The following is a 57,671-nucleotide window of genomic DNA, read 5'->3' as shown; positions in this document are numbered from 1 at the left end:
GGGCCGAGGAACAGGAAGGAACCGGTGGGCCGATTGGGGTCGGCGACACCTGCTCGGGCGCGGCGAACCGCATCCGAGACGGCGACGACGGCGTCGGTCTGGCCGACGACGCGCTTGCCGAGTTCGGACTCCATGCGGAGCAGTTTCTCGGTCTCGCCTTCCATCATCCGGCCGGCCGGAATGCCGGTCCAGGCTGCGACCACGTCTGCGACGTCGTCCGGCCCGACCTCTTCCTTGAGCATCACGTCACCGTCGGAGGCGGCTCCGGAAGCGACTGCTGCCTCTTCCAGTTCCTTCTCCAGCGCCGGGATGCGGCCGTAGCGCAACTCGGCTGCCTTGCCCAGATCGCCGTCACGCTCAGCGCGTTCGGACTCTCCTCGCAGGGTTTCGAGCTGTTCCTTCAGCACGCGCACCGAGTCGATGGCCTGCTTTTCGTTCTGCCAGCGGGTGCTGAGCTGATTGAGCTTTTCGCGATCGTCTGCGAGTTCCTGACGCAGCTTCTCGAGCCGAGCCTTGGACGCGTCGTCTGTCTCCTTCTCGAGTGCCACTTCTTCGATTTCGAGTCGGCGAACAGTGCGTTCCACCTCGTCGATCTCGACGGGTCGCGAGTCGATCTCCATACGAAGTCGCGATGCGGCTTCGTCCACGAGGTCGATGGCCTTGTCCGGCAGGAACCGCGAGGTGATGTACCGGTCCGACAGCGCGGCAGCAGCCACCAACGCGGAGTCGGTGATGCGTACGCCGTGGTGAACCTCGTAGCGCTCCTTGAGACCGCGCAGGATGCCGATGGTGTCCTCGACCGAGGGCTCACCGACGAGCACCTGCTGGAAACGACGCTCGAGTGCTGCATCCTTCTCGATGTACTTGCGGTACTCCTCGAGCGTGGTGGCACCGACCAGCCGCAGTTCACCGCGGGCGAGCATCGGCTTGATCATGTTGCCTGCGTCCATCGCGGATTCACCGGTGGCTCCGGCGCCGACGATGGTGTGCAACTCGTCGATGAAGGTGATGACCTGTCCGGCACTGTTCTTGATGTCGTCGAGAACTGCCTTGAGGCGTTCCTCGAATTCACCGCGGAACTTGGCACCGGCGACCATGGACCCGAGGTCCAGGGACACGACGGTCTTGCCTCGAAGCGATTCCGGGACGTCACCCGCGACGATGCGTTGGGCAAGGCCCTCCACGATCGCGGTCTTGCCGACGCCGGGCTCACCGATGAGTACCGGGTTGTTCTTGGTACGACGCGAGAGCACCTGCACGACACGGCGAATCTCGGTGTCGCGACCGATCACCGGGTCGAGCTTGCCGCTACGTGCAGCTTCGGTGAGGTCGGTGGAGTACTTTTCCAGCGCTTGGTAGGTGCCTTCGGGCTCCGGACTGGTGACGCGAGCGCTGCCGCGGACGGTGGTGAAGGCTTCACGCAATGCGTCCTGGGTAGCGCCATGACGTACGAGCAACTGCGCGACGTCGGAGTCGCCGCCGGCCAGTCCGTAGAGGACGTGCTCGGTGGAGACGTACTCGTCGTCCATCTCGGTGGCGAGGTGCTGAGCAGCAGTGAGTGCCGCGAGTGCCTCACGCCCGAGTTGCGGGGTGGAGCTTGCGCCGGTTGTCTTGGGCAGGCGATCGACGATTGCCTGTGCTTCACGGTGTACGACCGTGGGGTCGACGCCTACAGCTTTGAGTAGTGGGGCAGCGATGCCGTCGGTCTGGTCGAGCAATGCGACCAGCAGATGGGCAGGCCGGATATCGGGATTACCCGCCGACGACGCCGACTGCAGTGCAGCCGTCATCGCAGCCTGGGTCTTGGTTGTTGGTGTGAACGAGTCCACTTGTCACCTTTCTGGCGAAGTCGAACGGGAAGAGCCGCGACCGGTTGGTATTGCGACTGTGTCAATATGCTCAACGCGGACAAACTTGAGTCTATTCCGCTCAAGTTTGTTTTCGCCAGGCCGAGTTGGTTTCGTAGGTCACATTTTGAGCCGTACTAGAATTGTGGCGAGAGTTGCAGCTGGTGCGAAAGGGGGATGGATTGGATCCGACAGTGATCGCCCGTCTGCAATCCAGCCTCGATTCTCTGACCGACGACGAAGAGAGCCGTGCGCACTTCTCGGCAGTGTTCTACACCGGCCTCTTCGCGGAACATCCTCTGTACCGCTCATTGTTCCCGGCCGGGATGGAATCGCAGGGGCACCGTTTCTTCAGAGCGATCGAGTTCGTCGTCAAGAACCTTCCCCAGCATCGTCGGATCCGGAAGTTCCTCACCCAACTCGGCCGCGATCATCGCCGCTACGGCGTCGAGCGTGAGCACTACGAGGCTGCCGGTGTTGCACTCGAGCGCGCAGTTCGGTCGATGTACGGAACCAGCGCGCACAGTCGCTACAAGTGGACGCCGGAACTGGAGGACGCCTGGTCTCAGTTCACCGACCTCGTCGTGAGCACGATGGCCGACGGCGCCGAGTCCGATACGACCCCGGCACTCTGGGGCGCAACCGTGGTCAGCCACGAACGAGTCCTCGACGATCTGGCGATAGTGCGCCTCGAAGCCGACCCACCCATTCCGTACGGGGCGGGACAGTACGTCGGCGTTCAGATTCCCCAGCGCCCGAAAATGTGGCGGTACTACTCACCGGCGATTCCGACCAACCCTTTCGGTCAGCTCGAGTTCCACATCCGCAAGGTGTCGGGAGGATGGGTCAGCCCCGCGATCGTCAGCGAGACCAACGTCGGTGACCGCTGGGTCATGTCCACTCCCCTCGGCGGTCTCGAGGTCGACTTCACCAGCGACCGTGACGTTCTCATGATCGGATCCGGCACCGGCATCGCCCCACTGCGGGCACAGGTGATGGAAATGTCCCAACGTGCGCACAATCCGCGCGTGCACCTGTTCGTCGGCGGCCGGTATCCGTGCGACCTCTACGACCTCGAAACGCTCTGGCACATCTCGCTCAGTAATCCGTGGTTGACCGTCGTACCGGTTTCCGAAGAACCCGAAAACCCTTGGTGGCACAACGGACCGGTGCTGGAGCCACCCTTCGGAATGCACAGCCGACTGATCGGACCGATCGGAAAAGTGGTCTCGCAGTTCGGCTCGTGGGCCGACCGTCAGGTGCAGATCTCGGGGTCACCGTCGATGATCAAGACCACCGTCTACGCCTTGCGTGCCGGCGGAACTCCGCTCGACCAGATCCGGCACGACCCGCTCTACTGACTACAGGAGAACTTTCATGGCCCAGCGAACCTGGTCGAGCACAGTCGTCGAACATCACCGTCTCCGTGAGGATCTGGCGGTTGTTCGTCTTGTCGGCGACGTCGTCCCGTTCCGACCCGGCCAGTACGTCGACGTCAGCGTCCCGCAGAATTCGCGGTTGCTCCGTCGACTCTCCCCCGCACTGCCTCCCTCACACGACGGGAAGTTGGAGTTTCACGTCAAGACGGTTCCCGGCGGTTGGGTCAGCGGTTCGATAGTCAAGAACACCCAGCCTGGTGACGTCTGGCAGATCCTCGACCCGCGCGGCAACCTGTCCGTCGACGAGAACGGCCCCACCGTCATCATGGTCGCGGGCGGAACCGGCTTGGCCCCACTCCGGTCGATCATTCTCGATCTGGCTCAGACCCCGAACCCGCCGCAGGTGTACCTCTTCTTCGGTGGCCGAACGCTTCGCGATCTTTACGCAGCGGACATGTTGTGGCTGCTCGCCGATCAGTTTCCGTGGTTGCAGCCCATTCCCGTCGTCGAAGATCTCTCCGACGGCGGCCCGCCCGACGGGTGGTTCGACCGTTTGAACGTCGACATCGGATTCGGCGACGATCATCTCATCGAAGGCACGCTCGCCGACGTCGTCGCGTCGTACGGTGCATTCACCGAACATCAGGTCTTGGTGTGCGGATCAGCGGCCATGGTTCGATCGACGCGTGATCGATTGATCGAGGCCGGAACGCCGGCCGAGGTCATTCAGTTCGATCCGTACTGACGGTCAGTACGTCGGATCATTGCGAACGGTGTCGACGTCGATGCCCACCGCGCGAAGCCTGAATTTGGTGCTGTTGACCATGGATTCACTGCCGACGACCTGGATGTCGTAGCCCGCCCAGTCCCCGAACGAGGTCACGACCTTACCGACCTTGCCGACGATGCGCCTTGCCATGCCGATCGGCGGCAGCGGTTCCGGTTCGGTGTGCCACCACGGATTCTCGTCTTCTTCCGAGACCGGGATGATCGTGAGCCACGGGTGCTTCTCGGCCAGCTTCCACAGATGAGGAAGGTCGTAGAGATCGCACGGATGCTGTCCGGAGTAGAACAGTTGGACCTTGCGAGTGTTGCCGCGTCGGATCAGTTCGAGGATCTGAGCGCGAAGAGGCGCGACACCTGTTCCCGACGCGATCATCAAAAGGTCCTTGGAGTTCTCCGGAATCCCCAGGGCGCCGATGGGCGAACCGACCACCCAGGTGTCACCGACAGCGGTTTGGTTCACCATGACCGGGCTGACCCACCCGCCGGTGACCTGACGAACGTGGAACTCGAGGACTCCAGTCCCGTCGTACGGCGTGGCCGGTGAGAGGTAGCGCCACATCCGCGGCCTCGCGGCGACCTGCACGCTGACGTACTGACCGGCGCGGTATTGCATAGTCTGGTCGAGTTGCAGCCTGACGACGGCGACGCCCTTGATGACCGGGCGGCATTCGATGACGGTGGCACTCCAGGCGGGCGGGCCGTCCTCCGCGTTGGCGGCGTCCATCATCGCTGCCGAGATGATCGCGAGCGCGTTGCGCCATGCGCTGTCGACCTCGTCGGTCCACATTTCGGCGCCACCGAAAGTCTCGAGCGCTTCGATCAGGGCATTGCCGACTGCCGTGTAATGCTCGTCGGTGACGCCGTACTTGCGGTGATCGCGGCCGAGCTGCGCGAGGTACTCGAGTATCGCGTCGGACTCGTCGAGGCGTTCGACGACGTGAGCGATAGCGCCGACAAGCCGGTCCCGCTGCACATCCATCGCCGCCGGAAAGAACTCCCGCGTTTCGGGCGATCGAGCGAACAGGATCGAATAGAAGGTACGGGCGAGCCGTTCCGGACCATCTTCTACCGCAGCGACGGATTTGAAGCTCGACCGGACCAGAGAGATTGCTTGCGAATCCACGCTCATCCTCGTCCCGACTAGACGCGGCAAGACCCGCCGCGGAATTTCGTCTGCAGCTTATGTCACAAATGTCTGACTCGTAAATCATTCTGGACAAGTGTCACAATGCGACCCCATTTCGCGGTGTGACCGTCCCTTTCTTATTCTTGCGTGCAAGATAAACAAGAGCTTCGACACTCTCAATCGCCGAGCTAACGTTCAGCGAAATCTCAACCAGCCAAACAGGAGTCGTGCCGTGGATTTTGTTCGACAGGACGAATTGCCCACCGATAGCGGGCTTACGTCCCAGATCGCCTCCACCACCCCGACGCTGACCGAGCTTCAACGTCGGGAACTCGAGTGCGTCGAATTTTTCGACTCTCCGGAACTGGGCCACCTTCCGACGTCTCGGCGGCGCGAGGCCTTGCGTGAGCTCCACCGGACCGGTACCTACACGCACACAGCGGAGGAATTGCTCGTCGGCGCCAAACTCGCCTGGCGAAACCACGCCAGGTGCGTCGGTCGCGCGCATTGGCGGACCCTCAAACTCATCGACGCGCGCGATGCCGTCACGGCTTCCGCTCTCGCAGAAGCGTGCTGGGAGCACCTGCGACTGTCGACCAACGGCGGCGCTCTGCAGTCCGTCGTGACGGTCGGGCCGCTTCCCCGCGAGGACGGCCAGGAGTACCGCATCCTCAGCCCGCAACTGATCCGCTACGCCGGCTACCGGCAACCGGACGGCACCATCCTGGGCGACCCGTGGCACGTCGATCTCACCGCTCAGGTCACCGCGATGGGATGGAAGGGCGCCGGTACGGCGTTCGACGTTCTCCCCGTGCTGATTTCGGTTCCCGACGAACCCCTGCAGTACTTCGACGTCCCGACCGACCTCGTTCTCGAGGTCGAGATCGAGCATCCCGAATACAGCTGGTTCGCTGATCTGGGGCTTAAATGGCATGCCGTTCCTGCGGTCTCGGACATGAACCTCGACATCGGCGGAATCGTTTATCCCTGCACACCGTTCAGCGGTTGGTACGTCAGCACCGAGGTCGGTGCACGCAACTTCAGCGACACCGATCGCTACAACATGTTGCCGACCATCGGGGCGATGATGGAGCTCGACATGAGCCACGACCGCACGCTCTGGAAGGACCGTGCACTGGTCGAACTGAACCGCGCAGTTATCCACAGCTACCGCAAGGCCGGCGTCATCATGGTCGACCATCACACTGTCGCAAAGCAATTCATCGATCACATCGCGCGTGAGGACAAGGCCGGGCGCAAGTGCCCGACCGACTGGTCATGGGTGAACCCGCCCATGTCCAGCTCGCTCACGCCGACGTTCCACCGCCTGTACGACGAGCCCGATCTCGACATCCGGCCCAACTTCGTGACTAAAAAGAAGAAGGGCACCGACCAAGGCCGGTGCCCCTTCCACAACTGATCGCACTCAGAAGGGGATCTGCCCCAATCCGACACCGACCACGAGCATCGTGATCGAGATCAGGCCTGCTCGCCACAGGACCTTCTTGTGGTGATCCGCCAGGGACACACCGGCGAGCGTGACCAGCAGCAGGATCGCCGGGACCAGCGGACTCTGCATGTGCACGGCCTGCCCGGTGATCGAAGCGCGCGCCATCTCCACCGGCTCGATGCCGTACTGGGCTGCCGTCTCGGACAGCACCGGCAGCACACCGAAGTAGAACGCGTCGTTGGTCATGAAAAACGTGAGCGGAATGCTCAGGACGCCCGTGATGACGGCCAGATGCGGGCCCATCGCGTCGGGAATGACCTGGAGCAGCCACTCTGCCATCGCCTCGACCATGCCGGTTCCCTGGAAAACGCCGGTCAGCACCGCTGCTGCCAGCACCATCGCGACAACGGAGACGATGCTCGACGAATGGCGTGCGATTGCTTCGCCCTGATCCTTGACCGCCGGGAAGTTGACCGCGAGAGCGATCGACGACGCAATCATGAACAGCACCGGGATGGGCAGGATGTCCATCACGAGCACGACGAGAAGGATCGTCGTCAGCGCGGCGTTGAACCAGAGCAGCTTCGGTCGCAAGGTGTCCCGCTTGGGGTCGAGGCCGTCGATGAATCGTCCGGTGTCGCCGCCGTCGTCTTCGGAGTCGTTCGAGCCGCCGGTGCCGGCGCTACCGGTGCTGGAACTTCCACCGTTTCCGACCTTTTCGAGGATGCGCTCAGAAGTCAGGACCAAAGTCCCGATCCTGCGACGCTCCATGATCCCGAGGTGAATCGCGAATCCGAGCACCATGATCAGGCCGACGATCAACGACGGCACCATCGGGACGAACACGTCGGAGGGCGAGAGTCCCAGCGCGCTAGCCGCCCGCACGGTCGGGCCACCCCACGGAATGATGTTCATCGTCGCGTTGGACAAGCCGGCGATCACCGTCAGTACGACGGGACTGACACCGAGTTTGAGGTAGAGCGGCAGTAGCGCGGAGGTCACGATGATGAAGGTCGTCGAACCGTCTCCGTCCAGCGAGACCACCATCGCGAGCACCGCGGTGCCGACCACGAGCCGCATCGGATCGTCTCGCACCATCCGCAAGATGAGTTTGACCAGCGGATCGAAGAGGCCGACGTCGATCATGATTCCGAAGAAGATGATCGCGAAGAACAACAGCGCCGCGGTGGGTGCGAGCGACTTGATGCCGTCGGTGATCATGTCGCCGATGCCGAGGCCCGCTCCGGCGAGTAGTCCGAAGGCCACCGGCACCAGGGTCAGTCCCACCACCGGGGTCGCGCGTTTGGTGAGGATCAGGAACATGAACACCGCAACCATGAGGAAGCCGAGTGTGACGAGCATGATGAACTCCTTTTGTGCTGAGTTGCCGAGAAAAACGGCACGGCAAATCGAGCCGGTGACCTTCGTGGAGGTGAAACGAAACTTCGGTTGTGCTCAGTTGGTGCCGGGCGGATCGAGTGTCGCGTCGACGAACCGGGATTGTTCGGCGAGGAAGGCAGAGAACTCGGGTTCGGTGAGAACTGCGCTGTTCCAACCATTTCGGTCGGACAGCTCGTTCCACCGTGGACTTGCCGCCAGACCCCGCACTAAATTCTGTAAATGCTGACGCTGGTCGTCACTCAATCCGGGGGGCGCCATGAGACCCCGCCAGTTGGTGAACGTGACGTCGACGCCCGACTCCGCCATGGTCGGTGCATCCACCGCCGGAGTGCGCTCCGGCGAACTGACCGCAAGGACCCGAACCGTGCCTGCCGCAATCTGATCCAGGTACTCACCGATACCGGTGGCGGCGACGTCGACCTGCCTGGTCAGCAGCGCCGGAAGTAGTTCTCCGCCGCCGTCGTAGATTCGGTAAGGGGACAGCGACGGATCGACGCCGACCGCCCGTGCGAACAGAAGGCGGAACAGCCCGTCCGGTCCGCCTTCACTCGAACCACCACCGATCGAGATCGACGACGGATCCACCACCCAGGACTGCGTCAGATCTGCCAGAGTTTTGTAAGGCGAATCTGCTGGGACCAGTACAGCTTCCGGCTCTTCGACCAGTCTCGCGATCGGTGTCACGTCGGAAAGGGTGTGCTCGGACGGCAGTATCTCGAGCGAACCGAGAACGCCGAGTCCCATGACCATGAGTAGATCGGGATTTCCGCGTTCGAGAGCCAACCGGTTGAGTCCGACGATTCCACCCGATCCGGGCAGAACAACGACGTCGGCGTCGACGGTCCCTTCGTCGGCCAGTGCCTGCACCATGGTCCGGGCGGTCAGGTCGTAACCACCACCGGCCACCGAGGGCACCAGTACACGCAGTTCTTCGGAAGTCTCACCCGCTCGACCACCGGCGAAGAAGGACTCGACCGGAGTGCATCCGGTCGAGAGCACGAGAGCCATCGCGCAAGCACCGAGCAGGGCGATATGCCTGCTCAGCCGCTTCGATGTCCTCATGGCCTTGTCCTTGTCTGCTGGCTGTCTGCTGGCTGTCTGCTGGTACCGCTGTGTGAACAGGTTTCATACTGACGCACTTTGTGACTGGGGTCACCATTGGGAAAGCAAATTGATTTGTGCTCATTGTGCTCACGAACAACTGCTTTCCCGGCATCGAACCGAAGGCTAGGGTCTGGCTGGTGTCCTCAGGAAACGAGCAGGCCGAGCGAGAGCGCAAGTCGCCTCTGCGTGAGCGCCTGTTTCGGCGCCGGCACACTCTGGCGACCCAACTTCTCGAACTGCAACTTCTGATCGTCGTCGCAGTTCTCGTGTGTGTCACCGCCCTCTCTCTCGCTCAGTCGTCTGCGAGTTTCCAACGCGAGGAGGGACGTCGCGCACTCTCGGCAGCGGAATCACTAGCAGCCAATCCAGCGGTACGTGAACTACTCCCCCAGGCACAGACTCGTCTCCGCTCCGGACTACAAGGTTCGGTCGACTCGGTGCGCGCCATCTCGGGCGTCACCTACGTCTCGCTTGCCGACGCCGACGGCAGTGTCGTCATTTCGACGCGTCCCGGCGATGTCGGCATCGACGCACGTCAGACACAGGATCGGTCATGGACGGGTTTGGTCGACACGTCCTCAGGCAAGGCAGTGGAAGCGCACGTTCCGATTCTCGGCAGTGAAGGAGGGATCACCGGAACCGCGATCGTCGGCATCGAGTACCCCTCGATCTGGACGCGACTGCTGCAATCTGCACCGAACCTCCTGGTATACCTCGCGGTGGCCTCGCTTCTCGGGGGCGTCGGTTCGATCCTGTTGGCCCGCAGGGTCAAACGGCAGACCCTCGGCATGGAGGCCCGCGAGATCCTGGACCTGGTTCGCCAACGTGAGGCGATGCTGCGTGGCCTCAAGGAAGGTGTCATCGCATTCGACGCGCAGGGAAAGGTGGTGCTGATGAGCGACAGTGCCCACCAACTCCTCGACATCCCACGCGGGAGTGCCGGTAGATCTGTGCGGGACCTCCGTCTCGACGACCGACTCCAGAGTGTACTGACCTCCGGCACAACCGAATCCGATCAGTTGGTTCTTGTCGGAGATCGACTACTCGTCCTCAACACCGTCTTGATCGAATCGAAAGGCCGCACCATCGGGTCGGTCACCACCTTCCGCGACCGCACCGAATTGCGCTCCGTGGAAGAAGAACTCGACGTGACCAAAACCAGCACGGATGCGCTACGCGCCCACATCCACGAGTTCGACAATCAGTTGCACACCATTTCCGGCCTCATCCAGCTCGGCGAGTACGACGAGGTGGTCGGCTACGTCGAGGGCCTGACCATGGAGCGCGCACAGGTCAGTGCAGCCGTGACCGACAAGATCGCCGACGTCGGCACCGCCGCACTCGTGATCGCCAAGATAGGTGCCGCTGCACAGGGATTGGTCACCGTGGAACTGACCTCGGACACGCACCTTGACTCGGTTGATCGCCGACTCGGCCGAGACCTCGTGACGGTGGTCGGAAACCTCGTCGACAATGCCGTCGACGCTGTCGGTGAGATGCCGGAAGCGTCGCGCCGCAAGGTTCGATTGTCGATTCGGGGCCGTGGCACCGCCGTCGAAGTACGGGTCGAGGACGCCGGCCCCGGTATCGCGCCGGAGAATCGCGACAGGGTTTTCGGCCAGGGCTGGAGCACCAAGGGACAATCGAGCGACGGACACGGTTTCGGCTTGGCACTGGTACGCCTGACGTGTCGTCGACGCGGTGGCGACGTCACCGTGAGCAGTCGTTCGACAGAGGGCATCGAATGGACTGTCTTCACCGCAGTCCTACACGACGGAGAGGGCGCATGATCCGGGTACTGGTGGTCGACGACGACTTCATGGTGGCGAAGGTGCACAGCGGATTCGTCTCGCGGATAGACGGTTTCGAAGTGTGTGGCGTCGCCCATTCGGCCGAGGCCGCGCTGGCCGCAGTCGGTGAGTTCCAACCCGACCTGGTGCTTCTCGACGTCCACCTGCCGGGCACCACCGGACTCGATCTGATCGCCCCGTTTCGCGAGCTGGCACCGGAGCTGGATGTTCTTGTCATCACGAGTGAGCGCGAGGCCGGCTCGGTCAAGAAGGCGCTGCGCAGCGGCGTCGTGCATTACCTGATGAAGCCATTCACGTTCGAGGTTCTCCGTGAGCGTCTCGAGCGTTACCGATCGACATACGCGAATCTCGACAGCTCCGGCGAAGCAGAACAGACAGCAGTGGACGAGGCCTTCGGTGTGGCAGGTGGCGCGCCCGGGGCGTCGTCCCACAAAGGTTTGCCCAAGGGACTCAGTCCCGAGACTCTTCTGTTGGTCGAGACAGCTCTGCGAGACGACACCGAACCCGCCTCGGCAACAGACATTTCCGAGAGAGTCGGTATCTCGCGCGCGAGCGCGAGGCGCTACCTCGAGTACCTCTACGAGTCCGGGCGGTCCACCACCTCGCTGAAATACGGAGTGGTGGGCCGCCCGGAGCGTCGTTACGTCTGGAAACGCTGACCCTTCGCTACACGACGCTGGTTCCTAGACTGCGCGGGCGCTGGTCTCCCAGTACCGCGCGCGCAGTGCCTTCTTGTCCAGCTTGCCCAGCGGTGTCAACGGGAGTGAATCCACGAAGTCGATGCTCTTGGGAGCGTGAACCGAACCCTTGGCTGCCTTCACCTTGTCGACCAGTTCCTCGGTGTCCACGGTCAGTCCGGCACGAAGCACCACGCAGGCCTTGACGGCTTCGCCCCACTTGTCGTCCGGTACACCGACTACCGCCACCGATGCGACGGACGGGTGCGCCGAGATCACGTCTTCGATCTCGCGCGGGAACACGTTGAAACCACCGGTCACGATCATGTCCTTCTTGCGATCGACGATGGACATGAACCCGTCCTTGTCCTTACGTGCGATGTCGCCGGTGTGCAGCCAACCCCCACGGAACGCCTCGGCGGTTTCGGCCGGCTTCTTCCAGTAGCCCTTCATGATCAGCGGGCCGCGCACGCAGATCTCACCGAGCTCTCCCTGCGGCACCTCGTTGAGGTCGTCGTCGAGCAACCGGACGTCGAGCCATGGCACGGGCCGCCCACAGGTAGCGAGGCGGGCCGGATCGTCGGCGACGTGTTCTTCCTTGCGCAGCACCGAGATTGTCATGCCGCACTCGGTCTGACCGTAGAACTGGAAGAAGATCTGACCGAACTTCTTGATGCCCTCTTGCAATCTGGCCGGGGACATCGCGGACGCTCCGTAGAACAGCGTCTGCAAACTCGATACGTCACGCTTGGGCAGATCGGGGTGGTCCATGAGCATGTAGATCATGGTGGGCACCAACATGGTTGCCGTGATCTTGTGCTTCTCGATCGCCTCGAGCACGGCCCCCGGTTCGAAGGCGGGCAGGACGATCAGAGCGCCCCCGCGCAGCAAAGTCGGGATGAAGAACGCCGCGCCTGCATGTGAGAGTGGCGTGCAGATGAGAAAGCGGTTGTCCTCGGGCCACTGCCACTCCGACATCTGGATCTGATTGAGCGCTGCACCCGAACGGAACGATCCCACAACACCTTTGGGCTTGCCGGTCGTTCCACCGGTGTAGACCATACTGCTGGCGTCTTCGGCATCGACGTGCGCTGCCTTCAGCGGCGCAGGCTCGAATGTGGCAGCCAGCGCGAGGATGTCGATCCCCACTTCGGACGGGCCCATCGAGAGCACGTTGGTCAGCGAAGGCGACGACGCCTTCAACTCGGCGGCACGATCTTCGAAGGCATTGGGATCGAAGATGAGGGTCTCGATCTCGGCGTCGTCGACGATGTACTTGTGGTCGTCGAGCGATCCCATCGGGTTCAAGGCACTCGCCCGGCAGCCGGTGATCATGGTCGCGCCCATGCTGATCAGCACCTCGGGGCGGTTCTTCGACAGCATCGCGGTGCTGGTGCCCTGAGTGATTCCCAGCGACGCGAGAGCCTGGGCGAAGCAGCTGATCTGATCGCGCATCTGCCCTCCGGTGAGGATCACGTCTCCGAGGTACAGCGCAGGCTTGTCGTGATTGCGTTCCAGAGCGGTGATGAGCAGGTCCGGACCGTATACCGGTCGGTGCAGGTCAGCGAACTCGTCTGTCATCTGGTCTTCCTTCTGCTCGGCGCGTGCAGTCATCGAGATGTGCTCCCGGTCACGGATACGATATCCAGAATTGCACAAAACTGGAACAGGTTCCACCTCTTCGATCGAATCCGAGAATGCTCCCGATCAGCGGGAAGCCCGTCGTCACCCGCGAGAGCGGTGGTTAGCGTCGATGTACCCACCGAGACGACAGCGTCTCGGTCGCGTCCAACGGAGAGTGTCATGACTACCAACCTCGGTACCGCCCACTTCACGGCATCTGCTCCCCGTACGTCCACCACGCTCCTCTCGGATTTCGACTCGCTGTACGGCACCGTGCGCTCGGCACCCGACGGGTCCGTAGTCGAACAGGACGTCGTGTTCTTCGGGCGCCCTGATCCGGGCGCGCTGCTCACCGGATCCGTGAGGCCGCTGGGCTCGACTCTCGAGCGGATCACCGAATACCACGACCAGACCGGGCATCTGGTTGCCGAGGTCTTCGTCCGGGAAGCCCCGACAGCGGGCACCGGAACCGATTCCGTTGCTGCCCTTGCCGATTTCGCCGCTCGTCGTTACGGCTCGGCGTCGCTACGACGGTTCCGCGGACGTTGCACCGCAACTTCCGCGGGAGCAGATCTGAACTGCTCCGTGACGGTGCTCGCTACGTACGAGAAGGACCACGAGAGCGTCGCCGACGTAGCTCTGGTCGCCACCGATCCCACCGGGGTCGTCACCGCTCGGGCCTGGGCGACTTACGCGATCGACGATGTGGCGACACTCGCGAGCTGAATCTCTGCAGGTCACCGAGCGGGTGTTCCATCCAGCGGGAACTGCCGTATCTCCAGAGGACGCTTCGTCGTTGTATGAGACGGATCACATCACTGGAGCGTCGCAAGACGCGGCTCGGAGGAAGACATGGCACTCGGAACCGGCCCACTCACCACTACGGACGCCTCGACGCAGTCGGGCGCCGGCGAGGAAATTCGAGAAATCGAAGCGGCAGCGCCCCCGGCGCGGTTCGCGCGTGGATGGCACTGCCTCGGACTGAGCAATACCTATCGCGACGGTCAGCCCCACCAGATCGAGGCATTCGGCACCAGCCTTGTCGTCTTCGCCGACAGCAAGGGCGACATCAAGATTCTCGACGCCTACTGCCGCCACATGGGTGGCAACCTCGCTCACGGAACCGTCAAGGGCGATTCGATCGCCTGCCCGTTCCACGACTGGCGTTGGGGCGGTAACGGAAAATGTACGGCGATCCCCTACGCACGACGCGTTCCGCCGCTGGCCAAGACGCGGGCGTGGACCACACTCGAGAAGAACGGTCAGCTGTTCGTCTGGCACGATCCCCAGGGGAATCCCCCGCCCGCCGAGGTCACAATTCCCGACATCGAGGGCTTCGGAAGCGATGAGTGGAGCGACTGGAGCTGGAATACGCTCACCATCGAAGGCTCTCATTGCCGCGAGATCGTGGACAACGTCGTGGACATGGCCCACTTCTTCTACGTTCACTACTCGTTCCCCAAGTACTTCAAGAACATCTTCGAAGGTCACGTAGCGAGCCAGTACATGGAATCGGTGGGACGCGAGGACATCATCAGCGGCACCAACTACGGCGATCCCAACGCTGTTCTTCGTTCGGATGCTTCGTATTTCGGTCCGTCGTACATGATCGACTGGATCAAGAGCGAAGCCAACGGGCAGATCATCGAAACTGTATTGATCAACTGCCACTACCCCATCTCGAACAATGCCTTCGTGTTGCAGTACGGCGCGATGGTCAAGAAGCTTCCCGGTATGGACGACGAGTCCACTGCCGCGATGGCCGCGCAGTTCACCGAGGGCGTCGAGATGGGATTCCTTCAGGACGTGGAGATCTGGAAGAACAAGGCCCCGATCGACAACCCGCTGCTCTCGGAGGAGGACGGCCCGGTTTACCAGTTGCGGCGCTGGTACAACCAGTTCTACACCGATGTCGAGAACGTCACGGAAGACATGACGAAGCGCTTCGAATTCGAGATCGACACTACCCGCGCAGTGGAGAGCTGGAAGCGGGAAGTCGCCGAAAACGTTGCCGCACGTGACGCCCAGGCGCTCGAGACAACCTCCTGATTCGCAGTCGAAAACACTGCTGAGACAACCTGACTGAACGCAAGGAACAACATGACGTACGAAGTGCTCGAACAGATCAACGCGATGGCCGACGACATCTTCGCCGAAGGCATCGAGGCCGAGCGGATCGGCCGGGTGGCCGACGACACCGCCAAGAAGATGAAGGCAATCGGTTCCATCCGCATGCTCCAACCCAAGGAACACGGCGGAATGGAGGCGCATCCTCGCGAGTTCGCCGAGACCGTGATGCGCATGGCTTCGCTCAATCCCTCGGCCGGCTGGGTACACGGGATCGTCGGAGTTCACCCGTGGCAGCTCGCGTTCGCGGATCCGAAGGTGCAGCAGGAGATCTGGGGATCGGATCCCGACACCTGGATGGCATCGCCGTACATGCCCGGCGGAATGTGTATCCCCACCGACGGCGGCTACAAGTTCTCCGGCCGCTGGCAGTTCTCTTCCGGCACCGACCATTGCGACTGGGCTTTCCTCGGTGCGATGGCGTGCGACAAGGACGGCAACATGGAGATGCCGCCGCGCATGCTCCATGTGATCATTCCGCGCACCGACTACGAGATCATCGAAGACTCGTGGGATGTCATGGGACTTCGCGGCACCGGCTCCAAGGACCTCGTGGTCAAGGATGCGTACGTCCCCGATTACCGCGTCATGGACTGCGACGAGGTCATCGACGGAACGGCGGTGCGCAAGTACGGGCGCACCGAGACGCTGTACCTGATGCCGTGGTCGAACATGTTCCCCCTCGGTATCACCGCCGCCACCATCGGCATCTGCGAGGGAATGCTCTTCCACGCCAACGAGTACCAGGCCGATCGCATCAACGCACAGGGCACGGCAGTCAAGGACGACCCGTACACCTTGTTCGCCATCGGTCAGGCAACTGCCGACATCCGGGCAGCCCGCGACACCCTGCTGGCCAACGTCGACCGCATGTGGGATCGAGTGGATGCCGGCAAGGAAGTCACCTTCGAGCAGCGCGCCGAGGGACGTCAGACTCAGGTGCAGGCAGCGTGGCGCGCAATCAACGCGATCGATCAGGTCTACCCGCGCTGCGGCGGCAACGCACTGCGGATGGACAAGCCGCTTCAGCGATTCTGGCGCGACGCTCACGCGGGACAGCACCACGCAATTCACGTGCCGGGCACCGTATTCCACGCCGCCTCGCTGAGCCGTCTCGGCGCAGATCCGCAGGGTCCGCTGCGGGCGATGATCTGATCAGACTTCGACACAAGAAATCGACAGGAACAGAAAACGATGACACACACTGACATCAAGGGACTTGGCTACGTCAAGATCTCGACCAACGACATGGCACGTTGGCGCACTTTCGCTTTCGATGTTCTCGGATTCGCCAAGGGCAGTGGGCCGGACGAGAACGCTCTCTACCTACGACTCGACGAGCGTGCTGCTCGCATCGTCGTCGTCGAGGGTGAGCGCGACGAGATCGTCAACATCGGTTGGGAGGTCGCCGATCACGCCGCACTGCGCCGCGTTCAGGAGGCCCTCGAAAAGAACGGCACCGAGGTGGAGCAGCTTTCGCTCGCCGAAGCGGATGCTCGACGGGTCGAAGAGGTCATCGCCTTCACCGATCCCGGTGGAGCAGCCATCGAGGTCTTCCACGGCGCGATCCTCGACCACAGCCCCGTGGTGACGCCCTTCGGCGCTCGATTCGTCACCGGCGCACAGGGTCTCGGCCACGTCGTGCTCCCGGTGATGGACAGTGCTGCGAGCTTCGACTTCTACACCGAGGTGCTCGGCTTCTACCCGCGCGGCGCCTTCCGCCTGCCGGCCCCGCCCGAATTCGGGCCGCTGCGAATCCGTTTCATGGGCGTCAACGAGCGTCACCACAGCTTGGCCCTGTGCCCGGCACCGCACGGCGGCGCACCCGGCCTGATTCACATCATGGTCGAGGTCGACACCCTCGACGCCGTCGGCCAGGCTCTCGACCGAGTGATGAAGGACGGATTCTCCGTGTCGTCGACCTTGGGTCGCCACACCAACGACAAGATGATCTCCTTCTACGTCCGCGCACCCGGCGGCTGGGACATCGAGTTCGGCACCGAGGGCGCGAAGGTGGATCAGGACTCGTACTCCTCCGAGGAGATCACCGCCGACAGCTACTGGGGCCACGACTGGTCCGGAAGCGAACCGCTGGCAGCTATGTAGTACCTGTCGGTGACGATGTACTACCTGCCGGTAGTAAACCGACGAAGGGGCTTGCGCGAGCATTCGCGCAAGCCCCTTTGTCGTTTCCACCGTGACGCGCCCGAAAACAGACCGGTGATCCACTTCACAAATCCAGAACTCTATGACACTATTTCTAATTGAAATAGCCAGTTCACTGGTTGTGGAGCTCTAAGAGAAGTGAGGTACACGATGACACTGCAGGCTGTGGATGCTTTAGGCGCCGATTCGGCCCCGACAGCAATTCTCGATCGCGTCTCGCTGGTTCTCGACGCCTTCGACGGTCCCGGCAGGTTGACGCTCGCTCAGGTCGTTCGGAGCACGGGCCTGCCACGCTCGTCTGCCCACCGCATGCTCGAACGTCTCGTCTCGATGCGTTGGCTGCGCCGCGACGGCCGCGACTACGAACTCGGTATGCGCCTCGTCGAACTGGGATCGCTCGCGGTTCATCAAGACCGCCTCCACGCTGCAGCCATGCCGCTCCTCCACGAGCTCTACCGTGTCACCGGCTTCGTGGTTCACCTCGGCATCCTCGACGGGCCCGATGTGGTCTACATGGAGAAGATCGGCGGACGCCTCGCTGCCGCGGTGCCGACGCGTGTGGGTGGTCGACGCCGGGCCGAGACCACTGCGATCGGTCAGGCACTGCTTGCATTCGGTTCGCCGAAGTCCTCGGGCTACGCACTGCCCCACCTCGCCAGGATTCGCGAATCAGGGGTGGCATTCGAAACCGGAAACGGCCTACCGGGATTCAGCTGTCTTGCGGCACCGATCGGCCCCATCGGCCGCGCTGTTGCCGCGGTATCCATCTGCGCGCCGTCGAAGGCTCTCCGACTCGACCACGTCAGCGCAGCGCCGGTTCGGATGGCGGCCGCTGCCATTTGGCGTGGCATCGACGGCGGATCGCTGAGCGTCACTCCGACGTTGCAGCGTCGTCACCTGTTGCGCAACATGCCGACCGCAGCCGGGGCCTGACTCAGATATTCGAGCCGTTGCCGGTGAGCCCGGCTTGCTCGAGTGCCAACACGTATTCCTCGACGTTCTTCCATCTGCCGGGCGTCGAGGGCAACGGCGATCCCAGTCGGTCGTGCTCGGCGACGTTCGCGAACTCGGCGGACGCACGATCGATGTCTTCGAGAAGTTCGCGAGCAAGTTCGATCTCGGCTCGGAAGTACCGTTCCGACCATCGCAACGTCATGACCGGGAACGACCAGGCCGGCTCGTTCTCGGCATGATCTGCGTGGAGTTTCGCGCGTCGAATCTGCTCTTCGACGTTGGCGATATGGGCTTCGACCAGTGCCTTGAGTCGCTCGGGTTCGTTGAGGTGTCCCATCCACAGACGCAACATCACGCCGTGCTTGAGCACCGGGACTTCCACCGGCGCCTCCCGTGACCACGTCCGGACGGCGTCGGTTCCTGATTGGGTGATCGAGTAGAGGCGCTTGCCCCGCACCCCGGGCTCGGAGACGACCCGGGACTCCACGAATCCGATGCTTTCGAGCTTCTTCAGCTCTGCGTAGACCTGGCTGATGGACGGGCTCCAGTAGAAGAAGCCGACACTCCAGTCGGCCCACTTCTTCAAATCGTTTCCGGTCAGTTCCTCCCCGAACGTCAGCATCCCGAGCACTGCCCAGCTGGTAGCGGGAAGTCCTCGGGACACGTCATCAGGTTCGGACATGCCCGAAGTCTAACAATCACTGGTGATTTGCTGGTTTCGTAGAATCCGAACGGACCGCTGAGCGGGATCAAATTTGCCCGAGACCCCTCCACCTGACACTCGCTCGGTCCGAACCCGTGGCGAGAAGCCATTGCTGCCATTGAGTGGGACTGCCGCTGGATTACGACCGCGGCGCCACACATCGTTGCTTCTGAAGCTGTTTGCAGAGTTTTGAACAGAGATTTGAACAAGGAGACGACATGACCGTGGAAAACGCCGAGCCGCCAGTTCTGGACGGACGCACACTTCGCAACGTGATGAGCAATTTCTGCACTGGCGTCACCGTCATCACCGCTCACGATGGAGATTCACCCCTCGGCTTCACCTGCCAGTCTCTGGTCTCGGTATCGCTCGATCCCCCGTTGCTTTCGTTCTGCCCGGCGAAGACGTCGACAAGTTGGCCGAAGCTTCGCGAATCCGGAACTCTCTGCATCAATGTTCTCGCCCACGATCAGCAGGACATGTGTTCGGCGTTCGCTCGCGGCGGGACCGACAAGTTCCTCGGCGTCGAGTGGGACGCGGCCGGCAACGGTGCTCCGGCGCTCAGCGGCGCACTCGCTCGCATCGAGGCCACCGTCGAGCAGGAGCACGACGCCGGTGATCACACCATCGTCGTCGCACGAATCACCGATCTGAACGTGCTGCGCCACGATGGTCCGCTTCTGTTCTACCGCGGCGGCTTCGGACGCTTCGACGCCTGAATTTCTTGCGGGCCGTCCCGCTGCGTGGGAGATTGCGACGCCGAATCGAGACGGCACCGATAGCGTCCGAAGTAGTTGTCAGACCCTGAACTTCTCGACTGATCGGACTAACTCGATGACCACTCTCGAACCAGACACCACGGCCGCGATCACGGCGACGGTTACCACCTACCTCGACGCCGTGGCTCGCGGATCGTCAGCGGACATCGCCGCCCTCTACGCCGAGAACGCGACACTCGAAGACCCGGTCGGCAGCGAACCCCGTGTCGGCAAAGCGGCGATCACCGAGTTCTACGGCGCTCTCGAGGGCGGTTCGCAAGAGACGGAGCTTCTCACCTTGCGGGTGAGCGGATCCAGCGCGGCCTTTCACTTCCGCGTCGTCACACCGGTGGGCGATCAGGTCTACGAGGTCGAACCGATCGACGTCATGACTTTCGACGCGGACGCCAAGATCACGAGCATGCGCGCGTTCTGGTCACCGGCCGATCTGATTGCACGCTGATGCGTCAGGTCAGCTGTCGGAACTGCGGAAACCGCGTTCTGGTCGAGAAATACAGCGAAGCGCACACCAGCGTTCAATGGCTCGAAGAGTCGCAAGTGGTGTGCCCGGAGCTGGGGCGTGAGAACGGTCGAGCCAACGCTCAGCGGACGTGTGGCGCTCTGCGTCAGACGATCAACGACCTTGCCGACGCCGGTGAGCTGGAGATGAGCCTGCGCAGCTACCCGGTGCCGGGCAAGCTGTCCTGAACGCTACCGCGTAGGACTTCGGCGAACGTGCGCGCCGATTCCAAGTCGTCGGCGTTCGGCCGCCCCTTCCGGATACCTCCGAACGGCTTGAACGGAAAATACGTATCCCACGCGCGGGACGAGAAGGCTGCGACCACATCGAAGCCCTTCTGCTCGAGCAGCTGAACCAGTGGACGCGAGAAGCGATGAATCCCCTTGTCGGGAAAACCACTGGTGGCGAAGACAAAAGCCTTGGATCGCCGTTCTTCGGGGAGTGCCTCGATGAACGAGCGTAGGTCTTCGTGGTACGAGCGTAGGTAGATGCCGGAGCCGAAGCCCACGAGGTCGTAGTCGGCGAGCTGCGCGGCGTCGATGTCACCGGGCTCGACCACGCGAGCATCGAGAACTTCTCCGATGACGTCGGCGATACGCTTCGTATTGCCATGGGAGACAGAGGTACACACGATGATTGCCTTCATCGACTGCCTTCTTTCGTCGCTGTGTGTGGGACGCCATCTACGTTCTCGCGCAGGTAGATCCAGGTGATGAATCCCCCGCAGATTGCAAAAATCACGGCGACAACCGAATATGCGTCGAGCGGAAGCCCAGTCCAGATCAAGCCTGCAACAAGGACCATCGCACCAACAGCCAGACCTGCCGATACTTCCTTGGACATACGCATCCCTCCCCTGGTTCATCACTGACAGTTCCAGGATAGAGGTACCAGCGAAGCTACGGACAGCCGTGACGGTGGGGAATGATGCCGGTATGTCAGCACGATTGAAAGGACGCAGGCGCGCGGTCAACGCTTTGCTCGTCGACGTCGAACGATGGGCCGCTGAGCACGATGACGTCAAAGCTGTAGCGCTGGTCGGGTCCTACGCGCGCGGCGCGGAGCGTATGGCGAGTGATCTTGATCTGATGATCCTGGCCGACGACGCGAACGCGCTCGCAAATGAAGACTGGTTCGTGCGGCTCCGCCCCGACGCGCGATTCATCAGAGCCGCAAACTGGGGGCCAGTTCGAGAACGACGCTTCCGCCTACGGTCCGGCCTCCTCGTCGAGCTGAATTTCGCGAGCGAGAGCTGGGCGGACGTTCCGCTCGACGCGGGCACTCGACGTGTTCTCGAAGACGGACACCGAATCCTGTACGACACGGGGCCTCTTCGTGTCGCTGCGAGTGCAGTAGGAATTGATCGATGAGCACTGCGTCGGTCTTCGAAACCTTAGCCGCCGAAATATCCGCGTTGCGCGGCTCGCCTCTCGTCGCGATCGACGGTGTCGATGGGAGCGGCAAGACGACATTCGCGAAACGCCTTACAGCGCAGCTGAATGCACGCACAGCCATCGTGATTCACGTCGACGACTTTCTGAATCCGCCGGAGATTCGTCATCGTAGAGGTCGGCAATCACCGGAAGGCTTCTGGCTCGACAGCTACGACTACGACGCCCTCGAACGACATGTTCTCGATCCGTTGGGGCGGGGCGGGAGCAGAAGGTACCGACAACGGCGGGACAGCGACGCGTACCTGCATGCAGCCGATGGAGCGATAGTCCTTGTCGAAGGACTCTTCCTGCATCGAGACGAACTCGCCGAACGATGGGACTATTCGATCTTCCTCGATGCGCCCTTCGAGGAGACCGCGCGGCGCATGAACCTTCGCGACGGAACGAACGCGGATCCGGATCATCCTTCGATGAACAGATATGTGGGCGGGCAACGGCTTTACTTCGCCGCTGCAAAACCCTGGACCCGAGCCGACTGCGTCATCGACAACTCCGACCCGGGCATGCCGCGCATCCACTCCTGATATCGCGTCGAGATCGCGAGCGATACTCGTATTCCGCCATCCCTCCCTGCCTGGGAATTCTCCCGAACGGTCGTGAGAAGTCGCGTAGGGTTTCTCAATGACGTCACCAACTGCCTCCCGCATCAGAACTCTGAACTGGATCGCATTCGGGATCGGGATTCTGCTGACTGCCCTCGCAATTTACGATCTCGTTCAAGGCGAGCGTTCAACCAGTGTATGGATCGCCGTTGTGTGTTGGCCGATTGTCGCAACACTCAGTGCGGTCCAGCTATTCAAGTCGAGGTCCAACAGCTGAGTACTTGATGTGCACCCACTGATCCTCAGGCGACTGTCCGGAACAGGCCTTCTCTCGCTCACCGGGAAGGCACGTATGAGGCGCCACCGTCCGACCATAGCTTTGTGACATGGACAACAACGTCGATGTCATTGTCATCGGATCGGGCGCTGCCGGATCCGCCGCAGCACTCCAAGCACACGCTGACGGCGCGTCGGTGGTGATTCTGGAGAAGAGTGGACGCGATGCCGCGGGTGGCAACACTCGACTGTCCGGCAGTGGATGGTTCGTCAACCAGGACCCTGCTGCCGCCCGCACCTTCCTGCGTTCGTTGAACGGATCGTTCACCGTTGCCGACGACGTCATCGACGCCTGGGCAGAGAATACGCAAGGACTGTCCGACTGGCTCCGCAGTCTGGGTGCAACTGTAGCGATGACCGGCGATTTCCATTCCACGGCGGAGTACGGCGAACTCGACGGAAGTTCTTGTTACGCAGGGATGGATACCATCGAAGGGAAGATGGGCAATGAACTTCTCTACCGCTTCCTCGTTTCCGCCCTCGCTGAACGCGACATCACAACCCTTTTCGACACCGAGGCCACCAGACTCTTGACGGATGAATCCGGAGCGGTGACCGGAGTCGAGATCCGTTCGGGTGAACAAACTTCGCAGATCCATGCGCGCCGAGGTGTCATCCTTGCCACCGGAGGTTTCGAAGCAAATCCGGCCATGGTGCGCGATTACCTACGCCTGGAGAATCCGAAGATCTGGGGCTCACCTTCGGCAACAGGCGACGGCCACCGGATGGCACAGGCAGTGGGCGCGGATCTATGGCACATGAACAACATGATGACCATTACGGGAATCCCCGGCGACCTCGAAAATCCGACTGGATTCTTCCTCGCACTGTGGAACGCGCACAACTATGTGTTCCTCAGCCGGGAAGGTCGACGCTTCACCGACGAGTCAGCCGAAATGCGGCACGGTCATGTGTTCAGAGAGGGTTCCTACCAACACTTTCCGGTGCAACCGATGAACATTGTGTTCGACGAGACGATGAGGTTGGCCGGGCAGCTGAGCCCCGGTCGCGACGCACTGCCTGTCGGACACATGGTCCTCGACGAAGGATACGAGTGGAGCTCGGACAATCAAGCCGAGATCGACAAGGGTTGGATCGTCAAAGCGGACACGCTTGCCGAACTCGCCGGGAAGCTCGGCTTGGACCCCACCGTCGTGGAAACGAGCGTGCACCGCTACAACGAGGCGTGCGCGGACGGCGTAGACCATTCCTTCGGCCGCAATCCGGAAACTTTGGCCCCGGTGGCAACCGCTCCGTTCTACGCCGTCTCCGGGCCGCCACTGCTGGGATGGAGTAGCGGTGGGCCGCGCCGCGACGGTCATTCCCGCGTCCTCGACACCGCCGGTAGCCCGATTCCGGGGCTGTATGCGGCGGGCGCAGTGAGTTCCACCTACAGCGCGGCGAAGGACGGTGGATTCCATATTGCCGACGCCTTCGCGTTCGGTCGTGTTGCCGGCGCCCATGCTGCCGCGCGCGCGACAGCGGGCGACTGAGTCACATCCGAGCGGCCTTGACCTCGTCGAAGAACGCGACGACGGCGGCTTCATTCTCCGGCGGAACGGTGAGCGATGCCCGTGGACCCGCTACCGCGATGGAGTCGTCGGCGAGCCGGTTTCCAATGGTGAGCTTCAATCCCGATTTCGACGGTTTCGCCTTCACTGCAATGTGTTCGACATGCCAGCGAGCCACTTCGCTCGTGCTCGCGGCGGTGCGGTCGAAGACCTCCACCGTGCGGTGGTCGAGGACCATGACGACGTTGGTCCCGACGGTGACTTCCAGATAGCGTCGTTCCGCCACGGTGTGCGCCTTTCGGTTAGGTGAAACCGACGCTACACACCGTGGCGGAACCCAGCGCGACAAACCTCAGCTATTCAAAACTTCAGCGGGACGAACTCCCCGCATCCACCGGCAGGGCGACCGACGTGATGTAGCGGGCCTCGTCGGAGGCCAGGAACAGTGCCGCATTCGCTACGTCCACCGGTTCGATCCACGGAATGGCAAGCATGTTCATCGTCATCGCCGCCGCAGCGAATTCCTCGCGCGTCGGGTTCTCGAGATCGGGGCGGAACTTGCCGCGCACCAACGGGTTCTGAATCATCGGGGTGTCGACGTTGGTGGGATGGACAGTGTTGACCCGCACGTTGTACGGAGCCAATTCCTTTGCCAGCGAACGCATCAGACCAACGACTCCATGCTTGGCTGCGGTGTAGTGCGCAACTCCGACCAGCCCCCGCAATCCGGCGATGGAGCTGGTGAGTGTCATCGATCCCCCACCTCGCGCGATCAAGTGCGGCGCCGCAACCGTCGTGGTGTGCCACACCCCGGTCAGGTTCACGTCCAACATGGTCTGCCACATCGTTTCCGACATCGTCAGAGCCCCGTCGGAGGACGTGATACCAGCTGTAGCGCACACGATGTCGAGTCCACCGAGCGCTTCGACCCCCGAGTCCACCGCGCTGCGTAGTGCCTCGAGATCCCGAACGTCCACTACCGCAGATTCGACCTTTCGCCCCAGTGCCTCGATCTGGGCTACCGTCTCGGCGAGATCGGATTCCGACGCGGGCGGGGTGACTGTCGTTTCCACCGACGCGCACACGTCGATCGCGATGATGTCCGCACCTTCTTCGGCGAATCGCACGGCCTGAGCCCTGCCGATTCCTCGTGCCGCACCCGTGATCAGCGCGATCTTGCCTTCCAATCGAGAAGTCATCAATTCACACTTTCTGGGTCAGGCCGGCGTCGACCACCAACTGACAGCCGGTCATGTAGCGGGACTCCGCGGATGCGAGAAACAGGACGGCATTGCTGACATCCACCGGATCGACCCAGGGAACAGGTAACAGGTTGCGTGCGCTCAGTACTGCAGCGGCGTCTGCTTCCGTGGGATTCTCGATATCCGGGCACAGGTTCGCGAACACTCGCTCGTTGATGATCATCGGGGTACGTACCGAACCCGGATGCACGGAGTTGACGCGAATACCCTCCGCGCCCAACTCGTTGGCCAGCGTTCTGGCCAGGCCCACCACGGCGTGCTTGGCGGCGCTGTAATGACTCGCTCCGGCAATACCTTTGATTCCCGCTGTCGAGCTGACCAGAACGACCGATCCACCGTCGCCGAAGTGCGGAACACAGGCCTTGACGGTGTGCCACGCCCCGGTCAGATTGACGTCGAGCGAGCGGTTCCACACTGCAGGATCGATGGTCCACGACGGTCCCGGCGTGTCGTACACGCCTGCATTCGCGACCACGACGTCCAATCCGCCGAGCTCGGCGACACAATCGGCGACTACCGCGGCGAGATCTTCGAAGTCACGAATGTCCGCGACGCCGGTGACCGCCACGCCTCCACGCTCGCGTACCGCCTGGGCGGTCTCCTCCAGCTCGGACTTTGCCTGCACGACATCCAACGCGATCACGGACGCGCCTTCGTCGGCGAGACGCTCGCAGTGTGAGCGGCCCATCCCGCCGGCCGCACCCGTCACCAGTACACGAAGACCCTCGAGGCGACTCATGCGTGCACCGCACTGTTCAGTTCGAAGCCTCGGTATCCCGCGGCTGCCACGTCTGCACAGATGTCGGAGTAGACACCGAATCCTCCGATGAATGGCATGAATATCCTCGGCTTTCCCGGAATGTTGGCTCCCATGTACCAGGAGTTCGCGGATGGAAACAGCGTCGCCGACGCCCGGCGTGAGCATTCGTCGAGCCAGTTGTCCACGGCTTCGGCACTCGGTTCGATGGTGTCGATGCCCGCCGAATCGAGGTGGTTGATCGCGCCCGCGATCCAGTCCACGTGCTGCTCGGCAGCGAGAATCATGTTGGACAGCACACTCGGGCTACCCGGCCCGGTGACGATGAACAGGTTGGGGAACCCGTGTACTCCGAGGCCTAGATACGTCCTTGGACCCGCAGTCCAGTTCTCGCGCAACGTCTCGCCATTGCGGCCGCGGATCTCGATGCGATCGAGCGCTCCCGTCATCGCGTCGAACCCGGTGGCAAACACCAGCGCATCCAGTTCGTAGTGCGCATCGGCCGTCTTGATTCCAGCCTCGTCGATCGCCTCGATCGGTGCGGACTTGAGATTCACCAGGCTGACGTTGTCACGGTTGTAGCTCTGGTAGTAGTTCGTGTCCGTGACTATCCGCTTGGTTCCGATGGGGTGGTCGTTCGGAATGAGCAGGTCGGCGATCGCCTGATCCTGGACTTCCGAGCGGATCTTGCGTTCGGCAAACGCTGCCGCTGTCCCGTTGGCCTCGATGTTGCTCGTCTGGTCTGCGAAGGTCTTGGCGAACAGGACACCGCCGAGCTTCCACCGCTCCTCGTATGCCGCGTTTCTCTCGGCCTCCGAGACTTCGAGGGCGCTGCGAGGATCCGAAACGAACGGCGATCCACCGCCACTGCGCTTGGACAGCGCTCGACGCTCTGCGTAGCCGGCCTTGATCTCGGCGCGGCGCTTGTCATCGAGAGGCGTGTTTCCTGCCGGCACACTGTAATTCGCGGACCGCTGGAACACGTAGAGATGATCGGCCTGCTCGGCGATCAGCGGAATGGACTGGATGCCCGAGGATCCGGTGCCGATCACGCCGACGCGTTTGCCGGTGAAGTCGACGCCCTCGTGCGGCCAGAAACCGGTGTGGAACACATCGCCACCGAAGGTCTCACGGCCCGCAATGTTCGGAACGTTTGCGGTCGAGAGGCTGCCCGTGGCGCACACGACGAAGCGTGAGGTGACGTCGTGACCGCCGTCGGTCTGTACTCGCCACGTGGCAGTACCCTCGTCGAACTGTGCGCTCAGAACGCGTGTGTCGAAGGTGAAGCCAGTGCGTAGGTCGAAGCGATCAGCCACGTGATCGAGGTACGAGAGGATCTCCGGTTGCGCGGCGTACTTCTCGCTCCAGTCCCAATCCTGTTGCAGCTCTTCGGAGAACGAGTAGGAGTAGTCGAAACTCTCGACGTCGCAGCGTGCGCCGGGGTAGCGGTTGAAATACCACGTGCCGCCCACTCCGGAGCCCGCCTCGAAGCCGTGGACACGCAGCCCCTGCTCGCGAAGTCGGTGCATGGCGTACATGCCAGCGACGCCGGCGCCGATGACTACGACGTCGAGTGGTGCGGTGGAGAAGTCAGGATCGGTCATGGTGGTCACGCTACGAGTGGACTGGTTGGTAGAGGAACGGGTTCTCCCGCTGGGTGGGCGGAGCCTCCACCCCATGACACTGGGTGGGCGGAGCCTCCACCCTCGTGACGCTGGGTGGGCGGGCCCGTACGGGTTTGTCCACCGATCGGGGGACACCGATGTCATCCAGCACTCGGACCCGTAGGTGGACAGACCCGAAGGGATTTCGGGGCCATAGTTGTCTCATCACCGAAACACACGGTCACCGAGACCGACAAATCGAGGAGAAACATCATGACTACCAACACAATTCGACCCGAAGCAATTTCCTTCTCCGGCCTCAGCATGGCAGCTCTGGTCGCCCGCGCCGCCGGTGCAAACGCGGTGAAGTCGATAACCGACACTTCCGTCACGACGGCGATGATCAGCAATTCGGGCTTCGGGGCCCTGTATCTGGTCGACGCATCCAACCCGAACGGTGACTGGATCGTCCCGCCGGCCGACTACATCCTGCCGAACATGAACGTCAACGTGGTCGCCACGAGCAAGAATCAGAACGACTTTCCCGTCGTGCTGACGTACCGCTCCGACGACGGTGGAGTGTTTGTCTTCAGCGCCACCAACTCGAAGACCAGGGCAGATGCCGGCGGAACGTACGCCCCCGACGGCCACGACGTCACGGTGACGATGACCTCGGGTTACCCGGCCATGAACGTCACGTACGTACTGCGGTGACTCCCGTTCACTCCAACAGACCCTGCCGCATCGCGGCGGCGACGGCGGCGCCTCGATCGTTGACTCCGAGTTTCTCGTAGAGGCGCTGCACGTGGGTTTTGACGGTCGAAGGCGCAAGAAAGAGCTGGGAGGCGATGGTGGGGATACTGGCGCCCTGTGCGATCAATCCGAGAACTTCACGCTCACGGGCGCTGAGAGTCGGGCCGGACGGCTCGCTACGGCGACGCACCTCCCCCACCAGTCCGGCAGCGATGCTGGGCGGCAACACATCTCGGCCCGCGGCGCAGTCGAGCACGGCGCTCACGATCTCGGCCCGGGTGGATTCCTTCGGCAGGAATCCGGCAGCACCCGCCTGCAGAGCCTGGTACACGACGGACGATTCGTCGTGAGCACTGAGCAGGAGCACCCTGGTCGGCAACTCGTCTCGAACCACTGCTGCTGCCACCTGGGTCCCGTCCAGGTGCGGCATCCGGAAATCGATCAGCGCCACCTTCGGGCGTAATTCCCGAATCATTGCGAGCGCAGCTGCGCCGTCGTCGGCCTCGCCCAGAACGTCGATGCGGTCACTGCCGGTCAGGGCCCGAACCACGCCCTCACGAAACAACGGGTGATCGTCGCCGACCACCACGGAAACCTTGCCGACCACCGGCTTCGTGCCTTCTCGCATTGCTCACTTTCTCACGCCCGTACCAGCAATGCGAGCACTTGCGCCTCCCCCGATCGGGGGACACGCGATTCAACCCCGCCACGGCCCCGTCGGCGGACATACAGCAGCCCTGATTCGCGACAAGATTGATTCATCGCCGAGAACGGCAACCACACACCAGCCCAGGAGCAGACATCATGCGTACCAACACCACTCGCTTCGTAGCAGTCACCGCGATCGCCCTCGCTCTCGGCGGAACCGCACTGGGAACCGCGGCGGTCGCCAACGCCGGCACCATGCCGACCGACGGCCCGACGGTTGCCATGACCATCACCAACAACACCGACAACCCGATGCTGCTGGAGAGCGCGTCCAACCCCTACGGACAGTGGATCAACGGCCCCCGCTCCTACCTGGCTCCGCACACGACCGAAATCGTCACCGCCTACAGCAGCGATCCGCGCGGCATCGGTGTCGACGTCACCTACAACGTGGCCGACGGAGTCCAGACCGTCATGGCGGCCAACAACTACGCCGGCAACCCCACCCTCGACGGGACCCGCACCATCGGTGACCCGACGCACGTCATCCTCACCGACTACATGGCCACCGGCTACCCCACGATGAACGCCTCCTACGACGTCTTCACGCAGAACTGAAACGAGCGTTGAAGCAACCACGAACTTGATCCGCTACGGCCCACGACCCGGTATCCGCATGGATGTCGGGACGTGGTGTGCGCTGACCAACTCAGACGCGTTCGACCAACACGCAGCGGGCACCACTGAAGATCGTAGGCATGCACTTGTTGCAGTGGATGCACAGTGATTGGGTATCGGATTCGGCTGCGATCCGATTGATCAGATCCGGTTCTCTGAGCAGTGCCCGTGCCATGGCGACGAACTCGAACCCTTCCGCCATTGCGGTATCCATGCCCGCTTTGTCCGTGACACCGCCGAGCAGCACGAGCGGCAACTTCACCGCAGCACGGATCTGCCGAGCCTCTTCCAGCATGAACAGCGGCTTGTACGGATAGGCATGCAACATGCTCTTGCCCACCAACTGCACACCGAGCCGAACAGGCTGCGGCATCGCGGCGGCAAACTCGCGGATCGGCGCATCACCCTTGAACAGGTACATCGGGTTGAGCAGTGAGCTACCCATCGTCAACTCGAGCGCATCGACACTTCCGGATGCCTCGAGCCACTGCGCCACCTGGATTGCTTCGTCCACCCAGAATCCGCCTGGCACACCGTCGTCCATGTTCAGCTTGGCCAAGATCGCGATCTTGTCGCCGACTGCATCGCGCACACTGCGCGCAGTTTCGAGTACGACGCGAGCCCGATTCTCGAGCGATCCGCCGTAAGAATCCTTACGACGGTTCAGTTTCGGGCTCAGGAACGAGCTCGCGAAATAGTTGTGGCCGAAGTGGATCTCGACGGCGTCGAATCCTGCTTCGACGGCAAGTCGCGCAGCGCTCCCGTGCGCCGCCGCAATTCTGGTGATGTCCGCTGTGGTGGCAGTGCGAATCATCCTCATGCTCAACGGATTGAACGAACTCGACGGTGCCAGCGCAGGCAGTCCGGTCGACTTCTGATTCGCGACGGGGCCGGCGTGCCCGAGCTGCGCCGATGCTGCTGCCCCTTCGGCGTGAATGGCATCGGTGAGTCGTCGCAGTCCGGGGAGGGCATCGGGCCGCATCCACAGCTGGCCGTATTCGGTGCGCCCTTCCGGTGCGACGGCGCAATACGCGACGGTGGACATCCCGACTCCGCCGGCTGCCGGGCGGCGATGGAACTCGATCAGCTCGTCGGTGACCAGGGCGTCGGGAGTTTTGCCTTCGAATGTCGCGGACTTGATGATTCGATTTCGCAAGGTCACCGGGCCCAGCTTTGCCGGGGCGAGCACGTCGGGAGCAGTCATCAAGTTTGCCTCTCACAGGGGTTGTTTGCTGGACGGTAGATCGATGGTCCAGAGCTGGCCAGCCCCCGTGCCACGGAGCGGGAAAACAACTTCAGCCCGGCCGAGGTGGCCGGGCTGAAGTGACATCGGTGCAGATCAGATGCGTCCGAAGTACGCGTCCTTGAGCACTGCCAGGTCGTCGATGTCCTTGGCGTCGGCGTCGAGGACCACCTTGCCGATGTCGAGGACCGTCACGTGATCGGCGACGCTCATCGCGGCCTCCACTGCCTGCTCCACCAACAGAACAGCCAGGCCGGTTTCTTTGAGCTGCTGGACGCGGTCCATCACCTCACCGACGATCACCGGAGCCAGCCCGCCCGACGGTTCGTCGAGAAGGAGCAACCGCGGCTGCGCCATCAGCGCTGCGCCGATCGCGAGCATCTGCTGCTGACCGCCCGACATGGAACCGGCGGGAAGCGCACGCTTCTCCCCCAGGATCGGGAACATCTCGTACATGGACTCGACGGATTCCATCAGCTCGCCGCGCTTTGCCTTGCGGGTGTACCCGCCCAGCAGAAGGTTCTGCTCGACGGTCTGCTTGTGAAAGACCCGCTTACCCTCCTGCACGTACGCCATACCCTGCCGCACCCGCTTGTGGGCGGGAACTCCGGTGATGTCGGCACCGTCCATTTCGACGGTTCCAGAGGCCACCTTGTTGAGGCCGGACAGAGCACGGAGCGTGCTCGTCTTGCCTGCACCGTTGCGTCCGAGCAGGGCTGTCACCTGACCGGGATAGACGTCGAACGAGACATCCCAGACGACGCGCAGATCGCCGTACCCGGTCTGCAGGTTACGGACCTTCAGAATCGGTTCCATCACTTCACCTCGCTGGTCTGATGGTCTACCGCGCCGATTTCTTCGAGCAGCGCATCCTCATCACCGGACTTGACTCCGAGGTATTCGCTCAACACGCGCGGGTGATGTTCGATCGTCGCCGCATCGCCGGTGGCGATCACCTGCCCCTGCGCCAGTACCACGATCTCGTCGGCCAGCGAGAGCACGAGGCGGAAGTTGTGCTCCACCAACACCACTGTGGCCCCAGCATCTCGCAGTACCCGGATCAGGTCTGCCAGGCGTTCGAGTTCGTCCTCGTCGAGTCCGGACGCAACCTCGTCGAAGAGTACGACCCTCGGCTCGGCGATGACGGCGCGAGCAACTTCGAGCATGCGACGCATCCCCAGGGGCAGCGACGTCGCGATCTCGTTGCGCAGGTGCGACATCCCCACGAGCTCGAGAACACGCTCGGCCTCGACGATGTCGGCCTTCGCGATCCTGCGGAAGCTGGGCAGGCGAAGCACAGCCGACGCCATCGACGCGCGGTGCACCGAATACCGTCCGGATGCAACAGCTTCCAGAACCGTGATGTTCTCCGGAATCGTCGGAGTTTGGAACGTCCGCGCCACACCCACGCGCGCCACCTTGTGCGGCGACGACTGCGAGACCACCGTGTCACCGATTGTGATCACGCCGGCGTCCGCGGTGTAGAACCCGCAGATCATGTTGAGCATGGTCGTCTTACCCGAACCGTTTGGCCCGATCAACGCGGTGACCTTACCTGCCTCTGCGGTCAGGGTTGCCGCATTGAGAGCCTGGTTGCCACCGAATGCCTTGGACACTCCGTCGACCACCAACCGTGCGCCGTTGATCGGCGCCAGTTCCGGTGTTCCGCCGCTGTTCTCCTTTGCGGTGACTACGCCCAGGCCGGCCCTGCGATCGAGTTTCGAGACGATCGCTCGCCCGACCTTGGTCAGCCCACCGGAGAGCAGCACACCGCCGATGATCAGGAAGCCTCCGTAGAAGATCAGCGAGTATTCCTGAAATGCCGTCGACTGGTTGGGACCGAGCTGCATGATCGCGGCACCGACTACGGCGCCGTACACACTTGCCGCACCGCCCAGGATCGACGCCGCCAGAACCGCTGTGGCAAAGGTGAACCCGAAGGCTTCCGGCGAGATGAACAGGTCGGTATTGGCGAACAACGCACCCGCCAGACCGGCCGGGAACGCACCGATCGCATAGCCGAGCAGTTTCATCCGGAACACCGACACACCCTGCGACGACGCCAGCACCGGCGACTGCTTGAGCGTGCGGAACGCGATGCCGTGGCGCGAGACCACCAGGTTGCGCATCACCGCGAACCAGAGGACGGTCACCACGACAACCACCATGTAGTACTGCTGGGTGTCGAGTTCGGAGCCGAAGAGCGTCGGCGGCTCCATACCGGTGAGGCCGTTTCGGCCGCCGGTCTTGCCGCCGAAGATCGCCAGTACGTCCGGTACCAGCAGGACCAGGAAGAACGACGTCATCGCCAGGGACCAGTTGCCCAGTCGCAGACCGGGAACGCCGGTCAAGATGCCGACGCCCAATGCCACGGCACCGGCCGCAGCGAGCTGGACCAGAATGTCGGTGTGACCGGCCTGGGACATCAGACCCGCGGTGTATGCACCCGCCGCGTACATCGCGGCCTGGCCGAGCGCCAGTTCACCGGCAAAGCCGAGGCTCAGGTTCAGGCCGCTGACCACAAGTGCCAGGATGCAGGCCAATTGAATCTGCCGTGATGTCGACAGGTCGAGCCCCATCACGGGCAGCAGCAAGATCACTACCGCCAGGACCAGCGGGATGATCCAACTCGGAAGGGAACGGAAAGTCCGCCACGCGCTTACCATTTCACACCACCCGTTCTCGGACGTTGCCGAACAAGCCGGCAGGTTTGACCATCAAGATGATGATCAGCACCGTGAAGACGGCGATATTGCTGTACTGACTTCCCGCCCACAGTGCGGTGAACGATTCCACCAGGCCGACGGTCAGGCCGCCGATCAAAGCGCCTGGCAGAGAGCCGAACCCGCCGATCGCCAACGCCACGAATCCCTTGAGGGCCAGCGCGGCACCCAACGTCGCAACTGCAAACGTCTTGGGGCCGACAAGGAGTCCGAGGACACCGGCCAATGCACCCGAGAAGGCAAACGCACCCAGCGCCAACCGTCGTACATTGACTCCTCGCAGCATCGCCGCTTCACGATCCTCGGAGATGCCGATCAGAGCCAGACCCCTCATGGTCTTCTTCGAGACGTAACTCAACCCGATGACCAGTGCGATCGCCGCAACAAGCAGAGCGATCTCCACCGGGTAGGTACGGCCGCCGAGTAGGGTGATCGGTTCGTTCGATCCGAAGAACGGAACCGTGAGAGGTTCACTACCCCAAATCAATTGAGTTGCACCATTGAGCAGCGTGGCAACGCCAAGCGTGGTGACCAGCTGGTTCTGGTGATCGGCCACCGGTCTGATCGCGACGATCTCCTCGACCGAGGCGAGGAGCATCACGGTCACGGTTGCCATGACGGCCACCACGAGAACGGGAAGTTTCAGGGTCACGAGACCCGTGTAGGCGACGAAAGTGCCCACCATCATCAGCTGAGCTTGAGCGAAGTTGAACGTGTTGGAGGAAACGAAAACGATGTTGTACCCGATGGCAACCAGCACGTAGACCGCGCCGAGCGCCAATCCGGACCACAGAATGGTCATGACGCAGCCGGGTTTCCGAACTGACCGTTGAGGATCTTCGTCGGGCTGATGAACTTCAGCTCACTGGTATCCGGGTTCGGGCCGTGGTTGTCAGAGCTGAAGTTGTAGCGCGAGAGGAATGCGGTCTTGGCATTCTCCTGAACCTCTGCGGTTTCCAGTGCTTCGGCGAGCTTCTTCGGATCGGTCGAACTGCCGACCTTCTCCGCTGCTGCCGCGACGAGGGGGAATGCGTCGTAGTTGTCCGCGAGGATCAGCGTCGACGGGATCGAGCCCAGCGACGCCATCGTGTCCACCATCGTGTTGACGAGCGCGTTGTTCGGATCGAACACCGTGCTGGTGAACACCTGCGTCACCAGGTTCTTCACCTGCGGGGTGCCGAGCACACCGGCGGGCGGATCATTGGCGATGAGGTTGGTGGCAGAGACCGACGTGTTGCCGATCAACGGCACGTCCCAGCCGAGTCGCTCCAGGCTCTGCAACACGTATCCGAGCGGGGCGCCGTACGCGTCCAACGCGATTGCCGTTGCACCGGCATTCTTGAGGGACTGCAACTGCGCCGTCATGTCCAGAGCAGCGGCGTCGTATTCTTCGTTGCCGGCAGCCTTCAGACCGACCTTCTCGAGCGCACCGGTCATCTCCTCGCCGAAGAGTTCACCGTAAGCGGTACTACCGTGCAGGACTCCGACGCTGCTGTAGCCCTTGGTCTTTGCATACTCGGAGATGCCGCGAGCGGTGTCGGTCGCGCCCGGAGCCAGGTCGAAGTTCAGCGGGAACTTCGAGGGGTCCGTGGAATCGGGAGAAGGCGCCATGCTCAGCGAGAGGATGTTGTTCTGCTTGAGGATCGGGAGAACCGCAGCCGCGATCGACGAAGGACCCGAGTTGAGGTAGAGGTCAGGCTTGTTCCCCGAGTTGATGGCTTCGCGCAGCTTGGTGACAGCGATGGTTGCATCACCCGCGTCATCGACAGTGGTGAGCTCGATCTGACGGCCGCCGATGCCCCCGGCCTCGTTCTGGACCTGAACGCCGGCCTTCGTGGCCAGCAGGGAAGTCTGCGAGTTCGCCGCGAGAACACCCTGCGCACTGATCCCGCCGGTCAGCAGGACGCGGTACGGCGAATCCGCGCCACCTTCGGACTCCGAAGAACCACTACACCCCGCGAGAGCCAGAGCCGTCACGGCAACTGCCGCAACAAGAATGGGCCGACGATTCATGTCTGCACTCCTAGAACACATGTATGCACCGAACGTCAGGCGAATACCTGACGAAAGAAGGATCGGCCGGTGGGAACGCCTGATTTCGAGCACCAGCCAGCCAAGCACCCGCTTGATGATCTAGCAAGCAGTTGCTTGGGTTGGAGCATAGAATGTGATCTGGATAACGTCAAACGCACAAAAGAGGAGTCATGGAAGCGGACGCTATGCATATTCGGGCGGCCTCGACAGACCGATTCCCGCTGGGTGGAAACGCCAAAACGGCTCCACGCCCTGCGGGATTCGATGAGGTGAATCCGAGCAGGGCGTGGAGCCGTTTGCGTAAAGGTCTGAACTATCGCTGGTTTCGTGGCTTCCAAACCACCAACGCGTTGTTGCGTGGAATCGGAACGAGGTCCCGGCGATAGCCCGCATGGACTTTCGCGATTTCCTCGGCCAGTTCGCGGACGCGATGCTGCAGAGCCTCGACCTGGTTGGTCAGTTCGATGATCCGTTTGATTCCGGCGAGGTTGACGCCCTCGTCCTGCGAAAGCCGTTGCACTTCACGCAGAAGCGCAACATCACGCGGGGAGTAGCGTCGTCCGCCACCAGTGGTTCGGTGAGGGGTGACCAAACCGAGTCGATCGTAGTTACGCAAGGTCTGCGCATGCATTCCGGCCAACTCGGCTGCCACCGAGATCACGAAGATCTGGGCGTCAGGATCGACCGTCGCATCCCATTGATTCTGCGGTCGTTCGGTCATCATGCACCGGCCCACCCGGCCCGTGGATCGAACCCGCTCGCCTTCTCGGCTTCGAGATAGGTCTTCAGCGCTTCGATCGCCGGGTCGTCCAACTTCTGCGGGACGGATACCTTGACGGTGACCAGAAGGTCGCCTGCCCCCTCGGGACGCTTGGGGATGCCGCGTCCGCGAACTCGCAGAATGCGTCCGTCCACCGTTCCGGCCGGAACCTTCACTCCGACGCGGCCGTCCAGGGTCGGCACGGACAGTGTCGTCCCGAGCACCAGTTCGCCGTAGCTCACCGGAACCGTCAGCGTCAGATCGTCGCCGTTACGGCCGAAGACATTGTCCGGCTTGACGCGGATGTTGACGAACAGGTCACCCGCCGGAGCTCCGCGGAGACCCGCTTCGCCCTTGCCCTTGAGTCTGATTTTCTGACCGTCGCTCACGCCTGCCGGCACGCGAACCGTGATGGTCCGTGTCCGGTTGGTGACGCCGCTACCGTGGCAGTCCTCGCAAGGCGAGTCGATGATCGAGCCGGTTCCCCGGCAGTCGTCACACGGCTCACTGAATCCGAATGCGCCCTGGTTGCGGCTGACCACGCCGGTTCCGTTGCAATGCGGGCACACTCGCGGGCTGGTGCCCGGCTTTGCGCCGCTGCCGTGACACGTGGTGCACGACGTCGGGCTGGTCAGACGAAGTGGGACGGTGACACCGAGCGCCGCTTCGCGGAAGGCGAGCGTCGTCTCGGTCTCGAGGTCCTTGCCTCGACGCGGGCGGTTGGGCGCAGCGGTGCGCTGGCCCGCTCCCCCGCGATTGAACAATCCGCCGAAGATGTCTCCGAGACCCGAGTCCTGCCCGCCGGCACCGCCGCCGAACAGGTCGTTGATGTCGAAACCACCAGCGCCGGGGTTGAATCCACCGCCACCTTGCGCACGGGGACCGAAGCCTCCGCTGGCAAAGAGGCGCCTGGCCTCGTCGTACTCCTTGCGCTTGTCCGGATCAGACAGAACGGCATGAGCTTCACTGACGGACTTGAAACGCTCTTCGGCCTTCGCATCGTCAGGGTTGGCGTCGGGATGAAGATCCCGGGCCAGCTTGCGATACGCCTTCTTGATTTCGTCGGCCGTCGCGGTGGACGAGACGCCCAGCTCCTTGTAGAAGTCCTTCTCGATCCACTCCCGTTGACTCACTGGGCGTCTCCTCCTCTCACTCTTACTTCGCTTCTTGTTCTGAACCGTCTGCAGGCTTGTCGCCTACCCGGTCCGTCACGGCCACCATTGCGGTCCGAAGGACCCGGTCGCCGAGCTTGTAACCCTTGCGCATGACCGTCCCGAGTACGGGGTCGTGGCCTTCGCCTTCATGCTGCACCGCTTCGTGGAGTGCGGGATCGAAATCGTCGCCCTCGTTACCGAAGTCGGTCAAACCCAGACCCGTCAGGGTCGTGTTGAGCTTGTCCGCGAGTGCACGCAGTGGACCTGATTCGAGGTCACCGTGTGCCCGAGCGCGATCCAGGTCGTCGAGGATTCCGATGAGTTCGGTGATGACCGAAGCGCGCGCGGTTTCCTTGATGACCTGCTTGTCACGCTCGACGCGACGACGGTAGTTGGTGAACTCCGCCTGAAGTCGCTGCAGATCCGCAGTTCGTTCGGCGAGCTGATCGGTGGCGGATGCTTCCTCCACGATCGACTCTGCTTCCTGAACTACCCCTGTGTCTTCCGAGTCGAGCGGCGGCAGGGATTCCCCCGCCGCCTCTCCCTGTGCACCGGTCTCGGGGTCGACCGGGTTGTTCTCGGAGTTGTCCGAGGTCACTTCTTGTCCGAGTCGGTGGGCTCGTCGACAACCTCGGCGTCGACGACGTCGTCGTCATTGCCTGCGCCGTCGGTGTTTCCGGCCTCGTTTGCAGCGGAAGCCTCGTAGATGGCCTGGCCCAGAGCCTGCGACTCGGTGCCCAGCTTCTCCACTGCGGTCTTCACTGCAGCGATGTCGGTGCCTGCCAGGGCGTCGTTGACGTCCTTGACCGCTGCCTCGACCTTGGTCAGGATCTCCTCGGAGACCTTGCCCGCGTTCTCACCTTCACGCTGCTCCTTGACGAACTTCTCCGTCTGGTGGACCAGCGACTCGGCCTGGTTGCGGACCTCTGCCTCTTCGCGACGTGCCTTGTCTTCCTCGGCGTGAGCCTCGGCGTCCTTGACCATGCGCTCGATCTCTTCCTTGGACAGACCGGAGCCGTCCTGGATCTTGATCGTGTTTTCCTTGCCGGTGCCCTTGTCCTTCGCCGTCACGTGCACGATGCCGTTGGCGTCGATGTCGAAGGTGACCTCGATCTGCGGAACGCCACGCGGGGCGGGCGGCAGATCGGTGAGCTCGAAGGAGCCGAGCAGCTTGTTGTGCGAAGCGATTTCGCGCTCACCCTGGAAGACCTGGATCTGCACCGAAGGCTGATTGTCGTCAGCGGTGGTGAAGGTCTCGGAACGCTTCGTGGGGATGGTGGTGTTGCGCTCGATGAGCTTGGTCATCACGCCACCCTTGGTTTCGATACCGAGGGAAAGCGGCGTGACGTCGAGAAGCAGAACGTCCTTGACCTCGCCCTTGAGCACGCCGGCCTGGAGTGCGGCGCCGACTGCGACGACCTCGTCCGGGTTGACACCCTTGTTGGGCTCACGGCCACCGGTCAGTTCACGAACCAGATCGGAGACTGCCGGCATACGGGTGGAGCCACCGACGAGCACGACATGGTCGATGTCCTTGACGGCGATTCCGCTGTCCTTGATCACTGCCTGGAACGGCGCACGGGTGCGATCGAGCAGGTCCGAGGTGATCTTCTGGAACTCGCTGCGGGAGAGCTGCTCGTCCAGGAAGAGCGGGTTCTTGTCCGCGTCGACCGTGATGTACGGGAGGTTGATGGAGGTGCTCTGCGAGCTGGAGAGCTCGATCTTCGCCTTCTCCGCAGCCTCACGCAGACGCTGCAGGGCCATCTTGTCCTTGGTCAGATCGATGCCGTTCTGAGCCTTGAACTTGTCGACCAGCCAAGCGACGACGCGCTCGTCCCAGTCGTCGCCACCGAGGTGGTTGTCACCGGAGGTTGCGCGAACCTCGACGACGCCGTCGCCGATTTCGAGCAGGGAGACGTCGAAGGTGCCGCCACCGAGGTCGAAGACCAGAATGGTCTGCTCGGTGTCACCCTTGTCCAGTCCGTATGCCAGTGCAGCCGCGGTGGGCTCGTTGACGATACGAAGGACGTTGAGGCCGGCGATCTGGCCGGCTTCCTTGGTTGCCTGACGCTGTGCGTCCTCGAAGTATGCGGGGACGGTGATGACGGCGTCGGTGATGTCTTCGCCGAGGTAAGCCTCCGCGTCACGCTTGAGCTTCATGAGCGTGCGGGCGCTGATTTCCTGCGGCGTGTACTTCTTGCCGTCGATTTCCACGTTCCAGTCAGTGCCGATGTGGCGCTTGACGGAGCGGAGGGTGCGGTCGACGTTCGTGACTGCCTGGTTCTTCGCGGGCTGACCGACGAGAACCTCGCCGTTCTTGGCAAATGCGACCACCGAGGGGGTGGTACGTGAGCCTTCGGCGTTGGCGACCACTACGGGCTCGCCGCCCTCCAGCACTGCAACTACCGAGTTGGTCGTACCGAGATCGATACCGACTGCACGAGCCATAGTGTTCCTACCTTTCGTTCTGCGGTTCTCTGCCCGAGTGGTTGATCTCGAACATGACCGCGAGTTTTTCGCTTGGTGAGCGTCCTCCGCTCAAGTTTGCCTCCGACCGTGGCCGGGAGTCAACTCGAAGTTGAGCCGAGGGCGCTCAAGCTTGTCGAAATGGTCAACTACAGCCCACGTAGATTTGTTCCCGCCTTCCCCGAAAAGCCGAAAAAGTGCGCCACATCACTTCCGAATCTCTCCGAATGGCTACGATCGGCCGGTGACCGATCCCGACAATTCTCCCGTTCGACCTGCTCGACCGGCGCCGGCGCGCCCCGCACCCGAGCGACCCGACGTCTCGGTTCGGCCGCTCCGACCTGCAGCGAACGACGAGATGCCCAAGGCCGTGACCTTGTCCACCTCTGCCTGGATCGGCTCGTTCGTCGTCCTGGCCGGTATCGCCGGAGTGGTAGTCACCAGCCTCGACGACGTCCGGTCAGCCCTCGAAGAATCGACTGCGCGCGACAATCCCGGATACTCGTCCACCGACATCTCCGATGCCGTCACGGTCGTCCTGGCCGGCAGTGGCGGCGGCGCTCTCGTCCTGATCCTGCTCGCACTCATGAGCCTTCAACTCCTCCGTGCCCGCAAGAACGCCGGGCGGGTGATGACGGCGATCGTCGGAGCCCTCAGCATCGCGGCCGGACTCGGCTTCATGTCTCTGGTCGACGGCGCCGCGGATATCGGCGCCGGAGTTCTGAGATGGGGTCCGATTCTCTACTGCGTCCTTGTAGCAGTGGCGGCGATCGCTCCGTTTGCTCCCGGTGTCAGCACCTGGCTGCGAGTACGCCGATGAAGGTTCACGTACAACTCGACTCCGCGCCGGGCGCGGGCGCTGCTCGCAGCCGTGAACTCGCGGACACCGGCGCCGGTGGCCTGTTCACCTTCGAGGGACCACACGACGTGTTCTTCCCGCTCGTCGAAGCGGCATCGGCCGTCGACCTCGACCTGATGACCAACGTCGCCATCGCATTCCCCCGCAGTCCCATGCATCTGGCGCATTCGGCCAACGACCTACAGTTGCTCAGTCGCGGCCACTTTCGCCTCGGTCTCGGATCGCAGATCAAACCGCACATCGAAAAACGCTACAGCGCAACGTGGTCGCGTCCAGCGGCCCGCATGAAGGAGACGGTCGCAGCGGTCAAGGCGATCTTCACGGCGTGGGAGAACACCTCGACGCTGAACTTCCGCGGCGAGTTCTTCACCCACACTCTGATGCCCCCGACGTTCGATCCAGGCCCCAATCCCTATGGACCGCCGCCCATCCTGATGGGTGCGCTCGGACCGGTGATGACCCGGACGGCGGCGGAGGTGGCCGACGGACTCCTGGTCATGCCGTTCCACACGCAACGCCATTTCCTCGAACGAACACTTCCGGCCGTCGATGCCGGCCTCCGTGAATCCGGCCGCACCCGAGACGAATTCACGATCATCCCGCAGGTCATCGTCGGCGTCGGCCGCGGCGACGATCAACTTGCCGCGGCCGCCCGAGGCGTCAGAGCCCTGCTCTCGTTCTACGGTTCGACGCCCGCATACCGTCCGGTGCTCGACGTCGAAGGGTGGGGCGAGGTCCAACCGGAACTCAATGCCCTGTCGAAGCGAGGTGGTTACGCCGACATGGCATCACTGATCACCGATCCGATGCTGACAACACTCGCCGTCGTCGGCACCCCCGAAGAGTGTGCCGCCGAGATTCGGCGCCGGTTCGGCGAGCATGCCGACGAAGTGTGCTGCTACTTCCCGGGTTACGACGTAGAGCCGGCTGACGTGGCGTCGATGATCTCGCTTCTCACCTGAACCTGGTCGAACTTCCTGATCAGGCCCCCAAGGTACGGGCCAGCTCGGTCAACGACTCCCGGGCAGCACGCAGGCTCGCGTCACCCTGCTCGATCAGCGGTGCCATCGCCGGAATACGCTGCGCCAAAGTCAGTTCCGCGGTGATGACGGAGACATCCATTCCCATCGACACCCCGAGCACCTGAACGAGTGGCGGGACGGTGTGATCGTTGGCCTCGTTCCCCGAGCCCGGTGCATAGGTGTTCCCACGGCTGGACACGATCACCACGGGCTTACCTGCGAGCGGCTGAGTACGCGTGTCGAAAGGCACCGTAGTCCCCAGGACGTGCACGTAATCTATCCACGCCTTCAACGTCGACGGGATCGACCAGTTGTACATCGGCGCGCCGATCACGACTACGTCTGCAGCGGTAAGTTGCTCGATGACCCGAGCCTGTAGTGCTTCCGCGGCGGGATCCGGAATCTCTCCCTCGACCCGCAAGCGTGGTGCATAGTGCAAGGCCGCGTCCGCGAGGTGCGGCAAGGGATCCCGGTGCAGGTCCACCGTCACCGTCGTGTGATCCGGACTGTTGTTCGACCACTGCTGAGCGAACAGGGCGGTGAGATCACGAGAGGTCGAGTTGTGGAGTTCGGCAGACGAATCAATGTGAAGTAGCTGTGGCATCCTTCATCAGTACCAGAGCGCGCTCAACTCTTCTCCGCGGCGAGATCGGATTCTGCCGCGTACTGCGCCAGCAGGACACGTTCGCGCTCGCGGCGCGGATAGAAGAACGTCACCACCGCGGCACCGGCACACACGATGATGATCGCCGCGATGTAGGCGTTTGTATCCCCGTCCAGGAAGGCGTTTTTGGCGGCGGTCATGATTTGGTCCGCGTATTGCGGGTAGCGTTCCGCGAGAACTTCGGCGCTGGAGAAAGATTTGGTGAGCGCGGCCTGAGTTTCGGGAGTCACCTCGGATGCGTTCGGCGAGGACGAGATCGCATTCCCCAACGATTTTGCGTACCCGGCCGTGAGTATTCCGCCGAGAATCGACTGCATGATGGCGCCGCCCAGATCGCGTTGCAAATCCGAGGTTCCCGACGCCATACCAGCGCGGTGCACGGGAACGGATCCGGTCAGCGAACGCGATGCCGGTGTGCCTGCCAGGCCGACGCCGATCCCGACAAGCGCATAGGCAAGCGCGACCTGCCAATACTGTGTGCTTTCGTTCCACAGGAAAAGCGCGACAAACAACCCGAGAACCACGAACAGGTAGCCGGAGAGCAGCGTGACGCGGGCGCCGTACCTTTCGATCATGGTCGCCGAGCGCGGCGCAACGATCACCATCGCCAGCGCAGCCGGAATGATCGCCGCACCGGCTGCCAGCGTCGAGTAGCCGAGGACGTTCTGCAGGAACTGCTGGCCGATGAACATCGCGCCCATGAGCGAACCGAACACGACCAACCCGCCCACCGCCGCGACCCAGAAGGTCGGGCGGGCAGCCACGTGAAGATCGAACAGCGGATTGACCGCGCGTCGCTGTTGCAGGAAGAACCCGATACCCGCGACGACCGCTATCGCCCCGAGCACCAGAGCCAACGTGCCCGAACCCTTCACCGGCGCAAAGTTGATGGACAGCACCAGCGCCCCGATGAAGACGATCGACACTATGCCGCCGAGGTGATCAACTCGCTCGGTCGTCTCGTTGACGTGCGCGGGCACCAACACCAGCGAACAGATCAGTGCCACGAGAGCCAACGGAAGGGTGACGAAGAAGACCGAACCCCAGTGAAACTGCTCGAGCAGCGCCCCCGAGACGATCGGACCGAGTGCTGAAATCGCGCCACCGATTGCGGACCACATGGCAATCGCCTTGGTCCGTGCCGGTCCGGCCCACAGCGCCGTGATGATCGCCAGCGTGGTCGGGAATGCAAGACCTGCCGAGACGCCTCCGACTATCCGAGCAAGGAACAGCACTTCGAAGTTCCCGGCGAATCCAGCCACGATCGACGCCGGAATAGACAGCGCCATGCCGGTGACCAGCAGCATCTTGCGGCCGTATCGGTCTCCCAACGCCCCAAGGTAGAGCACCGTTCCGGCCAGGCCCAACGAGTACCCGACCGCGATCAGGTTCAGTTGCGTCTGGCTGGCGTCGAAGGCCCGCCCGATGTCCGGCAGCGCGACATTCGCGACCGAGAGATTGAGATTCGCGACCGCAGCGACCAGGATGAGCGTCCCCAGGACGAGGGTGGCTCGATCCGGTGAAGCGGACTTGATGTCACTCGCCATGCGCGTGCTCCCATCGAGGTGGGACCCGAACCTGGGAGTTATGTCCGGGTCATCCCGAACTCAAGATAGAACCCTCTCCAAGCGCTCGCACAGTGAACGGGTCCCTATTCGGGCACAATTTCAGCCAAGACGCCCTCGGCGCTGCGGGCAGCAACCAGGCAGGCGCGGGAGGTGAACCTGTCGAAGAGCGGATGCCTGGACAACTCCCGCCATTGCCGGACAGCCGCGGTAGCCCGCTCACGCTGGACCTCCGGCGATTCTTCCGGTTCGCAGCCCAACCGGTCACTGGCCCGGATTCCGTAGCCACCGATCAGCCTTTGCAGTTGTGCCAGGTCGTCGGGTGGCAGATCTGTGTGTACCGAACGAAGTCGCCCGAGCAGGCGAAGTTCGTGGAAACCGTGAACATCGGCAAGCAACCGTTGTGCCTCCGCCGCGATCAGATCGCCTTCCTCACTCGGATCGGCTTCGAGGATTCGGCCCAACGTCACCAGCGCGGTGTGCGATTTCAGTTGATCCGCGCGCTGCCCGAACTGAACGTCGATCACCTGACGAAGTTCGTCCAGTCCGCTTCGCTCCAGCAATTCGGCTGCCAGACTCGGCGAATCAGTGGCACCCAGCTTTATCGACGTCACGGCGAGGCGAATTCCGAAGAGCCCGAACCGATCGGCCAATTGCGCCCGCATCGCCGCATCGACCGGGAGTGGACTGTCCTGCTTGGCAAAACGATCCGCGGAGAGCAGTGCCAGGCTCAGATCCTCGGATGGAACCTGCGCGAGCGCCGAGAAGGCAGCGAACTCACTCTGCCTCATCGTCCGTGCGGCGAGTGCCAGCAGACCTGCCACGGGAACCACCGACTGGCACAGCCCGGTTCGCTCCAACTCCTCGGCAAATCGTGCCGCGACGTCCTTCGCCGAGGACAACGCGTCGAGCCTGCCTGCGCCGACCTCGTCGGCACGCGAGAGAACACCGATCACTCCGAGCGGGCCGGATTCTCCGCCGACATGATCAGCGATCTTCCCGAGGAACTGCATGTCACTGGCGTTCAGGGCGCGCAGCAGGTAGACCACCGCGTCCGCGCCGGGCGCACCACCATCGGGAACCAGCATGTCCCAGGTTCGGGCCGAAACCTCGGTCGAGAGCGACGACGTACCTGGGGTGTCGATGATCGTCGTACGAGCCAATGCCGAAGACGGCCAGTCGACGTCGATGCGGTCCACCGAGTCTGCGGTGTACTCCCCCAGATCGAACGTGAGCCTGCCGTCGCGGCGCGTCACCGGCACGTTGAACTCGGCACCGTTCTCGGCCGTCGCAGTCACCTGGGGCGTTGTCCCGTTCCGATACCAGGTGACGACGCGCGTGCACTCCGTCGCGTCGGTAGGCGCTATATCCTGTCCGACAAGCGAATTGAGCAGCGTCGACTTCCCCGCCTTGAGGGAGCCGGCGAGCGCCACCCGGAGTGGCTCGTCGAGCCTGGCAGCGCATTCGTCCAACTGGGCTCGCGTCTGCGGCTGGTCCGCATAGACCCGTCTGGCCTGGTCGATCAGAGCATGTGCCGACTCCACAGCGGTCACGGCGGTCGTGGCACTCATGCGTTGCTCACCTTTGCCGAAGCAGGAGCCGGAGTTTCGCCGATCAGCTTTCCGGCAACGGTGTCAAGCTCTGCGACGACGCGCATGTCGGTCTCCAGACGCTTGATACGAGCGGCGTGTTCGCTCGACTCCAACTGCGCAGCTTCCTGCGTGGCGCGGAGGGATTCGTTGATCGAGCGCAGCGCCTGCTCGGCGATGTCGGTGAAGTGATCCCGCAGGAGCCGCTGCACCAGGCGGAGGCGGTCCTTCGACTCCTTGCCCACCTGGAAGCTGACGTCGTCGGCGAACCGTCGGATAGCCGCTTTCGCCTCGGCCCGACGCTTGAGCACCTGTGCTTGTTTGTCTTCGCGATAAGCCTTGGTACCCAGCAGAACCCCGGCTCCGATGGAGATCGGGTTGACCAGTGCCATGCCCATCATCGTGGTGATCAAGCCGAACATCAAGACGCCGCCGTACGAGCCGCGCATGCCGACCAGGACCTTCTGAGTGATGCCGATACGGCCGGATTCGAGGTCCGACAACGCGCCAACCGGTTCCAGGAAACCGTCGGTGTCGGCGACGTCGAGATGCGGGAGCGCGACGTCGCCGGTCTCCGCGAAGTGCTGCGCCACAACTTCTGCCAACCATTGAGCTCGATCGTGAGCCCACACGAAGTTGTCACCGATAGCGGTGGCGATCTCCTGTTCGAGCCACTCCCCCACTACGTCCCAGTCCTTACCTGGATCGCCTTCGTCGACCGTCTCTTCGGCCTGGCGGGTGACCCGGCGCAACCGGTCCCGGAGGTCGTGATCGATGTCGGCGGCAAGGTCTGCAATGCCGTCGCCGAGGCTCTGTTGCCAGAGCGAGGTCTTCTTGTGCAGTTCCTCGGCCGCTTCCCGGGCACGCTGCAGGCCGGCGACCGCCGCTTGAGCGGTGGACGGATCCTTCAGCGCCGCAAGCTCACTGCCCATCTCCAACGTCAGATGTGCTGCCGAGGAACGCACGTCCATCGCAACTGCGCGTCGCGTGTTCGACTCGGCACGCGCAACCACGTTGTCCCGCAGGAACTGATAGAGGTCCAGAAATCCGGATTCCGCCTCGAGTTCCTTGTCCCCCAGCCTCAGTGCGTGCGACCGCAGTACCGAGGAGATCGGAATGAGCGGCAGGTCCAACCCGGCGCGCTGGAGATGTCCGCGATCGGCGTCGAGGATCTGTCGCCAGTGCGGGTACAGATCGGTCTTGCTGATCAGACCGGCCACCGCAGGACACAGATTGACGACCTGGCGGATGAATCCCAGCTCGGGTTCGGTGAACTCCTGACTGGAGTCCGACAGAACCAACACGGCATCGGCCGCAGTGATCAATCCCAATGTTCCTGCAGCATGCGGATTTCCATGACCACCGACACCGGGGGTGTCGATCAGAACCAAACCGTCGGCCAACAGCGGACTGGGAACACCCACTTCCACACGCAGAACTTCACGCCCTTCGGCGCGAGGCGTGGCCGGGGTGATCCCCATCAGTTCTTCGAGCGGGAGGGACACCCGGATGGGCGCCGCACCCGGATCGGCGAGAATCAATTCGGCGACCGCGGTCTCCGCGTACTGCACGACCGTCGCCACGGCAGTGGTCTCGTCGTCACCGACCGAACACACGTCGATACCGAGCAGAGAATTGACGAACTGGCTCTTGCCCTGTTTGAGGGGACCGACCACCACGATACGAATACGTGGATCATTGACTCTGACCTGAGCATTCTCGAGTCGGCGCACCAGATCCGTGCGCCCGAAATCCTTCGCCACGACGGCTGTTCGTTCGAGCAACGACGCCGTCGACGACGCGACGCGCGCCTTCCGACTGCTTACCTGACTCGCTGAATCACTCATGAGCTACGTTGACCCGCAATTCTTCCCGACTCGAATATCCGGCCCTGCGAACGCATAGCGCACGCAGGGCCGGATTTGTTACATCAGGTCATTTTGACCGATTTCAGTTCCTGCGTCAGCAGATCAGGGATGCAGGTGATCGACAACCGCAACCGGGTCGATGTGATCGACCGGTGCTGCAACCGAATCCTCGGCGAAGAGCGAGTGTCCGGTATCGGCGCTCAGTCCCGAATCGGAGCCCGCACCGAAAGCGTCGGTCGCATCGATCGACGACCACGGGTTCAGCGCACCGGTCAAGGAACTTGTCAGGTCGGACACGCCGCTGACTGCTCCACCGAGGGATCCACCCAGGTCAGCGACTCCGCCGCCGCCAACGGTACCGCCACCGTCGACGGTGCCACCGGCAGCCGCGGCTGCGTCGGCACCGATCGAACCTGTCACGTCGGTGACTGCTCCGACAGCCCCGCCGAGCGATCCACCGAGATCGGTGACGCCGTTCAGTGCTCCGCCGAGCGACCCACCCAAACCGGCCGCAGCGTTCGTGGCGGCGTCGAGACCTGCTGTTGCGTCGAGACCTGCTGTTGCGTCCAGAGCACCGCCCACCGTTGCTCCGAGGTCGCCGGTCACACCGCCGAGGTTCAGGCCGTCTGCCGCGATGCTTCCGAGGTCGACGGAAGGCAGTTCAGCGGAGATCGGGCCAAGGTTCACTGCGCCGAGGTCGACGGAGGGCAGGTCGGCGCCGATCGAACCGGTGTCGATTCCGCCGAGGTTCAGTGCCGTGTCCAGCGCTCCACCGAGTGCGCCTTCGGCACCGAGAACGCTGTCGAGAGAGCCCCCCAGCCCGAGGCCGGCTCCCAGCGCACCGTCCAGCGCGCCGGTGAGGTCCGTGCCCACGGAACCGACAGCACCCAAGCCGCCTGCACCTGCGAGAGCGGTGTCGAGAGCCGCAGCCACACCGGCTGCCAAGCCTGCTTCGCCGCCCAGCCCGAGTGCACCACCGAGGTCGATTCCGGTAAGTCCGCCTGCGCCCAGCGCTGCGTCGAGTGCGCCGCCGAGACCGCCCGCCAGCCCGGCATCGATGCCGAGTGCCGAACCGAGGACACCTTCGAGGGCCGTAGACAGATTCGCACCGCCGCCCAGAGCCGCTGCGAGGTCTGCGCCGAGACCGCCTTCGAGGTCGAGTGCTCCCCCGAGCAGTCCACCGAGTGCGCCGCCCAGATCGGCGCCGACCGTTCCGCCGGCACCGAGGGCGCCGGAGAGTGCCGCGCTGAGCTGAGCGCCCAGGTCTGCACCGCCGCCGAGTACGGCGTCGAGGTCGAGTCCTCCGCCGAGGCCCAGTGCTGCGTCGAGTGCGCCGCCGAGTGCAGTTTCCAAGCCGCCGCCGACTCCGAGAGCTCCGCCGAGTGCGCCGCTCAGTGCAGCACCGAGATCGAGGCCGCCCGCGATATCGGTGAGAACGCTGACATCCGTGATCGCTCCGAGGACGCCGCCGAGTGATGCACCCAGATCGGCGCCGATCGTGCCGCCGGCTCCCAGGACACCGGAGAGCGCGCCGGACAACGCCGTGCTGAGGTCGCCCGTCAGAGCGCCGGCCAGATCGAGGCCGCCGCCCAGTGCAAGGGCGGATTCCAGTGCGCCGGTCAGGCTCGCGCCCAGTTCGCCGCCGATGTCGAGGAGACCGCTGAGGTCTGCTGCGCCGCCGAGGAGTCCACCGAGAGCCAGTCCGAGGTCGGCTCCGAGGTCGCCACCGATGGCAAAGACGGGTGCGAGGGCTCCGCTGAGCCCCGCCGTCAGGTCGAGTCCGCCGACCGCACCGATGGCGGCGTCGAGGGCTGCGCCCAGTTCCGCGGTCAGACCGCCGGTCACTCCGAGGGCGCCGCCCAGAGCCGCGCTGAGCTGTGCGCCCAGATCGAGAGCTCCTTCGAGATCGAGTGCACCGCCGAGGCCCAGGCCGGCTTCGATGACGGCGCCGAAGGCTGCGCCGAGGTCGGCACTGATCTCGCCGCCGATGGCAAGCGCAGCGCTGAGGGCTGCTGCGAAGTCGCCGACCAGGTCGAACTGGCCGCCGAGGGCGCCTCCGACTCCGAGGCCTGCACCGGCACCGAGACCCAGGCTGCCGCCGAGGCCGCCACCTAGTCCACCGGTGAGACCACCACCGATTCCGAGACCGCCGCCGATGGCACCCGCAGCGGACGCGCCGGCGTTGACGATCGCGGACAGGTCGGCGCCGCCACCGGCAAACAGTCCGGACTCGGCAACCAGCGGAGCGACGGCGACGATGTCGGCGGGGCTGACGTCGCACAGACCGGCAGCATTGAGTGCCGCGGTCGGGTTGGCGCAGTAGTTGGCAGCTGCCTCGTCGTCACGAAGTAGCCCGAGGATGAATTCGAGTACGGCGTTCGTTGCCATGGCGGGTTCTCCTGAAGTTCGTTGACCGGGTTGTTGCCGGTGGGTTGTTGCCGGTGGGTTGTTGCCGGTGATCCGGAAACTGGTGCGCTGCCAGAGGTAGCGAGTGGAATCAACGCTAAGAACTTTTGCGACTGGGGCCAACGGGGAGCACCCCCCTCTTCTGCGTGGACAGACGGGGAAGGCCCCTACGGGGTACGCCCGCTCGGAATAGGGGGATTTGCTCCGATTAGGGGATCGGTCCCCTACTTCGCCGCGACGCCTCCGATCCGGTAACGATCTAGGTCCTGAAACCGACATCGCAGACAACCGCGACAGTCCTTCTGTCGCCCACGACCAGGGGAGTTCGTTCATGGCGGCAGGGCTCGGCATCAGCATCGGTTCGGCCACTCTCGTAGCTGTCACCGACGGCTCGACCGGTGAAACGCAACAGGTCCGCTTACCCAGTGCGCTGCAATTGGACGACGGAACCGTCATCACCGGATTTGTCGAGCGCGTCGGAGACCCGATCCCGATACTTGCCGCCGACGGTACCGAGTACCGCGGCGAGTCTCTCGCAGCGACAGCGGTAGGCGCGCTCGTCGGCCAGGCTGGCGGCGAAGAAGGGCCAACTGTAGTCCTGGCTCACCCGGTGGGGTGGAACCGCCACACAGCACGAACCATGGAGTCCGCGCTGGACGACGCCGGGGTTCACGGGGCTACTCTCGTCGCCGAACCCACGGCCGTCATGGCGTGGCTCGCCGCTTCCGGAAACGCTGCCAACGACGGTCTGACCGTCGTCTACGACCTCGGCGCTCGCTCGCTCGACGTCACGATGATGTCCACGACCGGCGGACGAAGCGAGATCTTCGGAAAGCCACTGCGCAGCGAGGACATCGGCGGCGACGAATTCGATCACCTCGTCACCGTGCACCTGCTCGATGCGGTTTCCGACCACTTCGCAGCCCTTGATCCCTTTGCTCCCGAGACGATTGCAGCGCTGGAAACTCTGCGCGAGCAAGCCCGCGCAGCCAAGGAGGAACTTTCCACCGAGACGGAAACCGTTGCTCGCGTGACGCTTCCCGGCGCCGTCAGCGACATTCGACTGGTTCGTTCCGAGCTCGAGGATCTGATCAGGCCCGCCCTCACCGAATCGGTGGCCTTGGTGCGCGAAAGCCTGCGATCTGCCGGCGTCGAGTCCAGTGATGTCAATCAGGTTGTTCTGGCCGGCGGAAGCTCGTCCATTCCCCTTGTCGCCGAACTACTGTCCGCGGAGCTTCGTGTTCCGGTGATCGCCGACGCCGATCCCGCGTCGTGCGCGGCGTCCGGCGCCGCGGCACTCGCCCTCGACGCCCGAGACTCGCAAGTGCCGGCCGCCGCCACTGCAGTGATTCCCGCCGAGCCGTCGCGCAAGCCCGCACCGGTTCCTGCCTTCTCGACTCCGTTGCTTGCCGAGCCGACAGAGGAAGAGAACACGGCGACTCGACGCTCGTCGAGGGTGGGCGTCGTTGCTGCGGTGGTAGGAGCGTTCATCGTGCTCGCCGCAGGCGGACTCGGAATCGGAACGGCCATGGACAAGATCAACGTTCCGTCCAGTTCGGCGGACACCACCAGTGAGTCCACCTCGTCCACCGCTTCGACCACGCCGGGCTCTACCCCCGGCAGCACCACGGCAGCCGAAGCAGCAGGTAACGGATCCACGACTGCGAACAACGTTACTCAGAACAATCAGCCCGGCTCTCCTGCTGCCGCAGGCGGTTCGACGACGGCACCAGGGGCAGTTCCGGTTGCCGGCGCACCAGCTGGATCTGCTCCCGCACCAGGTGAGACCGCCCAGTCGGCGCCTGCACCTGCCGCACCCGGCGCCCCGGCGCCCGCACCGGCTCCCGCCCCGGCACCGGCGCCCGCGCCCGCGCCCGGAGCAGGCGTCGGAACCGGTATCGGTGATGCTGCGACCGGCATCGGCAACGGTGTCGGCGGTTTGGTCAACGGCGTCGGGGACGGTGTCGGCGGCGTGGTCGGAGGTCTCGGTAACGTCGTCGGTGGTGTCGGAAACGTGGTCGGTGGTGTCGTCGGCGGCGTCACCGCGCCGATCCGCTGACCGGCGGGCTTTCGATGAACCGTGACAGCGGCACCGAATCGTCTTACATTGCAGGACTTTTGCGCGGCATCGACCTGACTGCATCGCCACTGCGCCTGTTCGTCACCGGGACCGACGCCAGCGCTCGGCCCCAAGTGACGAGGGCGGTGCGCAAGAGGATCGAATCTGGTGACAGAACTGTGGTCACCGTCGTCACGCATGACGCCCCGGCCGATGCGATTGTGGTGATCGCAGACGCACAGGCTCTGACCTCCGATGAAATCCGTGCCCTGAACGAACTGGTTCAACGTGACGACCTCGGAGTTGTCATCGCCTCCGATCGGATCGATCCTCCACTCGCACCGATCTACTCGAACATCTCGAGTTTCGGTACCGTCCTACATCTGAACCCGTTGAACCGGTCAGATATTCGGAAGATCGCCGCGGAGCGAAGAGTTCCGCTCGACGATCGCGCCGTGCTGACGCTCGAGCATCTGGCCGGTGGTTCCTTCGGGGCCGTCGAAGCGTATTTCGCCGCCGCCTCGGCGGGCCGCCCGGAAATGGCGACAGCCGTACGCACACACATCCTCCATCAGGTCACCGCTCTGCATCCGATCGAGCGTGAGATCCTCGAGGTTTCATTCGCCGTCCCGGACATCGACGCTTTCGAGCTCGATCTGGGACAGGAGAAGTTCAGTCTCACAGCGGCATTCGACCGAGCACTGGCCACCGGACTGTTCGGTTCGCGATCACCTCTCGTCGCGAGCGTTGTGGCAGAGTCGACCAGCACAGGACGTATCCGCAGCGAGCTGATCAGAATCGTCGAATCACGAGCGAACGCGAGAACCCTCGATATCGATACAGCACGAAGACTTTTCGACTCCGGCATCCGCCACCGCGATCTCACGGCTGTACTACGAGACGCAGTCGACGCGAGCACGCCGGCGGCCGCGGCAGATCTCTTTCGTCGTGTGAATTCGATCGAGCCTCTCGGCGTGGCGGACACGCTGCTGTACGCCCAGGTCTCGGCTCGGAGTGGTGACCTCGACACTGCCTGCCGCCTGGCCGATTCCGTCATCGCCGAACCCGATCTCGACAACGCGAGACTGGCCGCGGCGGTGCGAATCCGCGCAGCTTCGTCCGCAGCATGCGGCCAACTCCGCGCCGCCGCAGATCTCTACACCTGGCTCGGGCCAGGGCGCACCGAAACCGAATCCCCCTTCGCCGCAATCACCTTCCTCGGCATCGGCAACGTCGATGACGCGAACGCGGCGCTCGCCGGGCATACTGGATCACCGTCGAGCTCCACGGTCGGCGCTGCCACACTGGCCAATGGACTGATGCAATCGGTCACGGGGAGTGCACCGAGTGCGCTCAACACGATGTCGCGCGCACTTTCGCTCCCCGGCGGCTCCGGCACATCTGAATTCCAGCCTGATTCCGCCCCGGCGCTGGTAGCTCTTGCACTCCTGCACAACGGCGCCCATGAACGGGCCGCCGCTGTCGTCGCGGCCGCGATCGCCGCCGACGACGCAAGCAGTCACACGTGGGCGCGGCTTCACCTTCTCGACGCGTGGATCGCGATGACCCGTGGGCACGACACTGCTGTCGAAGATCTACCGGAGGAGGTAGTCCGCGGCCCCCTCCGTGAGCGTGACGCACTGTTTCTGCATGCCATGATCGTGGGTCTCGCTCGACGCTCCGGCGATCTCGCCCAGCTGCGGCGCGCCTGGTCGGGCGCAGCCGGCACCCTCTCGTCCTGCAGCGTGGATCTCTTCAATTTGCTTCCCATCGGCGAACTGTGGCTTGCGGCAGTACGACTCGACGAGGCCGAGCAGGTCGAGCATCTGGTCGACGACGCACGCACGCTCCTCCGAGCACTCGGCGAGCCTCCGCTGTGGTCTTCGCCGCTGCATTGGTACGGCGTCCAGGCGTCGATCCTCTCGCAGTCACCGGCCGATCTCCTTCCACACGCCCATACCCTTGCGGAATCGGCCAAAACCCACACTTACGCAGCCGGTTTGGCGACCGCCGGACGCCAGTGGCTCCTACTCATGCAGGGCAGCGTCGACGCAGACGACGTGGAAACTGCAGCGCGAACACTCAACCGCATCGGGCTGCCCTGGGACGCGGCCCGCTTGGCGGGCGAAGCAGCATTGCGCACACCGGACACCAAATCGGCCACCGCATTGCTCCACGTTGCGCGCTCGCTACGCACAACGTCGACGGCCGAGACGAATGCAACCGATTCGACCGACAGCGCGGCACCACCGTCGGTACTGACCGAGCGCGAACAAGAAGTTGCCGAACTCGTCGTCGTCGGCCTGACCTATCGGGAAATCGGCGAACGCCTCTACATCTCCGCTAAAACCGTCGAGCACCATGTCGCACGCATCAAGCGGCGCGTCGGGGCGCAGTCTCGTTCGGAACTGCTCACCATCCTTCGCAGCATGACACCGCCGAACAAATAGTTAGCTGCATATTGTCCGGAGGGTTGCGTATATCCGTTTAAGTGATAGTTTTCACAGGAATCAGGACATGCATGCCGAGCAAAGTTCGGTAACTGTGAAACGGGGATCGCTATGAAGTGGGGAGTCGAACTCGCCGTCGGCAATAAACGAAGCATTGCTGCGATCGCGAAACCCGACTCGGAACCAGTGATCCTCGAACGCGAATCGGTGCTGCACCACGCTCCTGACGGCACCGTGCAGCTAGGTGAAACCGCGTTGGGGTCAACCGGCTTGCGCGGGTTCCTCGACAGGGTCGGAACTGACGATACCGACAACTTCTCCGAGCACATGACGCGAGGAGAGGAACTCGTAGCGACAGCAATGTATTGCCTGGTCAAGGAGGTCCGAACACTCACTGATCAGAACCTGAACATCTCTGCGGTGATCCCGGCAGGTTGGTCGAGCGATTCCGTCGACGCACTGCGCGGCGCACTCGACAGCATGGATCTCGACGGCGTCGAACTGATTCCGGAAGAGAAAGCCTCCGCGGCCTGGCTCGCGGATCCGGATGCCGACGACAGTGCAGCCCGCGGAGCCGCAGCGTTGGCCGCGCCTTACTCGATCACCTCTACCTGTTCCGAACCCGAGCCAACCGATCTTGCCGAGCCAGAGGACACCCTCGAGGAGTTTCCGCCGTTCGTCCTGATCGAACCGGAGCCGGAATCCGGCGTGGAAGTACCGGGCACGAAAGCACCGAGCGTCGACGGTTGGCTGAATCGTCAGTGGCGATCAGAGCGCCGACCGATCATCGCCGCAGCCGCCGCCGCAGTCTTTCTGACGGTGTCGGGTTGCGCGGCCGCGGTCATCATCGGACACACTCCGACCATTTCAGCGCCCGGGATTCTCGACGCACAATCTCCCCTGCCCACCGGCACCACGCCCGCCACTGCGGCGAGTCAGCCCGGCACGGTTTCGCACTCAGCGACCTCGCTCCCGTCGGAAGTACCCGCTCTCGGCGCGCAGCCGACGGCGCAGTCGTGGTCATCCGACGCGGAATCGACCTCATCCGAATCCCAGCCCATCCCGGCGAGTCCGGGCACCGGTACCGAGAAATCCACTACGGCGAACGTCCCCGCGCAACAGGGATCGCCGATCACCATCCAGCTCGACCCCCTTCGGATCGAGAACCTGCCGCCGGTCGTCGGACCGCTGAATCCGGTCGATCCGGCTACCCCGGACACTCCCGCCGTGACCGACCCCACTGATACACAGACAACGCCGACGCAGCCCTCCAACCCGACCGACACAACCGATCCGGTGGTGCCGAATCCCGACATGCCCGTCATGCCATTGGCCCCGAGACCCGGAATGCCAAGTTAGACAGAACGATTGAACAGCCAGAGAGGAGGCGCATATTCCTCGTCGAAACTTTTCCCCTATGGTGGGTGCGGTACCTACCGGCTCGGTGCCGGGGACTTGAAGGGATTTCATGCGTAACTCGTTGGCGATCCGCACCGCTGTGGTCGGCGCCTCGGCACTACTGCTCGCAGCTCCATTCACCACGACGGCATCGGCAGAGCCCGCCTCCGACACGCATGTCGAACAGCTCGAAGCCGACCAGCTTCCGGCTGAGCTGGTCGAGGCGATCACACGCGATCTGAAGATCTCCCCACAGGAGTATCTCGACCGCGCTGCCAAAGCTCAGGAACTCGGCGCGTACGCCCAGGAATTCAAGTCCGAGCGCCCCGGCGACTACGCCGGATCGTGGATGGGACTCGACGGTCAACCCGTCGTAGCCGTCACCACCACCGAAGCTGCTCGAATCGCGGCCGACGACGGATACCGCACCCACGTCGCCCCCGTCTCCGCCGACACCCTCGAGAAGACGCTGGCCGACGTCAACGGATGGATCGCCGGGCTTCCCAAGGAAATATCACGCGCAGTCAATTCGGCGACTATCGACGTCTTGAACAACCAGGTCGTCATCGACGTTGCGAACAGCCCCGTCGGGCAGGCACTCAATCTTCCGACCCTGCTCGAGAACACCAAGATCGTTCTCAGCCCGGACGGCGGCGGATCGGTTGATCCCGGAGCGCTCGGCGGCGACACCTACATCACGTCGACGGGACCCATTCGCGAGACGCCGACCGAGAACATCTCGGTCTGCTCGTTCGGGTTCAACGCCGTCGACGATCAGAACAATGCACTCAATATCAGTGCCGGACACTGCAATCCGGCCGAGGGCTCGAAGTCGCCGGTCTACCTGCCGAATCACGCGAACGTCGACGACAGTCAGTTGATCGGCGCCTTCTCACAGTCTTCCGTCGGCAACAACGCCGGTGATCTCGATTACTCGGTCATCAAGTTCGACCAGTCGGGCATCGACGCGGGCCTCGACCGCGCTGCCGTCCGCGGTGCCAACGGGACCACCCTCGCGATCACCGGAACAGCACGTCCCGTGATCGGCGCTCCCATCTGCAAGTCGGGTCAGACGTCGTCGTTCACCTGTGGCGTCGTGGCAGCCGATCGCGTCGAAACACAACTGGTCATGGCTGACGGCGATTCACGAACCGTCCGCGGGTTCGCCGGTACCGCGTGCACCCTCGCCGGGGACAGTGGCGGCGCCATCGTCTCCGGAACCCTGGCGCTGGGCATCACCAGCGGTTCCAACAGCAGCGGCGCACCCAGTTGCAACGAAGCGAACCTGGTACTCGCGACCTCCGGTGGAACCTCGAATCTGGGTATCCCGGTCGGAGACATCCTCGACGCTGCAGATCGTGCATCCGGTGGCGGTATCGGTTCCGGAATCCGCGTTCGCACTGCGGGTTGACCAACGCCTGATTCACAGCACTG

The 57,671-nt window shown here is 63.2% G+C and carries 51 protein-coding genes (1 of these 51 running past the window's edge); 24 read left to right on the top strand and 27 right to left on the bottom strand.

Translation table 11 applies throughout. From position 1 onward, the window contains the following. On the bottom strand, positions 1-1,829 hold the 5' portion of the coding sequence (gene clpB / locus RE4_RS18885) for an ATP-dependent chaperone ClpB (protein ID WP_020906630.1). 724 nt of this gene lie to the left of the window's left edge; the window shows 1,829 of its 2,553 coding nt (coding positions 1-1,829); the start codon lies at positions 1,827-1,829; the stop codon falls past the left edge of the window. A 182-nt stretch (positions 1,830-2,011) separates the two neighbouring features. Here clpB and RE4_RS18880 point away from each other — a divergent pair, with 182 nt between their 5' ends. Further along, on the top strand, positions 2,012-3,208 hold the full coding sequence (locus RE4_RS18880) for an FAD-binding oxidoreductase (RefSeq protein ID WP_046379818.1): 1,197 nt from the start codon (positions 2,012-2,014) through the stop codon (positions 3,206-3,208). Between the two features lie 16 nt (positions 3,209-3,224). After that, on the top strand, positions 3,225-3,971 hold the full coding sequence (locus RE4_RS18875; RefSeq protein ID WP_030535968.1) for an FAD-binding oxidoreductase: 747 nt from the start codon (positions 3,225-3,227) through the stop codon (positions 3,969-3,971). A gap of 3 nt (positions 3,972-3,974) precedes the next feature. On the opposite strand, the gene RE4_RS18870 is transcribed toward RE4_RS18875, so the two are convergent. Beyond that, positions 3,975-5,135 carry a globin domain-containing protein gene (locus tag RE4_RS18870; protein ID WP_029254742.1) on the bottom strand — a complete coding sequence of 387 codons (1,161 nt, stop codon included), beginning with the start codon at positions 5,133-5,135 and terminating at the stop codon, positions 3,975-3,977. Between the two features lie 235 nt (positions 5,136-5,370). Between RE4_RS18870 and RE4_RS18865 the strand changes: the two genes are divergently transcribed. Continuing rightward, complete coding sequence (locus tag RE4_RS18865) at positions 5,371-6,558, top strand: nitric oxide synthase oxygenase (RefSeq protein ID WP_020906627.1); 1,188 nt, start codon at positions 5,371-5,373, stop codon at positions 6,556-6,558. A gap of 6 nt (positions 6,559-6,564) precedes the next feature. On the opposite strand, the gene RE4_RS18860 is transcribed toward RE4_RS18865, so the two are convergent. Together RE4_RS18860 and RE4_RS18855 are read right to left on the bottom strand one after the other, a co-directional pair. Next, positions 6,565-7,950 carry a CitMHS family transporter gene (locus tag RE4_RS18860; RefSeq protein WP_003944372.1) on the bottom strand — a complete coding sequence of 462 codons (1,386 nt, stop codon included), beginning with the start codon at positions 7,948-7,950 and terminating at the stop codon, positions 6,565-6,567. 93 nt (positions 7,951-8,043) lie between these two features. Next, the gene (locus RE4_RS18855; RefSeq protein ID WP_238077005.1) at positions 8,044-9,051 is read right to left on the bottom strand and encodes a Bug family tripartite tricarboxylate transporter substrate binding protein; all 1,008 of its coding nucleotides are present in this window, start codon (positions 9,049-9,051) and stop codon (positions 8,044-8,046) included. Between the two features lie 179 nt (positions 9,052-9,230). On the opposite strand from RE4_RS18855, the gene RE4_RS18850 reads away from it, so the two are divergent. Continuing rightward, a complete protein-coding gene (locus RE4_RS18850; RefSeq protein WP_238077003.1) occupies positions 9,231-10,883 on the top strand; it encodes a sensor histidine kinase in 1,653 nt (550 codons plus the stop codon). Continuing rightward, positions 10,880-11,563, top strand: coding sequence for a response regulator (locus RE4_RS18845; RefSeq protein ID WP_020906624.1), 684 nt, complete (start codon positions 10,880-10,882; stop codon positions 11,561-11,563). Before RE4_RS18850 ends, RE4_RS18845 begins: the two co-directional genes overlap by 4 nt. Before the next feature lie 24 nt (positions 11,564-11,587). Here the strand turns inward: RE4_RS18845 and RE4_RS18840 are convergent, their stop codons facing one another. After that, positions 11,588-13,162, bottom strand: a complete 1,575-nt coding sequence (locus RE4_RS18840; protein ID WP_046379815.1) for an AMP-binding protein — start codon at positions 13,160-13,162, stop codon at positions 11,588-11,590. 222 nt (positions 13,163-13,384) lie between these two features. Between RE4_RS18840 and RE4_RS18835 the strand changes: the two genes are divergently transcribed. From RE4_RS18835 to RE4_RS18815, 5 genes are all read left to right on the top strand, one after another. After that, complete coding sequence (locus tag RE4_RS18835) at positions 13,385-13,930, top strand: hypothetical protein (RefSeq protein WP_020968793.1); 546 nt, start codon at positions 13,385-13,387, stop codon at positions 13,928-13,930. Between the two features lie 126 nt (positions 13,931-14,056). Then, entirely contained in the window at positions 14,057-15,253 is a 1,197-nt protein-coding gene (locus tag RE4_RS18830; RefSeq protein WP_020906621.1) for a 3-ketosteroid-9-alpha-monooxygenase, oxygenase component, read from the top strand. 51 nt (positions 15,254-15,304) lie between these two features. Then, positions 15,305-16,486 (top strand): acyl-CoA dehydrogenase family protein, encoded by a 1,182-nt coding sequence (locus RE4_RS18825; RefSeq protein WP_019749417.1) that lies wholly within the window; start codon positions 15,305-15,307, stop codon positions 16,484-16,486. Between the two features lie 39 nt (positions 16,487-16,525). Next, entirely contained in the window at positions 16,526-17,437 is a 912-nt protein-coding gene (gene bphC / locus RE4_RS18820) for a biphenyl-2,3-diol 1,2-dioxygenase (RefSeq protein WP_029254739.1), read from the top strand. A 210-nt stretch (positions 17,438-17,647) separates the two neighbouring features. After that, entirely contained in the window at positions 17,648-18,430 is a 783-nt protein-coding gene (locus RE4_RS18815) for an IclR family transcriptional regulator (protein ID WP_020968790.1), read from the top strand. Between the two features lies 1 nt (position 18,431). On the opposite strand, the gene RE4_RS18810 is transcribed toward RE4_RS18815, so the two are convergent. Continuing rightward, entirely contained in the window at positions 18,432-19,133 is a 702-nt protein-coding gene (locus tag RE4_RS18810; RefSeq protein WP_019749414.1) for a PadR family transcriptional regulator, read from the bottom strand. A gap of 239 nt (positions 19,134-19,372) precedes the next feature. Between RE4_RS18810 and RE4_RS18805 the strand changes: the two genes are divergently transcribed. The 3 genes from RE4_RS18805 (at position 19,373) to RE4_RS18795 (ending at position 20,620) form a co-directional block, all read left to right on the top strand. Beyond that, positions 19,373-19,873 (top strand): flavin reductase family protein, encoded by a 501-nt coding sequence (locus RE4_RS18805; RefSeq protein ID WP_020906617.1) that lies wholly within the window; start codon positions 19,373-19,375, stop codon positions 19,871-19,873. 115 nt (positions 19,874-19,988) lie between these two features. Further along, positions 19,989-20,375 (top strand): nuclear transport factor 2 family protein, encoded by a 387-nt coding sequence (locus RE4_RS18800; RefSeq protein ID WP_020906616.1) that lies wholly within the window; start codon positions 19,989-19,991, stop codon positions 20,373-20,375. Next, complete coding sequence (locus RE4_RS18795) at positions 20,375-20,620, top strand: hypothetical protein (RefSeq protein WP_020906615.1); 246 nt, start codon at positions 20,375-20,377, stop codon at positions 20,618-20,620. The genes RE4_RS18800 and RE4_RS18795 overlap by 1 nt, the downstream gene beginning before the upstream one ends. Here the strand turns inward: RE4_RS18795 and RE4_RS18790 are convergent. Continuing rightward, positions 20,593-21,078, bottom strand: coding sequence for a flavodoxin family protein (locus RE4_RS18790; protein WP_020906614.1), 486 nt, complete (start codon positions 21,076-21,078; stop codon positions 20,593-20,595). The two genes, RE4_RS18795 and RE4_RS18790, sit on opposite strands and share 28 nt — an antisense overlap. Continuing rightward, complete coding sequence (locus tag RE4_RS18785) at positions 21,075-21,275, bottom strand: hypothetical protein (RefSeq protein ID WP_020968788.1); 201 nt, start codon at positions 21,273-21,275, stop codon at positions 21,075-21,077. The genes RE4_RS18790 and RE4_RS18785 overlap by 4 nt, the downstream gene beginning before the upstream one ends. A gap of 92 nt (positions 21,276-21,367) precedes the next feature. On the opposite strand from RE4_RS18785, the gene RE4_RS18780 reads away from it, so the two are divergent. The 3 genes from RE4_RS18780 to RE4_RS18765 all read left to right on the top strand — a co-directional run bounded on the left by RE4_RS18780 (position 21,368) and on the right by RE4_RS18765 (position 24,257). Next, on the top strand, positions 21,368-21,802 hold the full coding sequence (locus tag RE4_RS18780; RefSeq protein WP_046379814.1) for a nucleotidyltransferase domain-containing protein: 435 nt from the start codon (positions 21,368-21,370) through the stop codon (positions 21,800-21,802). After that, complete coding sequence (locus RE4_RS18775; RefSeq protein WP_060939125.1) at positions 21,799-22,410, top strand: AAA family ATPase; 612 nt, start codon at positions 21,799-21,801, stop codon at positions 22,408-22,410. The genes RE4_RS18780 and RE4_RS18775 overlap by 4 nt, the downstream gene beginning before the upstream one ends. 404 nt (positions 22,411-22,814) lie before the next feature. Continuing rightward, positions 22,815-24,257 (top strand): FAD-dependent oxidoreductase, encoded by a 1,443-nt coding sequence (locus tag RE4_RS18765; protein WP_060939124.1) that lies wholly within the window; start codon positions 22,815-22,817, stop codon positions 24,255-24,257. A 1-nt stretch (position 24,258) separates the two neighbouring features. On the opposite strand, the gene RE4_RS18760 is transcribed toward RE4_RS18765, so the two are convergent. The 4 genes from RE4_RS18760 to RE4_RS18745 form a co-directional block, all read right to left on the bottom strand. Further along, entirely contained in the window at positions 24,259-24,561 is a 303-nt protein-coding gene (locus RE4_RS18760; RefSeq protein WP_060939123.1) for a hypothetical protein, read from the bottom strand. A gap of 82 nt (positions 24,562-24,643) precedes the next feature. Further along, a complete protein-coding gene (locus RE4_RS18755) occupies positions 24,644-25,474 on the bottom strand; it encodes a mycofactocin-coupled SDR family oxidoreductase (RefSeq protein WP_060939122.1) in 831 nt (276 codons plus the stop codon). A 4-nt stretch (positions 25,475-25,478) separates the two neighbouring features. Then, positions 25,479-26,276 carry a mycofactocin-coupled SDR family oxidoreductase gene (locus tag RE4_RS18750; protein WP_030535957.1) on the bottom strand — a complete coding sequence of 266 codons (798 nt, stop codon included), beginning with the start codon at positions 26,274-26,276 and terminating at the stop codon, positions 25,479-25,481. Beyond that, entirely contained in the window at positions 26,273-27,898 is a 1,626-nt protein-coding gene (locus tag RE4_RS18745) for a flavin-containing monooxygenase (protein ID WP_046379813.1), read from the bottom strand. Before RE4_RS18745 ends, RE4_RS18750 begins: the two co-directional genes overlap by 4 nt. Positions 27,899-28,171: 273 nt before the next feature. Between RE4_RS18745 and RE4_RS18735 the strand changes: the two genes are divergently transcribed. After that, complete coding sequence (locus tag RE4_RS18735) at positions 28,172-28,612, top strand: hypothetical protein (protein ID WP_060939120.1); 441 nt, start codon at positions 28,172-28,174, stop codon at positions 28,610-28,612. A 7-nt stretch (positions 28,613-28,619) separates the two neighbouring features. On the opposite strand, the gene RE4_RS18730 is transcribed toward RE4_RS18735, so the two are convergent. Next, positions 28,620-29,279, bottom strand: coding sequence for a response regulator (locus RE4_RS18730; protein ID WP_019749393.1), 660 nt, complete (start codon positions 29,277-29,279; stop codon positions 28,620-28,622). A gap of 176 nt (positions 29,280-29,455) precedes the next feature. Between RE4_RS18730 and RE4_RS18725 the strand changes: the two genes are divergently transcribed. After that, positions 29,456-29,917: a hypothetical protein gene (locus RE4_RS18725; RefSeq protein WP_060939119.1), complete on the top strand. Its 462-nt coding sequence runs from the start codon at positions 29,456-29,458 to the stop codon at positions 29,915-29,917. A gap of 91 nt (positions 29,918-30,008) precedes the next feature. Here the strand turns inward: RE4_RS18725 and RE4_RS18720 are convergent, their stop codons facing one another. The 9 genes from RE4_RS18720 to dnaK form a co-directional block, all read right to left on the bottom strand. After that, positions 30,009-31,184 carry an NADH:flavin oxidoreductase gene (locus RE4_RS18720; RefSeq protein WP_024487410.1) on the bottom strand — a complete coding sequence of 392 codons (1,176 nt, stop codon included), beginning with the start codon at positions 31,182-31,184 and terminating at the stop codon, positions 30,009-30,011. Between the two features lie 132 nt (positions 31,185-31,316). Beyond that, the gene (locus RE4_RS18715; protein WP_020723665.1) at positions 31,317-32,036 is read right to left on the bottom strand and encodes an ABC transporter ATP-binding protein; all 720 of its coding nucleotides are present in this window, start codon (positions 32,034-32,036) and stop codon (positions 31,317-31,319) included. Then, the gene (locus RE4_RS18710) at positions 32,036-33,886 is read right to left on the bottom strand and encodes a branched-chain amino acid ABC transporter ATP-binding protein/permease (RefSeq protein ID WP_019749389.1); all 1,851 of its coding nucleotides are present in this window, start codon (positions 33,884-33,886) and stop codon (positions 32,036-32,038) included. The genes RE4_RS18715 and RE4_RS18710 overlap by 1 nt, the downstream gene beginning before the upstream one ends. Before the next feature lies 1 nt (position 33,887). Further along, entirely contained in the window at positions 33,888-34,745 is an 858-nt protein-coding gene (locus RE4_RS18705) for a branched-chain amino acid ABC transporter permease (RefSeq protein WP_060939118.1), read from the bottom strand. Next, on the bottom strand, positions 34,742-35,956 hold the full coding sequence (locus RE4_RS18700) for an ABC transporter substrate-binding protein (protein ID WP_019749387.1): 1,215 nt from the start codon (positions 35,954-35,956) through the stop codon (positions 34,742-34,744). Before RE4_RS18700 ends, RE4_RS18705 begins: the two co-directional genes overlap by 4 nt. Positions 35,957-36,290: 334 nt before the next feature. Beyond that, the gene (locus RE4_RS18695) at positions 36,291-36,701 is read right to left on the bottom strand and encodes a heat shock protein transcriptional repressor HspR (protein ID WP_003944355.1); all 411 of its coding nucleotides are present in this window, start codon (positions 36,699-36,701) and stop codon (positions 36,291-36,293) included. Continuing rightward, positions 36,698-37,870, bottom strand: coding sequence for a molecular chaperone DnaJ (dnaJ, locus tag RE4_RS18690; RefSeq protein ID WP_019749386.1), 1,173 nt, complete (start codon positions 37,868-37,870; stop codon positions 36,698-36,700). Before dnaJ ends, RE4_RS18695 begins: the two co-directional genes overlap by 4 nt. Positions 37,871-37,892: 22 nt before the next feature. Further along, a complete protein-coding gene (gene grpE / locus RE4_RS18685; RefSeq protein WP_019749385.1) occupies positions 37,893-38,489 on the bottom strand; it encodes a nucleotide exchange factor GrpE in 597 nt (198 codons plus the stop codon). Next, the gene (gene dnaK, locus RE4_RS18680) at positions 38,486-40,339 is read right to left on the bottom strand and encodes a molecular chaperone DnaK (protein WP_019749384.1); all 1,854 of its coding nucleotides are present in this window, start codon (positions 40,337-40,339) and stop codon (positions 38,486-38,488) included. Before dnaK ends, grpE begins: the two co-directional genes overlap by 4 nt. Positions 40,340-40,601: 262 nt before the next feature. Between dnaK and RE4_RS18675 the strand changes: the two genes are divergently transcribed. Both RE4_RS18675 and RE4_RS18670 read left to right on the top strand, forming a co-directional pair. After that, a complete protein-coding gene (locus RE4_RS18675; RefSeq protein WP_019749383.1) occupies positions 40,602-41,177 on the top strand; it encodes a hypothetical protein in 576 nt (191 codons plus the stop codon). Further along, the gene (locus RE4_RS18670) at positions 41,174-42,178 is read left to right on the top strand and encodes a TIGR03617 family F420-dependent LLM class oxidoreductase (RefSeq protein ID WP_060939117.1); all 1,005 of its coding nucleotides are present in this window, start codon (positions 41,174-41,176) and stop codon (positions 42,176-42,178) included. The genes RE4_RS18675 and RE4_RS18670 overlap by 4 nt, the downstream gene beginning before the upstream one ends. A 19-nt stretch (positions 42,179-42,197) precedes the next feature. On the opposite strand, the gene RE4_RS18665 is transcribed toward RE4_RS18670, so the two are convergent. The 5 genes from RE4_RS18665 to RE4_RS18645 all read right to left on the bottom strand — a co-directional run bounded on the left by RE4_RS18665 (position 42,198) and on the right by RE4_RS18645 (position 50,312). Further along, positions 42,198-42,842, bottom strand: coding sequence for an FMN-dependent NADH-azoreductase (locus RE4_RS18665; protein WP_019749381.1), 645 nt, complete (start codon positions 42,840-42,842; stop codon positions 42,198-42,200). A gap of 23 nt (positions 42,843-42,865) precedes the next feature. Further along, on the bottom strand, positions 42,866-44,449 hold the full coding sequence (locus RE4_RS18660; RefSeq protein ID WP_019749380.1) for an MFS transporter: 1,584 nt from the start codon (positions 44,447-44,449) through the stop codon (positions 42,866-42,868). Positions 44,450-44,553: 104 nt separating this feature from the next. After that, entirely contained in the window at positions 44,554-46,038 is a 1,485-nt protein-coding gene (locus tag RE4_RS18655; RefSeq protein WP_060939116.1) for a dynamin family protein, read from the bottom strand. Then, positions 46,035-47,903 (bottom strand): dynamin family protein, encoded by a 1,869-nt coding sequence (locus RE4_RS18650; protein WP_060939115.1) that lies wholly within the window; start codon positions 47,901-47,903, stop codon positions 46,035-46,037. The genes RE4_RS18655 and RE4_RS18650 overlap by 4 nt, the downstream gene beginning before the upstream one ends. A gap of 123 nt (positions 47,904-48,026) precedes the next feature. Then, positions 48,027-50,312, bottom strand: coding sequence for an IniB N-terminal domain-containing protein (locus RE4_RS18645; protein WP_020968773.1), 2,286 nt, complete (start codon positions 50,310-50,312; stop codon positions 48,027-48,029). A gap of 349 nt (positions 50,313-50,661) precedes the next feature. Here RE4_RS18645 and RE4_RS18640 point away from each other — a divergent pair, with 349 nt between their 5' ends. The 4 genes from RE4_RS18640 to RE4_RS18625 all read left to right on the top strand — a co-directional run bounded on the left by RE4_RS18640 (position 50,662) and on the right by RE4_RS18625 (position 57,648). Continuing rightward, positions 50,662-52,389: an Hsp70 family protein gene (locus RE4_RS18640; RefSeq protein ID WP_060939114.1), complete on the top strand. Its 1,728-nt coding sequence runs from the start codon at positions 50,662-50,664 to the stop codon at positions 52,387-52,389. Between the two features lie 14 nt (positions 52,390-52,403). Then, positions 52,404-54,839, top strand: coding sequence for a LuxR C-terminal-related transcriptional regulator (locus RE4_RS18635; RefSeq protein ID WP_060939113.1), 2,436 nt, complete (start codon positions 52,404-52,406; stop codon positions 54,837-54,839). 111 nt (positions 54,840-54,950) lie between these two features. Next, the gene (locus RE4_RS18630; RefSeq protein WP_030535950.1) at positions 54,951-56,198 is read left to right on the top strand and encodes a hypothetical protein; all 1,248 of its coding nucleotides are present in this window, start codon (positions 54,951-54,953) and stop codon (positions 56,196-56,198) included. Positions 56,199-56,307: 109 nt separating this feature from the next. Further along, complete coding sequence (locus RE4_RS18625) at positions 56,308-57,648, top strand: S1 family peptidase (RefSeq protein WP_020906592.1); 1,341 nt, start codon at positions 56,308-56,310, stop codon at positions 57,646-57,648. Positions 57,649-57,671: the final 23 nt, after the last annotated feature.

Origin of the sequence: Rhodococcus erythropolis NBRC 15567, from assembly GCF_001552595.1 — a bacterium.
In the GTDB taxonomy this organism is placed as follows: Bacteria; Actinomycetota; Actinomycetes; order Mycobacteriales; family Mycobacteriaceae; genus Rhodococcus_F; species Rhodococcus_F erythropolis.
Note: the sequence above shows the minus strand (reverse complement) of the source record. Positions and strands in the feature narration are given on the sequence as shown.

Excerpts from the sequence above, each read along its gene's own strand:
- RE4_RS18665 (WP_019749381.1), bottom strand. The coding sequence starts at position 42,842 with ATGCCACAGCTACTTCACATTGATTCGTCTGCCGAACTCCACAACTCG.
- RE4_RS18815 (WP_020968790.1), top strand. The coding sequence starts at position 17,648 with ATGACACTGCAGGCTGTGGATGCTTTAGGCGCCGATTCGGCCCCGACA.
- RE4_RS18845 (WP_020906624.1), top strand. The coding sequence starts at position 10,880 with ATGATCCGGGTACTGGTGGTCGACGACGACTTCATGGTGGCGAAGGTG.
- RE4_RS18825 (WP_019749417.1), top strand. The coding sequence starts at position 15,305 with ATGACGTACGAAGTGCTCGAACAGATCAACGCGATGGCCGACGACATC.
- RE4_RS18745 (WP_046379813.1), bottom strand. The coding sequence starts at position 27,898 with ATGACCGATCCTGACTTCTCCACCGCACCACTCGACGTCGTAGTCATC.
- RE4_RS18830 (WP_020906621.1), top strand. The coding sequence starts at position 14,057 with ATGGCACTCGGAACCGGCCCACTCACCACTACGGACGCCTCGACGCAG.
- RE4_RS18735 (WP_060939120.1), top strand. The coding sequence starts at position 28,172 with ATGACTACCAACACAATTCGACCCGAAGCAATTTCCTTCTCCGGCCTC.
- RE4_RS18780 (WP_046379814.1), top strand. The coding sequence starts at position 21,368 with ATGTCAGCACGATTGAAAGGACGCAGGCGCGCGGTCAACGCTTTGCTC.
- RE4_RS18775 (WP_060939125.1), top strand. The coding sequence starts at position 21,799 with ATGAGCACTGCGTCGGTCTTCGAAACCTTAGCCGCCGAAATATCCGCG.
- RE4_RS18715 (WP_020723665.1), bottom strand. The coding sequence starts at position 32,036 with ATGGAACCGATTCTGAAGGTCCGTAACCTGCAGACCGGGTACGGCGAT.
- RE4_RS18855 (WP_238077005.1), bottom strand. The coding sequence starts at position 9,051 with ATGAGGACATCGAAGCGGCTGAGCAGGCATATCGCCCTGCTCGGTGCT.
- RE4_RS18730 (WP_019749393.1), bottom strand. The coding sequence starts at position 29,279 with ATGCGAGAAGGCACGAAGCCGGTGGTCGGCAAGGTTTCCGTGGTGGTC.
- RE4_RS18710 (WP_019749389.1), bottom strand. The coding sequence starts at position 33,886 with ATGGTAAGCGCGTGGCGGACTTTCCGTTCCCTTCCGAGTTGGATCATC.
- RE4_RS18765 (WP_060939124.1), top strand. The coding sequence starts at position 22,815 with ATGGACAACAACGTCGATGTCATTGTCATCGGATCGGGCGCTGCCGGA.
- RE4_RS18660 (WP_019749380.1), bottom strand. The coding sequence starts at position 44,449 with ATGGCGAGTGACATCAAGTCCGCTTCACCGGATCGAGCCACCCTCGTC.
- RE4_RS18835 (WP_020968793.1), top strand. The coding sequence starts at position 13,385 with ATGACTACCAACCTCGGTACCGCCCACTTCACGGCATCTGCTCCCCGT.
- RE4_RS18800 (WP_020906616.1), top strand. The coding sequence starts at position 19,989 with ATGACCACTCTCGAACCAGACACCACGGCCGCGATCACGGCGACGGTT.
- RE4_RS18785 (WP_020968788.1), bottom strand. The coding sequence starts at position 21,275 with ATGTCCAAGGAAGTATCGGCAGGTCTGGCTGTTGGTGCGATGGTCCTT.
- RE4_RS18755 (WP_060939122.1), bottom strand. The coding sequence starts at position 25,474 with ATGACTTCTCGATTGGAAGGCAAGATCGCGCTGATCACGGGTGCGGCA.
- RE4_RS18640 (WP_060939114.1), top strand. The coding sequence starts at position 50,662 with ATGGCGGCAGGGCTCGGCATCAGCATCGGTTCGGCCACTCTCGTAGCT.
- RE4_RS18840 (WP_046379815.1), bottom strand. The coding sequence starts at position 13,162 with ATGACAGACGAGTTCGCTGACCTGCACCGACCGGTATACGGTCCGGAC.
- RE4_RS18670 (WP_060939117.1), top strand. The coding sequence starts at position 41,174 with ATGAAGGTTCACGTACAACTCGACTCCGCGCCGGGCGCGGGCGCTGCT.
- RE4_RS18655 (WP_060939116.1), bottom strand. The coding sequence starts at position 46,038 with ATGAGTGCCACGACCGCCGTGACCGCTGTGGAGTCGGCACATGCTCTG.
- RE4_RS18750 (WP_030535957.1), bottom strand. The coding sequence starts at position 26,276 with ATGAGTCGCCTCGAGGGTCTTCGTGTACTGGTGACGGGTGCGGCCGGC.
- RE4_RS18705 (WP_060939118.1), bottom strand. The coding sequence starts at position 34,745 with ATGACCATTCTGTGGTCCGGATTGGCGCTCGGCGCGGTCTACGTGCTG.
- bphC (WP_029254739.1), top strand. The coding sequence starts at position 16,526 with ATGACACACACTGACATCAAGGGACTTGGCTACGTCAAGATCTCGACC.
- RE4_RS18805 (WP_020906617.1), top strand. The coding sequence starts at position 19,373 with ATGACCGTGGAAAACGCCGAGCCGCCAGTTCTGGACGGACGCACACTT.
- RE4_RS18625 (WP_020906592.1), top strand. The coding sequence starts at position 56,308 with ATGCGTAACTCGTTGGCGATCCGCACCGCTGTGGTCGGCGCCTCGGCA.
- RE4_RS18635 (WP_060939113.1), top strand. The coding sequence starts at position 52,404 with ATGAACCGTGACAGCGGCACCGAATCGTCTTACATTGCAGGACTTTTG.
- RE4_RS18790 (WP_020906614.1), bottom strand. The coding sequence starts at position 21,078 with ATGAAGGCAATCATCGTGTGTACCTCTGTCTCCCATGGCAATACGAAG.
- RE4_RS18810 (WP_019749414.1), bottom strand. The coding sequence starts at position 19,133 with ATGTCCGAACCTGATGACGTGTCCCGAGGACTTCCCGCTACCAGCTGG.
- RE4_RS18695 (WP_003944355.1), bottom strand. The coding sequence starts at position 36,701 with ATGATGACCGAACGACCGCAGAATCAATGGGATGCGACGGTCGATCCT.
- RE4_RS18630 (WP_030535950.1), top strand. The coding sequence starts at position 54,951 with ATGAAGTGGGGAGTCGAACTCGCCGTCGGCAATAAACGAAGCATTGCT.
- RE4_RS18795 (WP_020906615.1), top strand. The coding sequence starts at position 20,375 with ATGCGTCAGGTCAGCTGTCGGAACTGCGGAAACCGCGTTCTGGTCGAG.
- RE4_RS18875 (WP_030535968.1), top strand. The coding sequence starts at position 3,225 with ATGGCCCAGCGAACCTGGTCGAGCACAGTCGTCGAACATCACCGTCTC.
- RE4_RS18860 (WP_003944372.1), bottom strand. The coding sequence starts at position 7,950 with ATGCTCGTCACACTCGGCTTCCTCATGGTTGCGGTGTTCATGTTCCTG.
- RE4_RS18725 (WP_060939119.1), top strand. The coding sequence starts at position 29,456 with ATGCGTACCAACACCACTCGCTTCGTAGCAGTCACCGCGATCGCCCTC.
- RE4_RS18700 (WP_019749387.1), bottom strand. The coding sequence starts at position 35,956 with ATGAATCGTCGGCCCATTCTTGTTGCGGCAGTTGCCGTGACGGCTCTG.
- RE4_RS18645 (WP_020968773.1), bottom strand. The coding sequence starts at position 50,312 with ATGGCAACGAACGCCGTACTCGAATTCATCCTCGGGCTACTTCGTGAC.
- dnaK (WP_019749384.1), bottom strand. The coding sequence starts at position 40,339 with ATGGCTCGTGCAGTCGGTATCGATCTCGGTACGACCAACTCGGTAGTT.
- RE4_RS18650 (WP_060939115.1), bottom strand. The coding sequence starts at position 47,903 with ATGAGTGATTCAGCGAGTCAGGTAAGCAGTCGGAAGGCGCGCGTCGCG.